Annotated in this window: 44 protein-coding genes and 1 pseudogene (1 of these 45 running past the window's edge); 16 read left to right on the top strand and 29 right to left on the bottom strand. The window is 42.4% G+C overall.

The genetic code is table 11. From position 1 onward, the window contains the following. Positions 1–134 precede the first annotated feature (134 nt). The 8 genes from serS to WKT20_RS06350 all read right to left on the bottom strand — a co-directional run bounded on the left by serS (position 135) and on the right by WKT20_RS06350 (position 8,312). Complete coding sequence (gene serS / locus WKT20_RS06315) at positions 135–1,409, bottom strand: serine--tRNA ligase (protein WP_117702276.1); 1,275 nt, start codon at positions 1,407–1,409, stop codon at positions 135–137. Positions 1,410–1,511: 102 nt separating this feature from the next. Beyond that, a complete protein-coding gene (locus tag WKT20_RS06320; protein WP_270653644.1) occupies positions 1,512–2,729 on the bottom strand; it encodes an OprO/OprP family phosphate-selective porin in 1,218 nt (405 codons plus the stop codon). Positions 2,730–2,732: 3 nt separating this feature from the next. Then, on the bottom strand, positions 2,733–3,536 hold the full coding sequence (kdsA, locus tag WKT20_RS06325) for a 3-deoxy-8-phosphooctulonate synthase (RefSeq protein ID WP_270653645.1): 804 nt from the start codon (positions 3,534–3,536) through the stop codon (positions 2,733–2,735). Position 3,537: 1 nt separating this feature from the next. Beyond that, positions 3,538–4,470, bottom strand: coding sequence for a diacylglycerol/lipid kinase family protein (locus WKT20_RS06330; protein WP_117702279.1), 933 nt, complete (start codon positions 4,468–4,470; stop codon positions 3,538–3,540). 6 nt (positions 4,471–4,476) lie between these two features. Then, the gene (miaA, locus tag WKT20_RS06335) at positions 4,477–5,388 is read right to left on the bottom strand and encodes a tRNA (adenosine(37)-N6)-dimethylallyltransferase MiaA (RefSeq protein ID WP_117702319.1); all 912 of its coding nucleotides are present in this window, start codon (positions 5,386–5,388) and stop codon (positions 4,477–4,479) included. Positions 5,389–5,511: 123 nt separating this feature from the next. Then, the gene (gap, locus tag WKT20_RS06340; protein WP_118242532.1) at positions 5,512–6,522 is read right to left on the bottom strand and encodes a type I glyceraldehyde-3-phosphate dehydrogenase; all 1,011 of its coding nucleotides are present in this window, start codon (positions 6,520–6,522) and stop codon (positions 5,512–5,514) included. A 233-nt stretch (positions 6,523–6,755) separates the two neighbouring features. After that, complete coding sequence (locus WKT20_RS06345) at positions 6,756–7,709, bottom strand: PCMD domain-containing protein (protein ID WP_117671307.1); 954 nt, start codon at positions 7,707–7,709, stop codon at positions 6,756–6,758. Positions 7,710–7,817: 108 nt separating this feature from the next. Beyond that, entirely contained in the window at positions 7,818–8,312 is a 495-nt protein-coding gene (locus tag WKT20_RS06350; RefSeq protein WP_340417040.1) for an SPOR domain-containing protein, read from the bottom strand. A 194-nt stretch (positions 8,313–8,506) separates the two neighbouring features. On the opposite strand from WKT20_RS06350, the gene WKT20_RS06355 reads away from it, so the two are divergent. The 4 genes from WKT20_RS06355 (at position 8,507) to WKT20_RS06370 (ending at position 12,677) form a co-directional block, all read left to right on the top strand. Next, the gene (locus WKT20_RS06355) at positions 8,507–8,710 is read left to right on the top strand and encodes a YtxH domain-containing protein (protein WP_007562680.1); all 204 of its coding nucleotides are present in this window, start codon (positions 8,507–8,509) and stop codon (positions 8,708–8,710) included. A gap of 76 nt (positions 8,711–8,786) precedes the next feature. Beyond that, on the top strand, positions 8,787–9,155 hold the full coding sequence (locus tag WKT20_RS06360; RefSeq protein ID WP_007562683.1) for a phage holin family protein: 369 nt from the start codon (positions 8,787–8,789) through the stop codon (positions 9,153–9,155). A gap of 4 nt (positions 9,156–9,159) precedes the next feature. Beyond that, complete coding sequence (locus tag WKT20_RS06365; protein WP_117671189.1) at positions 9,160–9,429, top strand: hypothetical protein; 270 nt, start codon at positions 9,160–9,162, stop codon at positions 9,427–9,429. Beyond that, positions 9,429–12,677, top strand: a complete 3,249-nt coding sequence (locus WKT20_RS06370) for a S41 family peptidase (protein ID WP_340417041.1) — start codon at positions 9,429–9,431, stop codon at positions 12,675–12,677. The genes WKT20_RS06365 and WKT20_RS06370 overlap by 1 nt, the downstream gene beginning before the upstream one ends. An 86-nt stretch (positions 12,678–12,763) precedes the next feature. Here WKT20_RS06370 and WKT20_RS06375 read toward each other — a convergent pair whose 3' ends face one another. The 18 genes from WKT20_RS06375 to WKT20_RS06460 form a co-directional block, all read right to left on the bottom strand. Further along, positions 12,764–13,984 (bottom strand): glycoside hydrolase family 88 protein, encoded by a 1,221-nt coding sequence (locus tag WKT20_RS06375; RefSeq protein ID WP_304243394.1) that lies wholly within the window; start codon positions 13,982–13,984, stop codon positions 12,764–12,766. Positions 13,985–13,996: 12 nt separating this feature from the next. After that, on the bottom strand, positions 13,997–15,649 hold the full coding sequence (locus WKT20_RS06380; protein WP_340417042.1) for a glycoside hydrolase family 43 protein: 1,653 nt from the start codon (positions 15,647–15,649) through the stop codon (positions 13,997–13,999). A gap of 149 nt (positions 15,650–15,798) precedes the next feature. After that, positions 15,799–17,688 (bottom strand): glycoside hydrolase family 97 protein, encoded by a 1,890-nt coding sequence (locus WKT20_RS06385; protein ID WP_340417055.1) that lies wholly within the window; start codon positions 17,686–17,688, stop codon positions 15,799–15,801. A gap of 127 nt (positions 17,689–17,815) precedes the next feature. Continuing rightward, positions 17,816–19,306 (bottom strand): glycoside hydrolase family 30 protein, encoded by a 1,491-nt coding sequence (locus tag WKT20_RS06390; protein WP_340417043.1) that lies wholly within the window; start codon positions 19,304–19,306, stop codon positions 17,816–17,818. Between the two features lie 14 nt (positions 19,307–19,320). Beyond that, positions 19,321–20,754 carry a glycosyl hydrolase family 28 protein gene (locus WKT20_RS06395; RefSeq protein ID WP_340417044.1) on the bottom strand — a complete coding sequence of 478 codons (1,434 nt, stop codon included), beginning with the start codon at positions 20,752–20,754 and terminating at the stop codon, positions 19,321–19,323. Between the two features lie 6 nt (positions 20,755–20,760). Continuing rightward, on the bottom strand, positions 20,761–21,873 hold the full coding sequence (locus tag WKT20_RS06400; RefSeq protein ID WP_340417045.1) for an alginate lyase family protein: 1,113 nt from the start codon (positions 21,871–21,873) through the stop codon (positions 20,761–20,763). A gap of 14 nt (positions 21,874–21,887) precedes the next feature. Next, positions 21,888–23,276, bottom strand: coding sequence for a glycosyl hydrolase family 28 protein (locus WKT20_RS06405; protein ID WP_195204310.1), 1,389 nt, complete (start codon positions 23,274–23,276; stop codon positions 21,888–21,890). A gap of 71 nt (positions 23,277–23,347) precedes the next feature. Then, entirely contained in the window at positions 23,348–24,652 is a 1,305-nt protein-coding gene (locus WKT20_RS06410; RefSeq protein WP_022054035.1) for an alginate lyase family protein, read from the bottom strand. A gap of 16 nt (positions 24,653–24,668) precedes the next feature. Next, on the bottom strand, positions 24,669–26,135 hold the full coding sequence (locus WKT20_RS06415; protein ID WP_340417046.1) for an IPT/TIG domain-containing protein: 1,467 nt from the start codon (positions 26,133–26,135) through the stop codon (positions 24,669–24,671). A 36-nt stretch (positions 26,136–26,171) separates the two neighbouring features. Then, entirely contained in the window at positions 26,172–27,344 is a 1,173-nt protein-coding gene (locus WKT20_RS06420) for a DUF5013 domain-containing protein (RefSeq protein WP_022054037.1), read from the bottom strand. Between the two features lie 26 nt (positions 27,345–27,370). Beyond that, on the bottom strand, positions 27,371–29,167 hold the full coding sequence (locus WKT20_RS06425; RefSeq protein ID WP_340417047.1) for a RagB/SusD family nutrient uptake outer membrane protein: 1,797 nt from the start codon (positions 29,165–29,167) through the stop codon (positions 27,371–27,373). A 27-nt stretch (positions 29,168–29,194) separates the two neighbouring features. Next, complete coding sequence (locus WKT20_RS06430) at positions 29,195–32,332, bottom strand: SusC/RagA family TonB-linked outer membrane protein (protein ID WP_340417048.1); 3,138 nt, start codon at positions 32,330–32,332, stop codon at positions 29,195–29,197. A 128-nt stretch (positions 32,333–32,460) separates the two neighbouring features. Beyond that, positions 32,461–32,979, bottom strand: a complete 519-nt coding sequence (locus tag WKT20_RS06435; protein WP_195204301.1) for an RNA polymerase sigma factor — start codon at positions 32,977–32,979, stop codon at positions 32,461–32,463. 190 nt (positions 32,980–33,169) lie between these two features. Next, the gene (locus WKT20_RS06440) at positions 33,170–35,665 is read right to left on the bottom strand and encodes a family 43 glycosylhydrolase (protein WP_340417049.1); all 2,496 of its coding nucleotides are present in this window, start codon (positions 35,663–35,665) and stop codon (positions 33,170–33,172) included. Between the two features lie 222 nt (positions 35,666–35,887). Beyond that, the gene (locus WKT20_RS06445; protein ID WP_340417050.1) at positions 35,888–39,901 is read right to left on the bottom strand and encodes an ATP-binding protein; all 4,014 of its coding nucleotides are present in this window, start codon (positions 39,899–39,901) and stop codon (positions 35,888–35,890) included. Between the two features lie 157 nt (positions 39,902–40,058). Continuing rightward, positions 40,059–41,210 carry a cytochrome d ubiquinol oxidase subunit II gene (gene cydB, locus WKT20_RS06450; protein ID WP_118026241.1) on the bottom strand — a complete coding sequence of 384 codons (1,152 nt, stop codon included), beginning with the start codon at positions 41,208–41,210 and terminating at the stop codon, positions 40,059–40,061. A 33-nt stretch (positions 41,211–41,243) separates the two neighbouring features. Next, the gene (locus WKT20_RS06455; protein ID WP_340417051.1) at positions 41,244–42,740 is read right to left on the bottom strand and encodes a cytochrome ubiquinol oxidase subunit I; all 1,497 of its coding nucleotides are present in this window, start codon (positions 42,738–42,740) and stop codon (positions 41,244–41,246) included. A 41-nt stretch (positions 42,741–42,781) separates the two neighbouring features. Next, complete coding sequence (locus WKT20_RS06460) at positions 42,782–43,000, bottom strand: DUF4492 domain-containing protein (protein WP_117702291.1); 219 nt, start codon at positions 42,998–43,000, stop codon at positions 42,782–42,784. A 142-nt stretch (positions 43,001–43,142) separates the two neighbouring features. Between WKT20_RS06460 and WKT20_RS06465 the strand changes: the two are divergent. From WKT20_RS06465 to WKT20_RS06490, 6 genes and pseudogenes are all read left to right on the top strand, one after another. After that, positions 43,143–44,469, top strand: a pseudogene (locus tag WKT20_RS06465) (TolC family protein). A gap of 12 nt (positions 44,470–44,481) precedes the next feature. Next, positions 44,482–45,699, top strand: a complete 1,218-nt coding sequence (locus WKT20_RS06470; protein WP_340417052.1) for an efflux RND transporter periplasmic adaptor subunit — start codon at positions 44,482–44,484, stop codon at positions 45,697–45,699. Between the two features lie 12 nt (positions 45,700–45,711). Next, positions 45,712–46,458 (top strand): ABC transporter ATP-binding protein, encoded by a 747-nt coding sequence (locus tag WKT20_RS06475; RefSeq protein ID WP_007562709.1) that lies wholly within the window; start codon positions 45,712–45,714, stop codon positions 46,456–46,458. A gap of 23 nt (positions 46,459–46,481) precedes the next feature. Beyond that, entirely contained in the window at positions 46,482–47,702 is a 1,221-nt protein-coding gene (locus WKT20_RS06480) for an ABC transporter permease (RefSeq protein WP_118165568.1), read from the top strand. A gap of 141 nt (positions 47,703–47,843) precedes the next feature. Beyond that, on the top strand, positions 47,844–48,920 hold the full coding sequence (locus tag WKT20_RS06485) for a sensor histidine kinase (RefSeq protein WP_117702295.1): 1,077 nt from the start codon (positions 47,844–47,846) through the stop codon (positions 48,918–48,920). Further along, the gene (locus tag WKT20_RS06490; RefSeq protein WP_117702296.1) at positions 48,917–49,648 is read left to right on the top strand and encodes a LytR/AlgR family response regulator transcription factor; all 732 of its coding nucleotides are present in this window, start codon (positions 48,917–48,919) and stop codon (positions 49,646–49,648) included. The genes WKT20_RS06485 and WKT20_RS06490 overlap by 4 nt, the downstream gene beginning before the upstream one ends. Before the next feature lie 323 nt (positions 49,649–49,971). Here WKT20_RS06490 and WKT20_RS06495 read toward each other — a convergent pair whose 3' ends face one another. Further along, positions 49,972–50,517, bottom strand: a complete 546-nt coding sequence (locus WKT20_RS06495) for a 7-carboxy-7-deazaguanine synthase QueE (protein WP_118165566.1) — start codon at positions 50,515–50,517, stop codon at positions 49,972–49,974. Next, positions 50,504–50,836, bottom strand: coding sequence for a 6-carboxytetrahydropterin synthase QueD (queD, locus tag WKT20_RS06500; RefSeq protein ID WP_117702298.1), 333 nt, complete (start codon positions 50,834–50,836; stop codon positions 50,504–50,506). The genes WKT20_RS06495 and queD overlap by 14 nt, the downstream gene beginning before the upstream one ends. Before the next feature lie 209 nt (positions 50,837–51,045). Between queD and WKT20_RS06505 the strand changes: the two genes are divergently transcribed. From WKT20_RS06505 to rny, 3 genes are all read left to right on the top strand, one after another. Next, positions 51,046–51,339 carry a hypothetical protein gene (locus WKT20_RS06505; protein ID WP_117702299.1) on the top strand — a complete coding sequence of 98 codons (294 nt, stop codon included), beginning with the start codon at positions 51,046–51,048 and terminating at the stop codon, positions 51,337–51,339. Between the two features lie 24 nt (positions 51,340–51,363). Continuing rightward, positions 51,364–51,669, top strand: coding sequence for a cell division protein ZapA (locus tag WKT20_RS06510; RefSeq protein ID WP_117702300.1), 306 nt, complete (start codon positions 51,364–51,366; stop codon positions 51,667–51,669). Positions 51,670–51,771: 102 nt separating this feature from the next. Beyond that, positions 51,772–53,307: a ribonuclease Y gene (rny, locus tag WKT20_RS06515; RefSeq protein WP_007562727.1), complete on the top strand. Its 1,536-nt coding sequence runs from the start codon at positions 51,772–51,774 to the stop codon at positions 53,305–53,307. A 43-nt stretch (positions 53,308–53,350) separates the two neighbouring features. Here rny and WKT20_RS06520 read toward each other — a convergent pair whose 3' ends face one another. Beyond that, positions 53,351–54,208: a patatin-like phospholipase family protein gene (locus WKT20_RS06520; RefSeq protein ID WP_007562728.1), complete on the bottom strand. Its 858-nt coding sequence runs from the start codon at positions 54,206–54,208 to the stop codon at positions 53,351–53,353. 134 nt (positions 54,209–54,342) lie between these two features. On the opposite strand from WKT20_RS06520, the gene WKT20_RS06525 reads away from it, so the two are divergent. The 3 genes from WKT20_RS06525 to recJ form a co-directional block, all read left to right on the top strand. Further along, on the top strand, positions 54,343–55,734 hold the full coding sequence (locus WKT20_RS06525; protein WP_117702301.1) for an aminopeptidase P family protein: 1,392 nt from the start codon (positions 54,343–54,345) through the stop codon (positions 55,732–55,734). A 40-nt stretch (positions 55,735–55,774) separates the two neighbouring features. Next, the gene (locus WKT20_RS06530; protein ID WP_022053188.1) at positions 55,775–56,968 is read left to right on the top strand and encodes a C1 family peptidase; all 1,194 of its coding nucleotides are present in this window, start codon (positions 55,775–55,777) and stop codon (positions 56,966–56,968) included. A 234-nt stretch (positions 56,969–57,202) separates the two neighbouring features. Continuing rightward, positions 57,203–57,671 carry the 5' portion of a single-stranded-DNA-specific exonuclease RecJ gene (gene recJ, locus WKT20_RS06535; RefSeq protein ID WP_340417053.1) on the top strand. It continues 1,253 nt past the right edge of the window, so 469 of the gene's 1,722 nt are visible here — the first part of the coding sequence; the start codon lies at positions 57,203–57,205; its stop codon lies beyond the right edge, outside the window.

Here is a 57,671-nt window from a genome sequence, read left to right on the forward strand (position 1 = left end):
CATATATCCCCGTTTTATTACAAAAAATCTTACATTCATAAGATTTGAAAAGTAATTATATAAAAAACGTCTGATACAGTTCAAGTATACATCTTAAAACTGTATCAGACGAGAATTTTGTTATAATATGTCAATTAGTCAATCATATCAAATCCGCAATAAGGAACCAAAGCCTTAGGAATGCGAATTCCTTCTGGAGTTTGATTATTTTCCAGCAATGCGGCCACAATACGAGGCAAAGCCAAAGCTGAACCATTCAATGTATGACAAAGTTCTGTTTTCTTTTCAGCTGTACGATAACGGCATTTCAAACGGTTTGCCTGATAAGTATCGAAATTTGAAACAGAACTTACTTCCAACCAGCGTTTCTGTGCTTCAGAGTATACTTCGAAATCGAAGCAAAGTGCGGCTGTAAAGCTCATATCACCACCACACAAACGAAGAATTCTGTAAGGAAGTTCCAATTTCTTCAACAAGCCTTCTACATGGTCCAACATTTCCTGATGAGACTGTTTAGAATGTTCCGGTTTGTCAATGCGCACCAATTCAACTTTTGAGAATTCATGCAAACGGTTCAAACCACGTACATCCTTTCCATAAGAACCAGCTTCACGACGGAAACACTGAGTGTAAGCACAGTTCTTAATCGGAAGCTGTTTTTCATCCAGAATCACGTCACGGTAAATATTAGTCACAGGCACTTCAGCAGTAGGAATCAGATACAAGTCATCCAAGTTGCAGTGATACATCTGACCTTCCTTATCAGGCAACTGTCCTGTACCATAGCCAGATGCAGCATTCACTACTGTAGGAGGCATGATTTCTTCATAACCTGCAGCACGAGCCTCATCCAGGAAGAAGTTAATCAATGCACGCTGCAAACGAGCACCTTTTCCTTTGTATACCGGGAAACCAGCACCTGTAATCTTAACGCCTAAATCAAAATCAATCAAATCATATTTTTTGGCCAGCTCCCAATGGGGCAATGCATCTTTCGGAAGTTCGGTTTCCATACCTCCCATTTTTTCTACCACATTATCTTCAGCTCCAAAACCTTCCGGAACACTTTCGTAAGGTACATTAGGGATGGTATAAAGCAAGTTCTGCATATCTTCAGCAGCCTTATCCATCGTTGCCTGCAGTTCTTTGCTAATTTCTTTGATTTCCGCTACACGAGCTTTAGCAGCTTCTGCCTCTTCCTTTTTTCCCTCTTTCATCAAAGCACCGATAGTCTTCGATGTAGAATTTACTTCTGAGAGATTTTTATCTAATTGGTTTTGTGCGCTACGTCTCTGATCATTCAGTTCAAGCACTTTTGCAATTGTTTCTCTTGCATTTGCAAAATGCTTTTTCTCCAATCCACGAATCACCTTGTCGGTGTCTTCTGTAATTTGTTTAATAGTAAGCATATCTTTTTACTTTTTAATGTAATCCAAACCGTAATTGCGTTGCAAAGATATAGTTTTTTATTGGAATATATAAACAGATGCCATGCAGAAAATAACTTCTTCTCAGAAAACGGGCAGTGTATAAACCAAACCTAATGAGATGCGCTGGTGGTTATAACTTTCCGCTCCCCACGAACGTGCTTTCTCTGTCAAATGTATATTCTTATATAATAGGTGAAGATAGCACAACAGCTCACTGTTTTTCAAAGGATAATACTCTGCACAAAACTGTACGTTCCATACCCTGCGATAGGTTCCTGATGAAAACTCGTCATTCGATTTAAACACATTGCCCTGTTCATAGACTCCTTTTACATACATATTCCAATGTGAAGCCACACGGTAGTCTAAATTGAATATAGTTGTAAAGTAGTCCACATTCGGCACCGTAGTACCTTCACCATTCACAGCTGTTACCTCACTAATAAGTCCTTTGGAGTCGATGCCCTCACGCGAATACATAAAATCAATGTAGCCTAAAAAGGGTTTCTTGTCCCATACATTTCCACAAGTAAAATAAAATACATTCTTATTTTTTGCCAGCTGTCCATAGGAAAGAGAATAACGAAGCTGCATGGCATGATCTACAAAATAACCGTCCCAGTTAACAGTTGCCAGCAAAGGAATTTTAGTAGGCTCTACCCCTTCCGGAAGTCCATACATGAACTGATCAGCACTATCTCCGTTCCGATTATTTGTCAACTGAAAATTAAACTCATGGTTGTCATTCATCTTGTAGGCCGCATTCAAACCCGCCTGATAGCATGGTATCGTGTTATTGAAATCAGAGTAATGCCGCACTTTAATGGCATTCACCCAGCACTCATACCCACTGAACTGGACAGGTTGCTTTCCGGCAGTCAGTTTCCATTTGTCATCCAACTGCCAACCTACCATAGCCAATTCCACTGAACCAGACAGATTATCCAAGGGAATATTGGGAGTAGTATATTGATTCAAAGACTGACGAAAATGATAGGAGAATTTTTCATGAAATCCCCCTAACACCTCCAAACGGATACGATGCACCTTAAATGCCGCTTCATCCAGTTTGGCATTATTAAAGGAGACATCGGCAGCAGAACAGAACTGAATATTCATATCTGCCCAATCCACCTTCCGCTTACCATCCGTCATTCTCTCTAACAGCGGCACATTGTCTGTAGAAGACACCATAGATTCGCTTTGGGCATATCCCTTTCCTACCGACAATGTAAGACATACAAACAAAGACGCTACAATCTCTTTCCAGACTTTTATCTCAACCAACCGCCCCATCATACATTACAAAGATTGACGAATACGAACCAGTTTAATCAGCAAGTCTTCCAGCAAGTCCAATTTTAGCATATTGGCTCCATCGCTTTTTGCTTTAGAAGGATCTTCATGAGTTTCCATAAACAACCCATCCACACCAACTGCCACACCGGCCTTTGCCACAGTTTCAATAAGCTGCGGCATACCCCCTGTAACTCCTGAAGTCTGATTTGGCTGTTGCAAAGAATGTGTCACATCCAGCACTACCGGATGTCCGAAAGATTGCATCTCCGGAATACCTCTATAATCGACAATCAAATCCTGATAACCAAATGTTGTACCACGTTCCGTCAGCATCACCTGATCGTTACCTGCCTCTACCACTTTATCAGCCGCAAAACGCATGGCAGCAGGAGACAAGAACTGACCTTTTTTAATATTGACAATTTTTCCGGTGCGAGCTGCCGCAACCAGCAAATCGGTCTGACGACAAAGAAATGCCGGTATCTGCAACACATCCACATATTCAGCAGCCATTTCTGCTTCGGAAGCAGTATGAATATCTGTTACTACAGGCACATTAAACGTACTTCTAACCTTAGCCAAGATTTTCAGCGCCTTTTCATCACCTATTCCCGTGAAAGAATCCAAACGAGAACGGTTCGCTTTTCGGTAAGAACCTTTAAAAACGTATGGAATATGCAATTTATCCGTAATTTTAACTACTCGCTCCGCAATACGAAGAGCCATATCCTCTCCTTCTATCACACAAGGACCTGTCAGCAGGAAAAACATATCATCCCGCTTTAAATCAGAAATATTCTTTATCATATTAATTAGGTATTATCAAAGTAATTGCTTCTGGAGCTATTGTAATTTCAATCGGGAAATGACGATCCAACCAAAGCCGACCATCCAGACTGACTTCCGCATTCTGTGCACGCAATACCTTTACGCACCGCGTACGATAAGGCTTGACCGTCTTATGATTCAGCAATCTTCCCTGTTGCAACATCCAAAGTCCGGAAATTAACTGACGAAGCTCTGGACGATAAATAATAGACACATCAAGCCACCCGTTATATGGAACAGCGCTCGGAGTCAGTCCATACCCGTATGCACTACCAATTCCCACAGCCATGATGCGCCCACGAATATGTTCGTCATTTACCTTCAAATGCATCCGATGTAATTTCCGTTCAAAGGCAACCAGAAACAATGAAGCTAGATAAGAAATCAGTGGAATTCCCCAAAAGCGACGAGTTTCATTGGTAATCCGTACAATTCGGGCACCAAGTCCCATATACACAGCATTCAGGAAGTAACGAGTCTGATGTTGTTCTCCGTCAAAATACGAGAACACCCCAATATCAATTTTTCTCAATCGACGATTGATCAACACATTTACCGCTTTCTTATAATCATCGGAGCTTAGTCCCCAGTACTTTGCAAAATCATTACCAATCCCATTCGGAATCACCCCTAAGGCTATCTGGCTTTTATCTTTTACATCAGAATACATAATACCATTCAGGGCATCATTAAGCGCACCATCTCCGCCTACTACCACAATCGTAAGATAACCATTATTAGCCAGTGTCTTTGCCAAACGTTCAACCGAACCAAATCCCTCCGACTGCACATAATCATATTTCACCTTACATTCATCCATGTAAGCACGAATGGTCTGCCAACGTTTCTGAGCCTTCCGGCTTCCGGCCTTGGGGTTATAAATCACCCCCCATCTGTCTGGTTCTACTGCCATTTCCGTTTATTTTATCAGATCAATAATTCGTTCCACATTCTCATTCAGTGGTGCTTCAGCATCTATCCAATGAATCTGAAAGCCCCTCCTTTCCATACCTCTAAACCAAGTCATCTGCCGTTTGGCAAACTGATGAATAGCGATTTCAAGTTGACTGAACATGTCATCGTAAGACAACTTACCCACTGCATATAAAGTCAAATATTTATATTCCAGACCATAATAAATCAAATCATCAGGATTTATCCCCTCTTCCAGCAACGCCTTTACTTCATCAACCATCCCTTCCTGCAAACGTTTCTTCAATCGGTTGGTAATCTTCTGCCGGCGCAAATTCCGATCAATATCCACTCCGATAATCAGACTATGTATTTCGGGGAATGAACGCGCATTGACATCTTGAGTTAAATAATATTCCTCTATTTCAATTGCCCGAATGGCTCGCTTCACCGTATCTACATCTGTTGAATTATGCAATTTCTTATAGCGAGACAAGATATCCGTCAACTCCTCAAGCGATTTAGAAGCCAAACGTTCTCTCAGTTCTTTATTTTCCGGAACAGGAAGTAAACGGTATCCTTTCAAAATGGACTCCAGATACATACCTGTACCTCCACACAAAATCGGTAGAAGTCCTCTGGCCTTTATATCTTCGTATGCAACTAAAAAATCACGTTGATATTCAAATACATTATATTTATAGCCTGGTTCCACAATGTCTATCAAATGATAAGGAACCTTATAGCCGTCAACCACATAGTCTGATAAATCCTTACCTGTTCCCAAATCCATCCTACGATACACCTGACGACTGTCACCACTAATAATTTCTGTTTTCAGACGAGCAGCCAAAGTTGCAGCCAAAGAAGTCTTTCCTGAAGCCGTTGGACCAAGTATCGTAATCAAATCATAATTCATAAGGTCATTTTTGAGAAGTTCAACGGCAAAGATAGTTTTTTTCTGCACAACACACACGAATATGCGTAAAAAAAAGCCGCCAGGAGAAAATCCTGACGGCTCTTGCTATATGGTCTAAACTAATTAGCAGTTTACAGAAGCCATGTGAGCGATCAAATCCAATACTTTGTTAGAGTAACCAATTTCGTTGTCATACCAAGAAACAACCTTAACAAAAGTATCAGTCAAAGCAATACCAGCTTTAGCATCGAAGATAGAAGTGTGAGTGTCACCCAAGAAGTCAGAAGAAACAACTGCATCTTCAGTGTAACCCAGGATACCCTTCAATTCGCCTTCAGAAGCTTCCTTCATAGCAGCGCAGATTTCAGCATAAGTAGCCGGTTTAGCCAAGTTAACAGTCAAGTCAACTACAGATACGTCCAAAGTCGGAACACGCATTGACATACCAGTCAATTTACCGTTCAAAGCCGGGATAACTTTACCTACAGCTTTAGCAGCACCAGTTGAAGACGGGATGATGTTACCAGAAGCAGCACGACCACCTCTCCAGTCTTTCATAGAAGGACCGTCAACAGTTTTCTGAGTAGCAGTTGTAGAGTGAACTGTAGTCATCAAACCATCAGTGACACCCCATTTGTCGTTCAAAACCTTAGCGATAGGAGCCAAGCAGTTAGTAGTACAAGAAGCGTTAGAAACGAACTGAGTACCTTTAACATAAGTTTTTTCGTTAACACCGCAAACGAACATCGGAGTGTCATCCTTAGAAGGAGCTGACATAACTACATATTTAGCACCAGCTTCGATGTGAGCCTGAGCTTTTTCTTTAGTCAAGAACAAACCAGTAGATTCTACTACGTATTCAGCACCTACTGCATCCCAAGCCAATTCTTTAGGATCTTTGCAAGCTGTTACACGGATTTCTTTACCGTTAACAATCAATTTGCTGTTTTCAACGTCAGCTTCGATAGTACCGTTGAATTTACCGTGCATAGTATCATATTTCAACATGTATGCCAAGTAATCTACCGGACACAAGTCGTTAATACCTACGATCTGAATATCGTTTCTGTTCTGAGCTGCACGGAATACGAAACGGCCGATACGACCGAAACCGTTAATACCTACTTTAATCATTTTGTTTAAAATTTAAAGGTTTTATAATTGCTTTATAAACACTCACTCTATTAGTAATCAAAAGGAACCATCAATTTGACATTTATTCCTTTCCGATTGCGATGCAAAAATAAGTATTTCTTTTGAAAGTAAACAACGAATAAGAGAAAAAATACTCAAAAAATATCAGCTGTTACACCTTATTTTTATATATACAAAGGCTTTTTCTGCCTCCTCCTAGCTTTTTTGCAGTCTCAATATACCAAATTGACATTATCTATCCATAATTTATTTCCAGGAGACCCCACAAAAGCTCCTCCCATACTTGAAGTAAACTGAAGAATCAAATGTGTAGGATGCTCGTCTTTACTGGCCCAGCCCACTTCTTTTATAAGTTTACTTTCTCCTTTGCTGTTACGGGCATAATATCCGCCTGTACCTAATTGCATCAATTCTGGTACATAACGCTTGTCATGCGTAATATCCCCATACATTATTTCATAAGTAGCTCCATTGTGCCAGTCTTGCGAACGATTGTATTTTACGGCTACTGTACCTACTCGCTTAGCAATAATGTTTCCTTCCGCATCTTCCGAACGTTTCTGCAACAGACAAACCATAATCGCACAATCCTGCCCCGGCACAGTAGTCTTCTTGCTGAATCCGGTCTGACGAATACGGTTCGGTTGTCCAGACATTTGCACCTTATAGTCATAGCGAACCGCCTTTGGACGGGAAGTAAAAGGAAGGCCTGAATTCAGTGCTTTTTCTCCATCTTTAGTTCCCGTAATCGGTTCCTTCATATCACCCAGGAACATAGAGCCTGAAGCTAACACCGTGATATTCACCATTCCCAGCACCTTTACACTTTCAATATGAGTTTCCAGACGTGCACAATAGCCATTCCCTCTCTGTTCAGGATATACACTGGTATTTGTTTTTACAATCCCCATCACTTTAGCCATTACATTAGAATTTCCCCACGGAGATCCTCCCTGATTCACATAAGCCACATTTCCGTCGATTTCCTTTGTAGGCCCTAACTCATACAGCAATTTTGTATTTCCTCCAATAATCCCCGACTCATGAATCTTACGGGTAACCCACTGATCCATATCACCGTATTTTATTGGCACAACCTTTTCCTGTGCTTGCATAGCCAAAGGCATTCCAAGCAAAAACATACCTATAATCCTATTCAATTTCATAAATACCAAATCTTTTTCAGCCGACAAATATAAGCAAAAAAAGCGACAGCTTTTACACTGTCGCTTTCAATCCTGAAATATGGAATAATAATTCTTATCTATATCACATTAATACACACGATACAATAACCAAGCACCTTGGAAATCTTCACGTGTAGGATATTTTGCTTTAAATGCATCTCTTGCACGAGCAGCTTCGTCTCTTGTATCAAATGATTCAACAACCACACGATACATATTGCGTTCTGCATTGTACACCACCTTTGCATTATAACCGTCTCCATCCAGTTTTGACTTCAAACCATCCGCATTTGCTTTTACACCAAAGCTACCACAAACTACGCTATAAGCTTTCAAGCCATCACCTGAAACCAATTCTACCTTTTCCTCACGAACTGGAGCTGTAGATACAACTGGAGCAGGAGCAGGTGCTGTTTCTACTGCCGGAGCTTCCACTAGTGCCTCAGTGGCTGCAGAAGCCTCAGCAAGTTCCTGCTGTTTAGCTTTTTCATACGCTTTCTTGTAAGCACTTTCACTTGATTTACAAGAAGAGAATGCCAATGCAGTGCACAGAGCCATTCCCATTACAACAATCTTCTTCATGTTATCTATACCAATATTAGATGAATATTCAATTTAATACGTCGCAAAGGTAACAATATAAAATCTGCCATACTATTAAAATCCGTTAATTCTATTCTATCGACAGCATGGAGCTGCATTTTTCCATGAAAAAAGAACAACATATCAGGATTATTATTAGATTTGTAAAGTAATAACTTTTAAAAATTAGATTTATGAAAGCTTTAAGTATTGTAGCAGCATTCCTTGGCGGTGTTACTTTAGGAGCTGCAGCCGGCATTTTGTTTGCCCCGGAAAAAGGTGAAGATACCCGTAGAAAAATTGCTGAAGTTCTTCGCAAAAAAGGTATTCGACTGAACCGTGCCGAAATGGAAGACTTGGTCGATCAAATAGCAGCAGAAGTTAAAGACGCTGAATAATTTGTCGTAAATATAAAGCAGGCTTTTTCAAGGGAAAAGTCTGCTTTATATTTTTTTCATCTTAGAATAACTGCTTATGTTTGCAAACGATAAAAGCATTGATAACCTTGAATCCTTATTTAAAGAGGTACGAAAATACATTGAGCTTCAAGGTCAATACGTCAAACTCGATTTGGTAGAAAAACTCACTATCCTGCTATCTACCTTAATCCTTATACTCATCATTATCATTTTGAGCATGATGGCTCTTTTCTATTTTTCCTTCATGCTCGTATACGCACTGGCTCCTCTTGTAGGCAGCCTGATTGGAGGATATGCCATCATTGGAGGGGTAGTTCTTCTCTTGGCCATACTCATTTACCGAATGAGAAAACAATGGATATTCCAGCCTATGGTACATTTCCTCGCACGCTTATTCCTTGACGAACCTGCTTCTAAAGAATAAAATAATGAACGATATAAAACCCATTCCCAACTATAGCGTTGAAATCATCTCTCAATTAAGGGCACAAAAAAAGCAAGAATTAAGAGAGTCTAAAGAACGCATACAACTCCTGACACAGGAATTATTCTCTCCCCAGAAAAGTAAAAACAAAATGGAGAATATGATGCAGCATATCAATGCCGGCATAGCCGCTTATGATGGGCTGAAAACCGGCATCATGATTTTCCAACGCATACACCGTTTTTTTAATCGAAAAAAAGATAAGAACCGCTGATGAAAACCTCATTATTCCTTGCCGCCCTTGCCGCATTTACCACGGCAGGAGCTACAGAAAATCCATTATGGATGCGCTATTGCTCCATTTCACCCGACGGAAGCACTATTGCTTTCTGTTATAAAGGAGACATTTACACCGTACCCTCCACTGGTGGAAATGCCAGACAACTCACCACTAATCCGGCATACGACACTCATCCGATATGGAGTCCGGACGGACAGCAGATTGCTTTTGCCTCTTCCCGCCAGGGAAGCATGGATATTTACATTGTATCCAAAGACGGAGGAATCCCCAAAAGACTAACAACTCATTCTGGAAATGAAACCCCTGTCACATTCTCAGATGCCACACATATTTTATTCAAGGCCAACCTGATGCCTGATGCGACCGACCTGTCCTTCCCCAGTGCCCAGTTTCCACAAGTTTATGAAATAAGCACTCAAGGCGGACGTCCCAAACTCTATTCCTCTCTTCCTATGGAAGACATCAGTGTCGCACAAGATGGTACGACCTTACTATATCACGACCAGAAAGGGTACGAAGACCCCTGGAGAAAACATCATACTTCTTCCATTACACGCGACATTTGGATAAGTAAAAAAGAGAACAATGAGCGTACTTACCAGAAAGTCACGTCATTCAATGGAGAAGACCGTAACCCGATATGGAGTAACGATAACCAGTCGTTTTACTACCTCAGCGAAAAAGCAGGCTCGTTCAATATTTTCAAATGCAACCTTGACGGAAGCAATGAAATGCAGTTGACACACCACACTCAGCATCCGGTCCGTTTCCTGTCATCTTCACAGAACGGACTTTTATGCTACGGTTACGACGGTGAAATTTATACGGTCAAAGAAGGCCAGCAACCTCAAAAAGTAGCTATCAGTATTGTAACAGACCAGACAGAGACAGAACTAGCTCATCAGATAAAATCTTCAGGAGCAACCGAAATCGCCGTGTCACCCAATGGCAAGGAAGTGGCGTTCATACTTCATGGAGACGTTTTTGTGACCTCTACTGAATATAAAACTACCAAACAGATCACAGACACTCCGGAACAGGAACGCAGCATTGACTTTGCTCCCGACGGACGAAGCATTGTATATGCATCCGAGCGAAACGGACTCTGGCAGATTTACCAGTCTACTTTAACAAAAGAGGAAGAAAAGTTATTTACCTACGCCACCGATATCAAGGAAGAACAGCTGACGCATTCTCAAGCCACTTCCTTCCAGCCGCAGTACAGTCCTGACGGAAAACAAATTGCCTTCTTGGAGAACCGTACAACTCTACGGGTTCTTGATTTGAAAGACAAATCTGTCCGCACTGCCATGGATGGGAAATATGAATACTCCTACAGTGATGGAGACCAGTGGTTCCAGTGGAGCCCCGACAGCAAATGGCTGCTTTGCGGATACATCGGAACAGGAGGATGGAACAATAACGATGTGGCCCTGGTCAGCGCTTCCGGAAATGGTGAAATCCACAATTTGACAGAAAGCGGCTATACAGATTCCAATGCCAAATGGGTACTGGATGGAAAAGCCATGATTTGGGAAAGCGACCGTGCCGGATACAGAAGCCACGGAAGCTGGGGAGCTGAAAGCGATGTGTACATCATGTTCTTCGACTTAGAGGCTTACGAACGTTTCCGCCTCAGCAAAGAAGAATTTGCCCTCGTAAAAGAGAAAGAAGATAAAGAAAAAGAGGAAGACAAGCAGGACGGCAAGAAAAAGGACAAAAAAGAGAAATCTGAAAAAGACAAGGAAGTCACTCCACTCACCTTTGATTTGGAAAACTGCCGTGACCGGATTATCCGCCTGACCGTGAATTCTTCTCACTTAGGCGATGCCGTACTCAGCCCTGACGGCGACAAGCTTTACTATCAGGCCTCTTTTGAAGACGGTGCCGACTTGTGGGTACACGATCTGAAAGAACAAAAGACCGAACTTCTGCTAAAAGACATCGGATATGGCTCGATGACCTACAACAAGGAAAACAAACAACTCTTCCTTTGCAGCAACGGAGGCATCAAGAAAATAGATATTGAGAAAAATAAGACTGACAACGTAAGCTTTGAAGCGATATTCAATTACCGTCCATACGAGGAAAGAGAATATATTTTCAACCATGTATGGCAGCAAGTGCTCGACAAGTTCTATGTAGCCGACTTACATGGAACTGACTGGAAATTCTATCGTGAAAGTTATGCACGTTTCTTGCCGCATATCAATAACAACTACGATTTCCAGGAAATGCTGAGCGAACTGTTAGGCGAACTGAACGGCTCACATACAGGAGCCAGATATTATGCTCCGGGAGCCACCTTGTCTACTGCATGCCTGGGTGTATTCTTCGACAACAGCTATGAAGGAGATGGATTAAAAATCCAGGAAATTATCGCCAAAGGCCCGTTTGCGGTTAAAAAGACAGATGTAACCGCAGGTTGTATCATTGAGAAAATTGACGGAGAACCTATCCTGAAAGATACAGATTATTATCCTATGCTGGAAGGAAAAGCAGGAAAGAACATACAACTCAGCATCTACAACCCGCAAAACGGAAAACGCTTCCCGGTAACCATCAAGCCCATCAGTGCAGGTGAGCAGAATGAATTGCTCTACAAACGCTGGGTAAAAAGAAACGAAAAGATGGTCGAAACTCTTTCCGGAGGACGAATTGCATACGTACACGTAAAAGGCATGGATAGCCCAAGTTTCCGCAATGTGTACAGCGAATTGCTTAGTGACCGCAATCGCAATAAAGAAGCTGTTATCGTAGATACCCGTCACAATGGAGGAGGCTGGTTGCACGACGACCTGGCCACTTTGTTAAGCGGAAAAGAATATCAGCGTTTTGTTCCTCGCGGACAATACATCGGCAGCGACCCATTCAACAAATGGCTGAAACCGTCATGCGTCATGATTTGTGAAGACAATTACAGTAATGCACACGGTTTCCCCTGGGTATACAAAGAGTTGAAAATTGGTAAGCTCATCGGAGCTCCTGTTCCGGGCACCATGACTGCTGTATGGTGGGAACGTCAGATAGACCCGACCATCGTCTTCGGTATTCCTCAAGTAGGTTGTATGGATATGCGGGGCCAGTACATGGAAAACAAACAACTGGAACCGGACATCAAAGTCTACAACAGTCCTGAAAAATCACTGAAAGGCGAAGATGAACAGCTTGCAGCAGCAGTAAAGGAAATGCTGAAAGAAGCCGATGCACAAAAGAAGTAACTATAACTCCTTGATAAGTCTATAAAAAAGCGGGGAAGGACAAACCCCATCGTCCTTCCCCGCTTTTTTATAATACCTCCAACCTTTTATTCTACGGCCCGCAAACCTTCATTAATTCTCTTCAATCTCAGCAAGGCCTCAATATAGTAATAATCTGCATAGATGATAGAAGCATCTATTTCCGACTTAGCTGGCCAGTGACCGGTAGAATGTAACAAGAAAGCGACATTCGTATCCCGCGACTGATATTTATCGCTGCTCAGACTGCACAACATTTTTTCCGCAGCTTCCTTGTACTTTTCCCCTTGCCCGTTTCCATAAAAACCAGACATCTCCAGCAAAGCCGAAGCAACCACACAAGCCGCAGAAGCATCCCTAGGTGCATTCGGAATGTCAGGTGCGTTAAAATCCCAGTAAGGCACATAATCCTCAGGCAGATTCTTCAGATACACGTCCACCAACTTCTCTGCAAATTCCAGGTATTTAGGGTCACCGGTTTCACGGAAAACCACAGTATAGCCATAAATAGCCCAGGCCTGTCCACGTGCCCACATCGACTCATCCGCATATCCCTGATGCGTGCATTTCTTGATGCAATTCCCTGTCAATGTATCATACACAGCCACATGATACGAGGTATAATCCGTACGGAACTGGTTTTCCATCGTTTTGTCCGCATGCGACACTGCCACGTCAAACAACCGCCGGTCTCCCCCGTTGCGGGCAGCCCAGAAAAGCATCTCCAAGTTAATCATGTTATCCATAATGGTGTTATGCCCGCCCAACATCTCAATGTTACGAGGCCAGGACAGAATCGTACCCACTTTCGGATTATACAAAGTAGCCAGCGAGTCAGCCGTAGCAATGATTACATCCCGATAAGTCGGATTATGCGTCAGACGATACCCGTTTCCATAACTGCAAAACACGAGAAAGCCCAAATCGTGATCATACGCCGGAATCTCTGAGAATAACTTTAAGGACTCCGTGTACTTTTCTGCCAGTTCACGAATCGTATCATTTTGTGTAGCTTCATAATCATACCACAAAATACCCGGCCAGAATCCACCTGTCCATTCTTCCTTAGCCACTTTCCGGCAATTCCAGAACTTTTCGCCCGACAAGATATTTCGAGGCTGCATACTATAATCCGCCTCCCCGTTCTTTTCCAGTTCAGCCAGCGCACGATGTACTTGCACGTCACAATACGCCAAGGCTTTATCCACATCCAGGTTTTCAGCCTTTTCACCGGCACAAGAAGATAAAGCCATTATTCCTATGCCATACAACAGATTTCTAATTTTCATATCTAAATTCTTTTATTTTTCCAAACGAAACCAGTCTACATCCACCCAGCCACGCTCCTTTCCATGAGGAGTTACGCTGAACATTCCCACCTTTGCACCAATCCATTTTCCCTGACGGGCTTTGAACAGCGTGCCGGCCTCCGTAAATTTCTTTCCATCCAGACTGTAGCTAAAGCGACAATATGCCCCTTTGTCCACATGTACCCTTATGTAAATCTCTCTTTCGTAATTGGGGAACAAACCTGCTTCAAACTTCCGGCTGGGCTCTAATACGGCTAATGTAGAAACCTGTTCCAGATTACCCTGTTCTGCATCCTTACATACAGCCTGCTTCAGCAAGAACTTTTCTCCCTGCTTTTCCACTCCTATCCAGGAATAGTCCCAGCCCATAATGATGAGTCCCGAAAGTTGTCCGTCATCTTTTGCCGAAACCTTTAATTTAGCGGTAGCCGTAAATTCCTCTGCCGGGAATTTTTGCATCAACAGATTCGGAACTTCCCAGAAGTTCTTAAAATGCGGCGAAAGTTCATGCCCATAAATACGGGCATATCCCATATTCGTCGTAAAGCCAAACACATCCTGATAATTTGCATGCCATTCCCATTGCAGCCCCAGCTTACGAGTATCAAACTCATCACTCTCCACAGGTGTTTCTATCGGATACGTTTTATCGGTTTTAGGTTTACGATAACGGCTCACCGGGTCTCCACAACCGTCGCCGTCCTTATCAACTCCAATTATCGGCCAGTCATTTATCCATTTCATCGGATTCAGATGCAGCACACGTCCATAAGCTCCCTTATCCTGGAAATGCAAAAACCACGATTCTCCGGCCGGAGTGTCTACCCATCCTCCCTGATGCGGTCCGTTGATGTCCGTCTTTCCTTGCGCCATCACAATTCGGGCTTCATACGGTCCATACACATCTTTCGAACGCATCACCAGTTGCCATCCGGAAACTACTCCACCCGCAGGTGCAAACAGGTAGTAGAATCCATTCCTTTTATAAAACTTAGCTCCCTCAATGGTATGATTTACTCCGTCATTTCCGTCAAACACCAGTACCGGGTCCGAAATGACTGCCGTACCTTCCTTATTCATCTCGCACACCGTCAACACACTGTTGAATTTCGCTCGGCTTCCGGCCCATGCATGAGCCAGATACACACGCCCGTCGTCATCCCATAACGGACAAGGGTCAATCATCCCTTTTCCAGCTTTTACCAGCACTGGTTTATCCCATTCTCCATACGGGTCACGAGTCTTTACCATAAAAATGCCAAAATCCGGATCACCCCAGTATATATAGAACACTCCTTCATGAAAACGAATAGAAGGTGCCCATACGCCTTTTCCATGACGAGCTTCATTATAATATTCCACCGGTTCCACCTTCTTCAAGGCATAATTCACGATTTTCCAGTTTACCAAATCCTTTGAATGCAGGATAGGAAGTCCCGGAGTACAATTAAAACTAGACGCCGTCAAAAAATAGTCCTCTCCTACCGCACATACATCCGGATCAGAATAATCCGCATGAAGCACTGGATTCCGGTACATGCCATTCCCTTCATCAGACACCCATACCTCAGAACGATACTGTGCCATCGCTGGATGAAACAGGCTGCAAACTGACAGACTCAATATAAAAAACAATCCTTTCATTCTTCTTTCCTAATTTAAGTAACCCTCAAAAACAATCTTCTACCTAAAGAAAAATACCCAAAACTTAAAAATCCATTTATCTAAAAACTTTTCGTCTATAAATACGAATCAGGGTTCCATTCCACTTAAAAGAAGAGCCTAAAAATTTCTTAAAATGATTCTCCGTTATATTTCTTATAAGCTTTTGCTTCCTTTTCTGTCACCGGCACCAGTCTCACGGCAGCTCCTCCTCTGGGTTTCAGGGTAAACTTTATCACATCCCCAGCTTCAACCAACACATACGAACATTTCACCTGTGTCTTTGTCTTCACTTCTTCTCCCCCATCGGTATAAATAGATGCCAGATACATCTGATTCTTGTCCAGGAAAGAACAATCCAAAGTTTCAACAGAACCGTCATTGTTGGTCAGCATTCCCACAAACCATTCTTTCCCTTTCCGGCGAGCCATGGTGATATTTTTACCCGGCATACCATCCAACACATGCGACTCATCAAATACAGTCTGCAGGTTTTCAAACCATTCAATCTCCGGTTCACCGTTGTAGAATTGAGGACGGTCATACCAGAAAATTGTCATCAACGGACTATAAAACACCAATGAAGCCGCCAGCTGATGCGCATGCGTATTCTTCAAGCGCTTGTCATAATAACAGATAGTATAATCTGCGGCCCCGTTAATCATACGCGTAAACGGAAGAATGGTACTGTGTGTAGCATCCGGAAACTCTTCGTTCCCCAGGATACCTTCCTGTGTCAGCAGATTTGGATAAGTACGGCTGAATCCCGACGGACGGAACTCATCATGAATATTCATCATCAGGTTATTCTCTGCAGTCAGACGGACCATGTCGTGCAACCAAGTAGCCCAGCGGTGACTTGCATACTGCACAAATCCTGACTTCACTCCTACAATGCCCCATTTATGCAACAGCGGGAACAATTCGCGCATCTGTTTCTGTAGGGCATGCTGATTGACATACAACCAGATACCTACCCCTTTCTTCTTTCCATACGCCACCACTTTCGGCATGTTCAGTTTTGACACCACCTTCGTGGCATCCCCATCATGTGAGGTACAGGGCATATACCACTGCCAGTCAAAAAGCATATACGGAATGCGGTGTTCCGCACAGAAATCAATGGTCTTCAAAGCCTGATCTGTCGTAAGCGAGGTTTCGCGCATGATTTTTCCCGGCTTAATCCAGTCCGTATCCTTAATCTCACAAGGAGGATTCAAATTTTCGATAATATAATTGTGTTCCAGCAATTCCCCCGGTTTATCTGCCGCCATGATGACCTTCCACGGCGTTGCATAATAAGTAACAATATCCACCGGACTGTACATGACAGAAGTCAATGTATGCTGCTTTTCAGATGAAGCCTGAAATTTGGTCAGACACCAGTCGTCCACATCGGCATCAGTCAATGCCGCCCATACCCCGTTGGGTAATTCCAGTGTCAAGGCACGTTCCACCGGCTTCTTCAGCGCATTCACATCCAGGTATTCAAAATGCGCCTGTGCCCATTGTTCAGCCCAAGCCTTGGTTCCTTCCGGAAAAGTATACTCCGTCAGGTCCCCCACTACCTTATGAAAAATAGCTTTCGGATGTTCCGGGAAATAATAACGAAAAGCCACCCCTTCATCGTAGGCACGCACTTCTACATTCAAACGGTAATTAGAACCGTCCTTTTTTGATAAATACAATGTGCCCCATTTATAGTTGTCACGCACCGAGCTGCGTTCCCCATAAAGCGGTGTCCAAGTAGTGTCATGGCTGCCATAAGCTACCGAATCCACCTCCAGATTGTCCATCCAGCATGCCGGCTGAGGCAATTTACGCATCCCCAAAGCCATTTCCCAGACACGATTGTCCAGTTGCAATCCGGCCTGCGATTCCTTCACTACCTGTTTCCCATTGTAATTTACCTCATAGCAAAGCACATTGGCTCCGGAAGCCGATTTTCTCTCATAAAATTTCACCTTATGTGTACCTTCCGGAGAAGACAAATTCAATTCGATCGGTTCTGCCGCACACATTGCAGCTCCAAGAACCCATAATCCCAACGTCAAAGACAAGTTCTTCATATTCCTTTTATATTGTTTTTTATAGAAATACGAATAACTTGTCCCGACTACTCAATCAAAATGTAAATTTCTTTGATTTTTATTTCACTTGAAACTCAAACGTATTAAACGAATGAGCCTGCAAAGTCACATTCAGCCATTTTTCTCCCAACTTCACCGTCAGTTGCTGCGGACTATCCTGAAAGTTTCCTGCTACCACCACGGTTTTTCCTTCCGGAGTCTGTACCACTAACACCGGCTTCTTATCCTCACCCGTCGGTTTAAACGCCAGCACCTTCGTGCCCGGCATCAGGAAACGGGTGTAATGCTTCACGGCATAATATTCCGGCGTAAAGATAGCCTTAGCCTGTTTGGAATCCACCCGTATCAAGGCATTCTGCTTCCATCCCCACGGACTTACTCCTTCATCCGCCAGAATCGGATTCCAGAAAGTATACTCCTCACAGCCATTTCCTAAATAATGATTCATCAGATGAAACGTATGCTCTGCGGCTTTCCAGTCGAAAGACCCCCATCCGCATTCACTTTCAGTCTGCACATAGTTATAATTCGGATATTTCGCACGCAGGCGGGTCAGCAACTGTCCCCCTTCCCACTGCAGTCCTATTCCTTGAATCGTTTCAGGCATACGCGGGTCGTCCAGCACCTTTTCTATTATTTCATAACGGTTTGTGTTGATGGTTCCGAAATACAGTCTCACGTCCGGGTGCGCTTTCTTCAGAGCCGGAGCCAGATACTCTACATTGAAACGGATAATCCCCTCCGGTGTCCATGCACATCCCGGATAAGGCGTATAGCTCCACGATTCATTTTGAAACATCACCATCTTTATGGGAATATTCAGTTCTTTATACGCGGAAACAAACTTACAAAAGAAATTCGCGTATGCCGACAGGTAACGAGGGTCTTGAATGAAGAAGTCCGTTTCAGCCAGTTCTGCCGGGAATACTCCTTCTGTCTTAGGTCCTTTATTTCCTTGCAAATAATAATCCTTCGCCGGATGCATCGTATTATATTTATCACTGCGCACCGGATAATCCTGATTGATTTTCATCCAGCTGGGCGGACTCCATGGAGAAATCCAGAAGGTCATGTTCGGATTATAACGCTGGGCCGACTTGATATACGGCACAAGCGAAGTCTTATCGCGGTCTATATTGAAATGCTCCAATTCAAAATCTCCAGGTACCTCGTCGCAACTGTACCAGTTGCGTGAGAAATCGTTCGCATTCATCGGGAAACGCCCCAACGTAAACCGCAAATCACCTTCCGGAGAAAACAATTTCCTCAGAATATCTTCCTTCTCATTACTGGGCAGCACATTCAAGGCATCCCATCCCAGCTCATTGAAGCAAGTACCCCAAGCCTTGAAAACGACTACAGAATCTCCCTTATCTACCGATAAATCAGCAGCTGTTCCTCCTGTTTTCGTTTGTAATTTCACCTTGTTCTGTGTCCAGGTCTTCCCTTCACAACTACTCACCCAATCACATGTCTGTGCCTGCACGGATACTTCAAACAGTGCAATTCCCATACAACTGAAGCAAATTTTTCTCCATTGTCTTTTCATAGCGTCAACTCTTTTTATTTCTCAAAAGTATTCAAAAAAGAAACACCCTCTACATGCGGACCCACATAAATTCGTGCCATATCTCCCGTATGATACCATTTCGGTTTTCCCGGCATATCATCAGAGATAATCTGACCATTTATGCGAAGGTTTTCAAAACGAATGTTCCGTACCTTCCGCTGTGCATCATATCCCTCAATCACGGAAATCTCAGCCCGATTACCGGTGTACGACACATTCTTGAACACCACATTTTCAATCCCTCTTCCCGGCGCCTTGCAATATTTCTCATTAAAGAATATACGAAGATTCACCAACTGCCCCTGTCGGAAGTTTTCAATGCGTATATCTTCAAAACGCACATTCCGTATCAGATTCTCATCGCCCGCATTAATAGCCAGACAACCTTGATAGTTCAACTGCTTCTCCTTATGGTCCAGAATATCGATATTCACATAATTCAGATTCTCCAAAATCTCCGGTTTGTCCACATTTCCATGAATCCCGATAAAAATAGGATGCGCCACATCGGCCCATAACGTAGAATTCTGCATGGTAATGTTCGAACTTGGTCCTTCAAATCCCAATCGTGTGCCATACACCGTAGTACAGTCATCCGATGTCCGGCAAAATACCCTGTCGAACAATACGTTCCGGCTGGAAAACACATTCATCCCATCTCCCCAACCAAAATAACTGATGACTTTTACATTTCGAATGGTAACACTGTCCGAACCACCCGTAGCACATTGTGTAGCTACCAGTCCTTCCACATACACATTACGGGAATTAGCGATACGGATACCCATCTTCACGCTCGGATCAATGATGCCCCGGCCCAGCAATTTCACGTCATGCACATTTTCAATCAGCATCCGTCCCATCATTACGGCTCCACCGGCCACATAGACCGTCTTACCGGAAGGAATACGAAATTCTCCTCCTTCAACATGATGAATTCCGGGTCCGAAATAAATCAGGTCCGGATTCTTTTTGTCTACCTTAAATGTATCCAAGGGATTGGCAAACAAATGCAGGTTATGAAAAATATCTCCATTCACTTCCACCGAAAGATTGGCCGGTTTCTTTAATGAAAATTGAAGCGTATTCCCTTCTATCGTAAAAGGAATATCGTATGACAACGGACGTACACGAGCCGAATCAATCTCTCCTTTATTATACGTCACTGCAATTTCCACCTTTTCCGAAAAATCAAAGGTAGCCATGGAAGCATGTTCCACATGGTGCTTCGTCTCACGCACCTCATCCACCTTCACCAGGTAAGTGGGCACAAGCACCCACTTACTTTTTCCTTCCGGACGGACTTTGACTGTAAAGTCATTGTTCAAGGAGATGCCTTGAGGTGCCCCAGCTACCTCCACTTTCGCCCCAGTTGCTGTCCCTGTCAGCACGCATATCCATAAGACACTCAATAACCAACGTAACATAAAACTTTATTTATTCCAAAACAACAACGAGCCAAAAGCTGGCTGATCTCTCTCAAATCCTTCCGGACGTATCTTATCCAAGACTTCCTTTGTATAAGGCATTTCCAAGTGTTTACGCAACACATAATGGTTATACACTATCTCATAAACCGGTTTAAAGCTTCCCCGGGAATGGGATGAGATAGACTGCCAGTCAGAATATTTACCGGTAATATCTTTCCACACCACATAAGGCACATCATACCCCAAGTTGTACCGGGCCGTATACTCATATCCTTTCAGCAAACGATTGTCTAATGCCGAGTACAAATCATCTCCTTGAATCCAGGCCATTTCACAAATTGTAGCCATTGCCCCCAACCCTAATTGCGGATGTCCCTGATCACGTCCACTTTCCTGACACTGTCCGGTATCGCCACTGATATAATTCTTTATCGTACCATTATCATGCGCATTCAGGTAAAAGTCTTTTGCCTTCTCATACATTTGCACATTATCCGACCAAATGGCAATAGCCATGTAAGTTTTAGTGGCTACAGGTCCCCAGTTACCGTTAGTATACGGCTCACACGCATAAAAATTCTCTAACACCGGCAAAAAGACTGTCAATATCATCTTACTGATTTTGGCCAAAGAAGACGCATCAGCTTCTTTATATGTGTATTTTAAAATTTCTGCCGCATATACAATTTTCATACCTTCCAGGCCAGCCAATAAAGGTGCATCATTCGTTTCCGGAATGTATTGCAACGTATCGGCATAAGCAGTCAATATATCCAGCGATTTTTCCGCATGTCTTTTATCACCCGTAAGCATCCACATCAGAGAATTCTGGTAAGCAGCACTGAAATCCCGCTCCATGTTACCTTTGGTATAAGCATATTCCCCGTCACGAGAAATCACCTTATAAGGGCCACGTAATTCATAATCAAACTGTGAACAAGGATGTGCTTTCAAAATCATCCAGGACCCATAAGCTGGCATTATTTTTTTCTCTATCTGCTGTTTCATCACCTCAAAACTTTTCAAGTTATGAAGCACACCAGGATGTGTAAAACTACGGGCTGACAAAACGGTACATAACACACACAGCCACATACTGACAACAAATCTTCTCATAAGCCTTCCTCTATTTATTTCACCACAATATTATCTACAAATTCGTTCTTTACAAAATCTTTTGTGTCTTTCATTTTCTTGCCATTAATGACAATATTTTCAAAAGTCACATTTTTTACTCTCCGGTTCTCATCAAAACCAAAAATCACAGACTTGTTTTCTCCGATACCATCATACGTAATATTGCGGAAAGTCAGTCCGTCAATTCCCCTACCGGGCTGTTTGTCATATTTAGGATTGTAATTTACCCGAATGTTAAACATCATCCCCTCTTGTATGCTTTCAATGCGTATATCTTCAAATAAAATATTCCGAGCCAGGTTTTTATCTCCACAAACCACGGCCATACAACCCTGATAAGGATAATCATCCTCGTCCTGTTCCAGAATATCAATGTCTCTGAATGTCAGATTCTCTATAGTCTCGCCTACTTCCGATTCGGGGTCACCATGCCCGCCAATATTAATCGGGTGAGCAATATCTGCCCAAAGTACTGCCTTTCGCACATTTACATGATTGGTACCTCCCCACCAGTTCCAACGGTGATTATAGAAAGCCAGGCAATCGTCACTGTTACGCATAAAAATATTTTCTATGTCGATATCCTGACAACTCATCACGTCAATTCCATCCGACCAGCCCTTACAACTGAAGGCTTTAAAATTTCGCACGGTAATACCTTTTGAACCACCTCCAAAAATAGAATAATGATCTGGATTCACCACTGTTATCCCGTCAATATACACATTTTTCGAGTCTGTCACCTCAATTCCCCGAATAGCCTTGTAAATAATACCACGCCCTATAATCCGTACATTTTCCGCATGATCAACCAGCAATTTAGCTTCCACTACGGCTCCAGGTGCCAGATATACAGTCGTATTACTCGGAATCCGGATTTGATTATTCGGCAAATCTCCCGGACGATGCGTACCCGGTCCAAAATACATCACGCCCTCTGAGCTTTCCTTATAAGTTTCCGTTTCTACCGGATTGGCAAACAGATGCAGATTGTTCAAACGGTCTCCGTTAAACTCTACAGAAAGGTACTGAGGCTTATCCAAAGTAAAAAAAATACAATTTTTCACCTGTTTGTATTCTATGTTTTTGGAATACGGACGAATATCCACCTGCTGAATCATGCCGTTATTCTTCTTCACCATCACTTCCACCGGTTCATCCATGTCAAACTGTACCATTGAAGCATCTGTCACCCGGTCCATATCCACCTGAACCTTATACTCAAAGGTCTCTTTCCATTCTCCACCTTTTGTTCTGACTCTCACTGTAAAGTCATCATTATGTGGTAGTCCGGTACGAAGTCCTTCCGGATATGTATAAAGCTGGGCATTAATTCCCCCTCCACATATCAAAAGTAACAATATAAAAAATATCTTCTTCATCGCAATCCTTCAATTTAAAAGACAGACTATCACTTTCCATGATAGTCTGTCATCAATACAATCAAATTTATTTATCTTGCATACATTAATGTGCCACAGCCTAAAAGGTCATAAGTACCACCACCATCTCCGGTTTGAGCACCTGGTTCTGGTCTCATCTGATTGACTCCCATCAACGTATATTGCGTCCATTTAGGCTCCACATTTTTAACTTTTGCATAATGTCCATAGAGTACCTCCCACATCGGTCGTTGAGTACCACGGGCATCTGCTGAGACCTCTGTATGCCAACCATGTACACGATTATAATACTCTACAAATGGGACATCCAATCCTGCCACATTATATTTAGCAGAATATTCAGCTGCCTTTAAAATCACATTATCATTGTATCCAAAGAAATCATCCCCTTGATTCCAAGTTGTCTGGGCAATGATTCCCAATAGACCTATCACAAGAGTAGCATGACCCTGGTCACGTCCAGACTCCTGTATCTGAGCTAATCCGGCATCATCTCCATCAAACACATGAACTATTGTATTTTTCAGGCATCCATTGCCTTCACCTTCCAGCAAATATTCTACCGCTACATTATAAATGTCACGTCGGTCAGCCAAAATTCCGATTGATAAGATTGAAGCAAGGTTACACAAATCCCAGTTTGCCCAATAGTTCATTATATCCGCATCATGATGTCTGGTCAAATAATCAAGATTCATAGAATAAAATACATCGACCATCCATTTCTGATAAGCAGCAAATTTATCAGCCCCCCATCCTGCATAGTCTCTCATCAACTCTCCAGCATTTGCAAACTGATAACCATATAAGCCGGCAGCCAATGATACGTTAGAGTCGCCATTCAACGATTTACAAGTTGTAGCCCACGCATTCAGTATATTAACAGCAGCTTTAGCATACTCCTCATCTCCTGTTATTTTCCACGCCAACGCATAATGATATGCAGCGTGAGCCTGATTAGCTGCATTATTATAGTTATCCGGTTCAGACTCCCAAATGGTATTTCCACCTCGAATTAACTTTTCTGTTGCATTTGGAGTTACAGAAATACCTTGAAAGCTTCCATTATACGGAGCTGTAAAATGATTATTCGTCATCAATGCATTCCATCCGTCTATCCATGGAGATGTCTGAGAAGCTACATTATTCTTTGCACGGTCAATATCTTCTTGGCTATGTAATATTCCCGGGTGAACAAAAGCTACACTTTCATCTTTAATTTCTATATTATGCTGAATTTCTTCAACCTCCTCTTCTTCTGTTATCCAATCACGTTCAATCGGATCAATATCGTCTCCGCAAGCAGAGGTAATACATGCTAAACCTACAGTTGCTATAAAAAACAGTTTATTCATACTCTTCATCTTTTTATTATTCACTACCTAAATAACTTAATGAAACGGACGTTACTTTAAAGTTTGCATTACTATCTACAATATTTCCAACAAGGCCTAAAGTCCAAGAAGAACGTTCTGTTACAACAAACTCTATTTCTTCTACAAAGGGATTCTTATATTCAGTTCCTCCTAATGTTATTTTAGTTTCCACTGCAGAACCAACATCAGGCATTGTTTCTCCTTCAACACAAACAATCTCCAACTTATTATTCAAAGCCAAATATGCCTCTTTTAAATTTACTATAAACTTATATTTTCCCTTTGGCAAATTAATAACTTGATACATCTTTCCATTATTTATTTTTGTAGCAGGTCCAGCCCATGCTGTTGAATATTGCATACACAAAAATGTATTACTTGTATTATCAAAAGCCAATCCTCCATAAATATAATCATCCTTAGAAAGCGTTTTCACATTATCACTTACAACCCATTCTGCCGGAGTAGACCAATTATCAATATGTTGTCCACCAATAGTTGATATAAAGTCAGGATCTACCGCAAACGGCTGCTTGTAATTTTTCAAGACCGAACTAGATATATCCGTATTGGGAGCCAATATCTGCAATTCCTTCTCTGAAACTGCCTGACGATTGTTGCGAGTTACTGTAACTGCACCTCCAGCAAATCCGTCCGGCACCTGAACTTTAATTTCTTCATTTGTGCATGAAACTACAGTGGCAGCCAATCCACCCATTGTAACTTCTACCTCATCAGCTACAGTTCCAAAACCCGTACCTTTTACAATTACGTTATCACCTGCAAAAACAAACTCTCCAATCAAAGGATTTTCCACCGTAACAGAAGTTATAGCAGCCTGTTCCAAGTAAGTGAATGACAATTTATTCACTGCACTTCTGCCTAAAACAGACAGATTCAAATCAAACTGCCCAAATTCAGACACTGCAGGAACTTTAGCCTTGATTTCCGTATCCGTACATGAAAGAATCTCAAATTCAATTTCTTCTCCATCTATCACAGAATACAAGCGGACATCTTCCACCGTAGTTCCAAAATTACTACCAGTAATCACAATTTCATCACTTGCATAGCCTTGTTGAACAGATACGGAAGCCATTTCCGGATCTGGAGTTATAGCAAACTCCAGATCTGTCACAATCTTCTGATCCATCACTACGATTGTTAAAGGACCAGTTTGAGCTCCTTCCGGTACGGCCACTTGAAGCTCTTTATCTTCACAACTTAATAACGGAACACTTTCCTCAACTCCTGTAAAATACACCTGCACAAGCTGCGAAGCTGCTCCAAAGTTTGTTCCGGCAATTGTCACTACAGTACCTACCAATCCTCTCTGAGGAGAAACAGAAGTAATAGTCGCATTGGGATCCGGATTTTCCATCCGTACTATTTCTGCATCGTCGTCACATGCCCACAAGAATGCCAGCATCAGAAAAGGTAAAACAAATAATATTTTTTTCATAATCTATTCTTTATTAAGTAATAAAATTCTGGTTTATTATTTCAATTCCAATTTCAGTCCAGTCGCCCTAAACCAGCTATTTGCACTAAATGATGCCACAAATCCTAATGCAACATCTTGAGTGTCCTCCGTAATCTCAAACTCTATCACACATTCCGATGGTGTTTTATTCTCACCTGTTCCAAAGTCATGATAAGCTATTGAATTACTTGTCACATCATCTACATCAGGGACCTCATTACCAGCAGCTACAGCAAAATACAAAGAAGAACCAGCCTTCACTCCATATTCTTTAAAGTTGACAGTCAATTTATAACTACCTTTAGGTAAAGTTGTGGTCTGATACAATTTACCATTGGTAAAATCACCCCAATCCCAGCCTGCCTGTAGGATAAGATTATCATTATTCAAACCAGCTACTTTCTCCGTAGCACCATTGTTCAATGCAGAACGTCCTGCTTCATTTACAATCCAATCTGCAGGTAAGCAAACTGAAGCAGAAACACCCTTTTGTGCATCCGTCATATTCGGGTCTATCTTAAATGGTTGCTCATAGTTCTTCAGATAGGCAATCGTCACATCACCCTTCTTCGTAGGATTCAAGATACCACCAATATTGATGTCTAACCCATTTACATTCAGAACCAATGCACCAGTCGGGAAATCAGCAGGTGCTACAGCCTTCACTTCTGTATCTGACCACGAAGTCACTTCTCCTTTCACTCCGCCAAAAGTCACATATACATCCTCTTCCGACTTTCCAAACTTCTCACCTTTTATAACGACTTCATCACCAGGATTTACCACTACAGTACCTGAAGCCGTAGTATACTCAGAAACTACAGGAGAAGCCCATACCTCATACTTACCAGCAACCACCGTATTTGTCCATACTGTAAGCTCAACATCACCAGTCAATGCTTTTTCCGGAACCTCCACTACAATGCAGTTATCTTTACAAGATAAAACATTTTCAGCTTCAATACCTCCGAATAAAACTTTTACAGCTTCTGTTCTGTCTCCAAAGTTTTTTCCGTAAATAATTACCTGAGAAGTCACATATCCTGCGTCCGGAGAGATTTTCTCTACTTCCGGTACGGGATATACATACTGCTTGATATTTGCATCTTTTTCACAGCCCACTGCTGAGAAAACAGCCAATGCACACGCAAAATATCTTACTATTTTATTCCACATATTATGTTTCATATTAATCTATTTTACTATTACTTTTATTAATATCCAGGATTTTGAACCAGATTTGAATTCAAGTTAATCTGTTGCTGAGGAATAGGCCACAAATAATGTTTTTTCGCGAATGAATGATTAGACTTGCTACTAATTACTACACAATTCAAAACTCCATCACCTGTTTCCACTTCTTCTTCTCCCCAGGGGAAAGTTCCTGGTTTATACATTGCCGTCTTTATGGTTCCATCTGCAGCCTTAAACTCTGTTTCATAGCCATTTCCACCTACAACCATACCTAAACGAGACTGATTTAATTCCTGCTCTGCTATTCCCCAACGTTTCAAGTCGTCAAAACGGAATCCTTCCATAAACAATTCCAAAGCTCTTTCACGTCGTATTTCCGAAAGCATATCCATTTCGTATCCTTTTGCCTGACATTCTTCTATAAACTGATTGGTAAGCGCCTTTACACCACCTCTTGCTCTCAATTGATTAATACCAGAAAGCTGTTCATCAGTCACCTTTCCATTACGTTCATAACAAGCCTCTGCATAATTTAAGAACACTTCAGCCAGACGTAACACCGGATAATTGGCTGACTCCTCTTTCTCTTTTCGATATGCCGGATAATTATGAGAATAAAATTTAGAACAATTATATCCTGCCAATCCTCTATCCAAAACAACCGATCCAGATTCAGGATCAACTCCCTGATTGGTATAGTTCATCAAACGGTAATCTCGATTTTTATACTCATCTCCCGTATTATGATATCCTTGAAACAAATCTGAATATTTAATAGGTAGACCATCTGTACATAAAAACATATCCACAAATTTACGACTTGGAATCATAGAAGCTACCGTATGGCTTAAATTTACCCCACCTTGTCGCAAAATATAATCATACACTCCATACAATATAAATTCATTGTTTGAAGATTTAGTCAAACCTGCAGGGTTACTTCCCTCATCTTCCAAATTAAACAAGAAATAACTGCTTTGATTAGGAATCTTAGTATTACTGTTCTGATTCCAGATTTGATAACCTCCATTATATATCACATCCTCACACAAAGTAATAGCCTCATCCAGGAACTCATTTATCTGATCTTTAGCAGGTCCAGCAGAACCTTTAAAATCTGTAGATGCCCCATTGTATTTTCTCCAGGTAGCTTCATAAAGCAAAACCCGTGCTTTAAAAGCTTCTGCTGCCATTTTTGTCACGCGTCCTTTATCAGTACTTGACAAATTTTGCTCAAGAGGCAGATTTTTAATTGCCTCAGTCAAATCTGACAAAATCAAATCTACCACCTCATACCGGCTGTTACGAGCATTTGTCAGTTCTGGTGAATCAGTATCCAACACTGTTTTCACAATAGGAACTCCTCCAAAAGTCTTCAACAGCATAAAATAATTGTAAGCTCTAAAGAAATAAGCCTCTGATACATATTGAGCAATTTCGTCTTTATTTCCAGAATAAGTTTCTGCTTTATTCAACAATATATTTACCGTACGGATATAATTATAACATTTATCCCATCGATCGTCTTTTAAAGAAACCACAATAGTGCCTCGACCTAAATCGGAAGATGCTAGAAAATTAGATGACAAATCAGACGAAGAATCCATATAATTATAGATAGAGAAACTTCCATACGGAGTGCGCCATCCTAACAACTGACCATAAAAAGAAGATGCATAATCCTTAAAATCAGCAGCTTTTCCAAAATAAATCACGTCTGTACGTTGGTCTAAAGGTTCAAGGTCAAGAAAAGTATCAGCACAGCTTGTAAATCCCAACATTAAACCTGCCAGCAATGAAACATATATTTTCTTCATATTCTTTATTATCATTTATTATATCTATCAAAAAGTAACATTCACACCAAATGACCATGTTCTTGCAAACGGATACCCTGTATTCTGAGCCATTTCTCCCATTTCCGGATCGAAACCGTCTTTAATGCTGGTAGCTTCCCAAAGGTCATTACCTGAGAAATAAACTCTTACTTTTTCCATTTTAGCTTTTAACGTCCATACTCTTGGCAATGTATAACCAATAACCAAAGATTTCAAACGAATATAGCGGTTATTCTGAAGCATAAAATCATTATTCAAATAGTTCCATGCAGCTCTATCTTTATACACTGTCAGACGAGGATATTCCGCATTAGGATTTTCTTCAGTCCATGTCTTACCTAAGAAACTTGGATTCTGATTTGTATAGCCCGCAGAGAACGGATAAGCCATCCAGCCCTGACGCATAATCATCTGTTTTCCTACTCCTTGGAATAAAGCATTGAAGTCAATACCTTTCCAGTCGCCTCCCAATGAAATACCGAACATATAATGTGGATTTGCATCTCCCATATAAATCAAGTCACTTGAAGCTCCACCTTCAGCTGAAATGCACTTATCTCCACTCATATCTACGCGCTTAATATCTCCTGGACGAAGCTCCGTCTGACTACCATAAGGTAATAAAGCCATATCACCACCTTTATTAGCATATTTTGCATAATATGCATCAACCTCTTCCTGTGAAGCGAAATAACCATCTGTCTTGTAAAGGAACCAGGCATTCAAAGGATAGCCATTTAACGTAGCATTCTTACCCGCTACAAAAGTATCAGCGCCTTCCAAATCCATCAACTTACTTCTGGAATCACTCAAGTTTACAGATACGAAATAATTGAAATCTTTCACCTTATCACGCCAGGTTAAAGCAACTTCCCAACCTCTCACTCTTAAATGTCCGCTATTGGTTTTCGGAGCTGTTCCTCCCAACACAGAAGGATAAGAAACTGATGAAAGCATTCCTTTATTTTCTTTTATAAAGTAGTCCCAGTTAAACACCAAGCGGTTGTTTAAGAAATTCAAATCCACACCAATGTTCTTCTGTTCAACTCTTTCCCATGTTCTAGTCAAACTAACCAAACCGGAATTATTCAATGAAGTGGCAATAACCGATGTTGCCGGTGAACCTAACACAGCTGTTCCTTGATTAATAGTAGAAACATAATCATAATTTCCAAGTCCGACATCATTACCGGAAGTACCATAACTCAAACGTACTTTACCAAAATCAAGTCCTATGAAAGAAGTGATAGGCTGTAAAAATTTTTCCTGAGTAAATACCCATCCTAAAGAGAATGAGCCATAATTCTGGAAACGATACCCATCTGCAAATTTGGAGTTTCCATCTCTACGTCCCATCAACTCCAGCAAATACTTTTCCTGATAGTCATAGTTCACTTTAGCAATGTATGAATAAGTACCATTATGATATTTTCCACCACTGGTTCCCATCATATCACTATCTGCCACATTCAAGTCATACACTCCATCATTCGTAAAGTTCAATCGACCGGCAGCCACTTTCTTCACCTGATTTTTTTCTGCGTTGATACCCAACATGGCCGACACACTATGGTCACCAAATTTATTCTTGTATTTCAACAATGCAGAATAATATTGATAAAAGTAGTTTTCTGCTACAGTCAGATAACCAGGATTATTATGAGCCAAATTAGATGGATCGGTAGTACTTAATGTAGGTTTTGTTACTGATACCACTTGTTCCGCAGGATTACCAAACCAGTCGTATGTCTGTACAGGAACAACATAACGTTCTCTTCTAAATTCTTCATTCTGGAAAGAAGCCATACCTTCAAACGAGAAGCCTTTCCAAATATCTACAATCGCTTTTACATCCACACGGCTGATCAAAGAAGTTTTATTATCACGTCCCCCATCTGCCGTAGCAGCAGCCGGCTGTCTGTCACCCACAGTTCCATAATCTGCATACCATTGTCCATACGGGTTCTTAGCTGGGAATAAAGGCATTTCTTGTGCATACAATGAAGCATCCAATCCCACAGAAGGCCCTTCTGTATCTGTTTTAATCATACTGGCCGCTGTTTCAAGTCTCAACCATTTCGTCAGTTGATTTCCATAATTTAAACGAAGGTTAATCTGCTTCTGTCCATCATACGCTGTTGCCAAGTTTCCTTGATTGTCTGCATAGGCAAGAGATATACGATAATCAGATTTATCGGTTGCTCCAGACAAACTCAAATTATGCTGATAAGAAAATCTGGTTGCAAACATTTCATCAATACGGTTGGCATTTCCAATAAAAATATCGCCATAATATTGTGTAGGATAAATACCTTCAATACCTTGCGCCATTTTTTCCATGTTTTCTCTTGAAACCCAAGCCCACCAGTCTTCAACTTCTTCTTCATCATTGGCTGCTAACCACATCTGAGCATACTGCTGCATTGTAGAAGAATATCCAGTGATACCCAAGGTATTAAAACGCATATTGAAGTTATAATCCACAGTCAATTTTCCCTTACCTTTTTTGGTTGTGACAAGAATCACACCATTTGCTGCTTTAGCACCATAAATAGATGCCGCACCATCCTTCAACACAGAGATACTTTCAATATCATCAGAGTTCATATTCTGGAAAGACTGATTGTTCAGTGCAGGCACTCCATCAATTATGATAAGAGGAGAACCACCATTAACAGACGTAGTACCACGAATCTGAAAACTAATATCTTCATTACCTGGACGTGGTGAAGTACGAGTTACAGTCAAACCTGGAGTCTGTCCTTGCAAAGCAAGTCCCACATTGGTTACAGCCCGACTTTCCAATGCTTTTCCATTAACCTGCTCAATAGAACCTGTAAGAGTTGCTTTCTTTTGCGTACCATAACCAACTACCACCACTTCATCCAAAATCTCACTGTCTTCTCTCAAAGTAATTTGACTAATTTTTTTATCTGAAGCTTTTACCTCTGTGGCCTTGTATCCCAAATACGATACCACCACAACCGAATTCCGATTGGCAACTTTCAATGTAAAGTTGCCATCTATATCCGTTATCACCCCATTATTTGTACCTTTTTCAAGTACACTTGCTCCAATAACAGGATCACCATTCAGGTCTACCACCTGTCCTTTTACAACCACCGACTGCATTACTGTTTGCATACTTTGCACTTCAGCATACATCGGGCTCTCATTTCCCCAAAAAAGCGCAGAAGCAATTACTGCTGAGAAAAAGACCTTTTTGGATAAAAACAAAGAATCATTTTTCATAAATTAAAAATTAACTAATCTTATATACATTGTTTTATATACTCACGAATCACCTTCCTTCCCGACAATAAGTATCCTTCTACTGTACGTCTAGAAAGATTCAGCTCTACCGCTATCTCAGATACTGTCTTTTCTTCAAAATGAGATTTATAATAAACCACTTTATTCCTACCTGAAAGACGATTTACGACAGATAATTCTAAATGTCTAATATCTCTTGCTATGATTGTATTTTCTATATCACATACTGAATTAGAAATTTCGTCTTGCAGGGACGACAGAACTTCCTGCTTTTTATATTGATGACGAAGATAATCAATGACAATATTGCGAACTATCGTATAAAGAAACGAGCGAATAGTTTCAGGACGAAGCATGGAACGATATTCCAGCAAACGGAGAAAAGCATCCTGCACCAAGTCTTCTGCTTCCAAACAACCGTTCAATTTATAAGAAATGTAACGAAACACCAGTGGCCTGTAAGTCGTGTATGTCTCCGTCAGAAACTGAACAGTAATATGTGATGAAGTGTCTTTCATATCTTTTTGTTTTTCTGTACACAAAAATACACTCATATATACAAATAGAATAAAAAGGAGGTAACAAGAACTATAAATTTTGTAACAATAGAGTCTTGAAAGACAAAAAAAGCCGCAGGAACACCCTCTGAGAGTATTCCTGCGGCTTCCTGTTACGTTGTTACTTTACATTTTTACTATTTATTATTTCTCATTTATCGGTGTGTTGGCCTTGCTGGCGAAGGAATGTTTCACGAGCATACTTCCGCTGATGCGTTTTCCAGTATTCCTCCAGATTGTCAGCTTCCTCATTTGTCAGATGAATCACCGCTCCGTGCTTGGGCGAAGTATAGTTGGTGGTTCTCATGACTCCTTCATTGAAGTGCCCCAAGTTCTTGAAATGTACAAAATCGGAGGTTTCTGCAAAACCGAAGTTATGAGGAGTGATGCTGAAAATGTCATACATCAGCACCCACTTGTCCTCTCCAATCCTTTTCCATACGTTGGGGGCTTCGCATGCCTTGGGTTCAAAGTCATACCAGCGGGCATCATACACATAACCACCGTTCATCCGGTCGGACACCGCCTGCTTGATACCACCTACACCATCGTGTGCCACATAAAACAAATGATATTTATCGCCTACCTTGGTAATGTCTCCATCAATAGCAGACACACCGTCCATCGGATACTCAAACAAAATCTGTGGTGTACTTTCTATCTTATTGAAATCATCGTTCACATACACATAGTACAATTTGTTGGCCTCACTCTTGAAACGCATGGTGTAATAAATCATCAGTTTGCCTTTCTTGTCATCGTATGCCACTTCGGGTGCCCATACACAACCAACTTCACTCAATCCGGCAGAAAGCTTGTCGAAACGGATATTTGCCCGGTTCCAGTGAATCAAATCCCAGGATTTCATCAATACAAGTCCCCGGTTATTTCCCCAGCCGTATTCCGGTCCGCGCTCCCACTCCGTTTTTCGATAACCGTCGCGCAAACCGAATACATGCAGGTCGGTCATAGCTAAATAAAAGGCACCATCCGGTCCACGGAAAATATGAGGGTCACGGATACCTCGCTGCTGGGCTATCGTGTCACCGGCCAGCACAGGCTCTCCTTCATTGACTGCCGTAAAGGTGTATCCGTCACGACTTACTGCCATATACAAACCGTGTGTTTCATCCCGATGGAAAACCATCAGATAGGCTCCCATGTCTTTTTCTTCGGGAATAGCATTCCGATAACGGAAATTGCGGAAACCTGTTTTTCCTTTTCCGGCAGCAAACAAGGCCGGACGCAAAGCGTAAAATTCTTTATACACATTGTGATTCAAACGAGCAACATCCACATTCTGAGCAAGCACCTCCCAGGACTTTCCATCTGCACTGACCGACATTTTCAGGCGGTTTCCCTGATTCAGCAGTTTCACCCGGAAGTTTTTACCTATTTTATTGGCTACCGTCAGAGGGTTTTCCTCTCCCCTGTACACCGTGAAATTCTTTCCATCGGATGACACTCCCGCGTAGGCTTCTTCATTGTAGTACAGCAGCAGGCCTCCGATGTTTCCATTTCCCAACCTCACTTCGACTTCCGTTTCATAGCATTTATCCATAGCTGTAACTAGCAGCAGACGACCGTCTGTCGGAGTGCGTCCCTTGGCCTTCACCTGCATTTCTCCTTCCGTAAATGTCAAAGCCTTGGGGGCATATTCCTTCCAGAACGTCCACTGAAGGCCCAATTCCGGTTTACTGAAATCATCCGACAGTTCCATCTTCCATTCCGGTTGTCTGTTTTCGCTTAACCAGACGGCGTCTTGTTGGGTACGGCACCATCCGTCGCTAGTCCATTCTATCGGTTCAATCAAGGTAGAGCGTCCCAACGTATGGTAGCCGTTAGCGTAAGCATGATACACCACCCACCAATTGCCGTTTACGTCATCTATCAGGGTGCCATGACCTTTTGACCACCAGTTTTCACTGGCACTGTAAGTATGTACAATGGGGTTATAAGGGGAATTTTCCCACGGACCGAACACCGATTTGGAACGTGCCACCACACACATATGACTGGTAGCCGGTCCGGCAGTTCCTCCTTCGGCCGACATCATGTAATAATATCCGTCTTTATAAAGTAGCTTGGGAGATTCCAGGTATATATCCTTCCCCTCTGTAACCCAGTTGGCCGGATATTCCCAACCGTCGTACACCTTCCGGCTCTTTCCGGTAACTTTCAGTCCGTCATCACTCAAAGGGGTAATCCAGCCGTTGTTGGTAAACAGGTAACGCTTTCCATCTTCTCCTACCACATGACCGGGGTCAATGCCTTTTACATCCAGCTTTACCGGTTTACTCCACGGACCGCGAATATTGTCGGCATAAATCACATAGTTTTCACCCGTAGATGTGGGATAATAAATGTAATAACGGTTCTGGTATTTCAGCAGGTCGGGTGCCCAAATCGAAGCTTCATATTCAGACAATGCTCTGCAGACCGGCTCCCAGTGCAGCAAATCAGTGGAATGCCAGATAAGCAATCCGGGAGCATAACAAAAAGGAGAATGCGTCATGTAGTAATCCTTCCCGTCGCGCAGGATAGAAGGGTCCGGATAATCACCGGGAAAGATTGCCTTGGGAAATTGCGCCCATATTCCAGTCCCCATAGAAATAAGAAGCACAACCAGCAAAAATAGTTTTTTCATGGTATTTATCAGATTTGTATTAAGAATATACAAATATAAAAGTTTCTCCTTAAAGCCTGAAAATAAAGATAATAAAAAGTGTAAAACAAACAACCATATATTCACTAAAAAACGCAAGTGCGTTTCAACTCAAACGTCCTTGCGTTTTAATCAAAACGTACTTGCGTTTCAAATAAAACGAACTTGCGTTTGAACCTAAACGCACTTACGTTTTTGGAAGCCTTATTTTTCATCTGTTTTACCAGGCTCATCTGTCTCGGAATACTGCGTAGGCAATACGCCGAACTGCTCCTTAAAGCACTTGGTAAAATAGCTGGAAGAACTGAATCCCACCCGGTCGGCCACTTCCGACACATTCAGTTTTCCGTCCTGAAGAAGTTGGGCAGCCCGCTTCAAACGAATGGTACGGATAAATTCCGTCGGAGTCTGTCCGGTAATAGCCTGCAACTTACGGTAAAGATTCATGCGACTCATTCCCATATCTGCACTAAGTTGTTCTACATTATATTCCGAATTATCGATATGCTCTTCTATCAGTTTCAACGCTTTCTGAATCAATTGTTCATCAATTGAAGTAATCGTAATACGACTAGGATTGACACGCAACGTCCTACGGAATTCTTTCTTACGCCCTTCCTGCTGCTCGATAAGCTGCTTGATACGCACCAGTAGCACATCAAAGCTGAAAGGTTTGGATATATAGGAATCTGCCCCAACCGCATAACCGCTGATTTTTGCCTCGTCTCCACTACGGGCTGTCAACAAGATAACCGGGATATGCGATGTCTGTACGTTGTGCTTGATACGGCGGCACAACTCCAGCCCGTCCACTTTCGGCATCATTATATCACTGATAATCAAGTCCGGATTCTGTTCGACAGCAAGTTTCTCTCCTTCTTCTCCATCTGGTGCATCAATTACCTGATACGTTTCTGAAAGCTGCTCCTTGAGGAAATGACGGAAGTCCTGATTATCTTCCACTATCAAAAGTTTTTTCCGGTCATCGGAAGTATCCGAAGCTAAAGTTGTTTCTTCTGACATCTTCAAATCCATCGGAATTCGTACAATAAAGGACGTTCCTTTTCCCAGCTGACTTTCTACACGAATCGTTCCCTCATGTAACTCTACATATTCCTTCACCAAATGCAACCCAATTCCACTTCCAACCTTGCTGTCGTCCGGATGCTGTACTTGATAAAAGCGCTCAAAAATATGCTTCAATGCCTCATCTGATATGCCAATTCCTGTATCTGAAACTGTTATATTGGCAAAAGAATGCCCTTCAACTTCCTCTGCTGACAAAGAAAGCACTACACGCCCTCCTTCCGGCGTAAACTTGAATGCATTCGAAAGCAGATTATTGAGAATACGATGCAACTTTTCATGATCAAAATTCATATACCAATGAGCTGCTGAAAGCTCCAGACGAAAATCCAGCTGCTTTTCCTTGGCAAAGGGTTGAAAATTAGCATACAATGCTGACACAAACTCTTCCAAATCGCCAGCGGTAAGATGAAGTTTTTCCATTTTCATTTCCATCTTACGAAAATCGAGCAACTGATTGACAAGGGTATATAGCTCTTGTGCATTCTTATAGACCGTATCAAGCTGACGAAGTACCTGCTCGTCGCTCACCTTCTTCCGAAGTACTTCCAATGGAGTAAGTATCAAAGTAAGCGGAGTTCGAAGCTCGTGACTGATGTTGGTAAAGAACCGGAACTTCAACTGATTCAGCTCCTCTTTTTGCTGGGCTGCCTGCTGTTCTTTCAATCGAATCAGTTTCTGATTATTTTTCCGATACACATACCTCACTCCTAGAATGACTACCCCTATCAGGCATAAAAAGTAAAGTACAAAAGCCCAACCCGTAGCCCAAAATGGCGGAAGAATTGTCACTTGAAAAATGGATTCCGGGCTCCATACATGATCGTTTCCAGCACTCATCACATGAAACGTATATTCACCCGGCAACAAATTATTATACACTACGCTTCCCTGCCCCTTATCGGAAACTATTTCATTCCACTTTTTATCAGCTCCCTCTAAACGATAACGGAAATAAGTCTGCGAAGGATTTACAAAATTCAAACTGGAAAAGTCAAAGGTCAGGAAATTTTCATCATAATTCAGTGTTACCGACCGTACCTTGTCGATTGACTGAGCAAACAAAACCCTTCCATGATATTCTTCTCCACACGAAACCGATTCATTGAACAAACGGAATCCGGTAAACAAAGGAGAAATAACACAAGGAGTAAACACCACATTTTCAGGAGAAAACAAATAAAATCCATCCATCCTTCCAAAACAAAGTTCTCCTTTTCGGGTCCGCATGGAACAAAACTCATACAAGTCATCCCATTCACGACTATGATTTCGGTCCAGGCAAACCACACGATACTCATTCTGTCCGCCTTCTTTCGCTACACTTACCTTATACAATGCATTGATAGTAGTAATCCATACCTCGTTATTATAATCTTCCTGCATGGCCTGAATGGTCAGATTTTCAAATCCGTGCTCTTCTCCCAACACATCAATCTTCCGGTCTGGCGAAAGCACTTTTATTCCGTACTGGGTACCCATCCACAGCAATCCGCGACTATCGTTCAACATGCAATTGTATTTCTCGCCTGCTAAAATCTGAAACGGATCATTCTCCTTTGTATCTCCGGGAATGTAAATACTATCCTTCTTTATATCATAAAAATAAATTCCATTGTCTGCCCCCACCACCAATCTGCCAGAAGAATCTAATATCAGTGCATTGGCGATTCTGAATCGAGCTAACTCCGGATGTTTATCTCTCAGCAAATTCAACTCACCCGTACGAGGGTCGAACAATCCGACTCCCCCAACTACACTAACCCACAAGTTTCCTTGTTCGTCTTCCACCACAGCACGAATGGCATTCACCTCCATGTCTTTACGCGCCGGGAATTTATAATGCGACAATTTTCCATTATCAATACAATAAAGTCCTTCCGGATAAGTTCCTAACCAGATTCTGCCTTTCAAATCCCTGAATGCCACACGAAAAGACTGAGTAGATAGCTCTTTATACGGGCAAGTTACTCTCGTTCTATCTGAAGAAAGCTGATAAAGTCCCTTATCAGTTCCTATCAAAATAGAAGCATCTTCCATTTCAAGCATGCACAACACGTCTTCACTCTCCCAGTCTCCCTTTATTCTACTTTTATTGTAAAGCGTAAAATTATTCATACTGGAATGAAAATAAGCCAGTCCTCTATTAAACAATCCAGCCCATACGGTTCCACTCTGTTTATCTACATATATGCTGTGTACATTTGTACCTCCTCTTCCCTCCAATGTGGATAAGAAAGGATCAGCAGACAATACAAAAAGGTTATATTTATCAATAAAATAAACTCCATCCCTAGTAGTGCCTATGAATAAATTTCCCGACTTATCCACATCACAAGAGTTTATGCAAATATATTTTGAAGGCTGTATAGGGATTTCTTTCCACTCATGCGTGGCACACATATAAAATCCTGCACCCTCATTCCAGGCAATCCAGAAGTCACCGCTGTCCAGCATCCGGATTAATACCTGCTGGTCACTCTTCAATCGGTTTAACAAGAAGGTTTCCTGCCGGATAAATTTCTTCTGATTCCGGTCATAGGCACGCAGCAAACCGCTTTCATGCAGCATCCAGCTCACATTACCGTATGACTCCACTGCCATCAGCGTACCATTTCCATTCAGGAAATGCCGGTCTTCTCCTATGGTCTGCAACTGATGGTTCTTTGTATCATAAAGAAGTACACGCTGAGAAGCTGTCACCAGCCAGGCGTGAAGATTGGAATCGATGAACACATTTGAAATCTTTTCTTTTACGCCCCATCCGGCTAATAGCGTATCCGGCTGAATAAATCCGCTCTTGTCCAAGTCAAAGATTTTCAAATTTCCTTTTTCTTTCAGCCAGATTCTTCCATCGGCATCCAGGTACTGAAGAGGAATGACTGATTCCTGGTCAATGCCATAGACCGGAGCCTTCCACAACGGATAGTTGATGAAGTTCTTTCCGTCGTAAAAGCTCAGCAAAGAAGTCGTACGCACTCCCAAACGTCCGTCGGGAAGCCCGAATACATTTTTCACATAATTGTCGGGAAGTCCGTCACGAATACCGATATGGCGGAACGGGAAAGAAGCGGCTGCCTGCATCCCCAAACACAGGAAAACATATAGTACGGTTAAAATCAGTCTTTTCATATCTTCAAGCTTCAATAATTACAAATGTATAAAGCTATATACGAACCAGAAAAGATTTTTACGTGAGATTTCTGCATTTTTCTGAAAAAAAAATAACCGTCGTCCGATTTTCTGCTTCGGACGACGGTGTATTATACGCTGTTACAGACGGCATGAATCAATAGCTATGCTCGTCTTCTTTGATTTCTTCCATGGTCAGCGGCTTGCGGTCGATGGCACGCCATGCGTAAATAATGTAGGCCAGTACAAAAGGAACTAAAATAGATACATAAGCCATGGTTTTCAGAGTAAACTGGCTGGAGCAGCTGTTGGCGATGGTCAGTGAGCTCTGTAAATCGGCTGTAGAAGGATAATAAGCGGTATGATTATAACCTACCACCAACAGCAAGGCCAGTACCGTCAGTACTGTACCCACACCGGCAAACCAGATACCGCGGGTATAGGTCTTACAGAAAATGCTTTTTCCCAAGCCATACAACACCCCGACTACGCCTAACAGGAACAGCACCAGCAGATAAGGCATCGCTATAAAGTTATGGAAATACTTGAAAGCTTCCATCACAATCTGCCCCGTTTCCGGATTTACTGCAAACCCGTCTTTCAGTAAAGTGCGAATCACAAATGCCAGGAAGAATACAAGAAATGGCACCGCATCGGCTATCAGTTGACGGCGGAAACGGGCATTCAACGCCTCATGACGGATATTATTAATGAAGTAGAGGTTTCCCAGCAAGCGGGCAAGGAAGAGCACCGCAAATCCTAAAATGAGATTCCACGGGTCAGCAAACGCATCCAGCCCATGCCATCCGTTACCCCAATGGCTGATGACCGGCATCATTTCATCGGTAAGGTTTCCTTTGCTCACCACAAAGTTGGATCCGTTGAAGAAGGTAGCGACAGCCGCTCCCAACAATAGCGGCCCCACAATGCCATTCAGCACCAGGAAGAACTGATAGGTACGCTTGCCCAACCAGTTGCCGAGTTTCGACTGAAATTCGTAGGACACAGCCTGAAGCACAAAACTGAAGAGAATAATCATCCACAACCAGTAAGCTCCTCCAAAGCTGGTGCTATAAAACAAAGGGAAAGAAGCAAAGAAGGCTCCTCCGAAAGTGACCAGAGTGGTAAAGGTAAATTCCCATTTACGTCCGGTGGAATTGACCAGCAACGTACGTTCTTCTTCGGTACGTCCCAAGCAATAGAGCAAGGAGTTTCCTCCCTGTACGAACAGCAAAAAGACCAGCAAGGCTCCTAATAAGGAAACCAGAAACCACCAGTAATGCTGCAAGAATATATAAGTTGAATCCATATTTTTCGGTTTTAAAATGATGTATCGGTTAGTTTATTTTTCGTCCGGACCTTTACGGATGGCTTTTACCATAATACCGATTTCGGCAATAAGCAGCACGGTAAACATGATAAGGAAAATGAAGAAAGTGGTTTGCACGGAGCCTGTTTCCAGTTTTGACACCGCCGCATTGACGGGCAGCAAATCCTGAATCGTCCAAGGCTGACGTCCCATCTCGGCCACAATCCATCCTGCCTGGCTGGCAATGTAAGCCAATGGAATGCTCCACAAGGAAATCCAGTGCAGCCAGTTGAGTTCTGCCAGCCGCTTTTTCCATACGAGGAATAAAATAACCAAGAAGAACAGTATGAAATACATACCTAACCCTACCATCACGCGGAAAGACCAGAAAAGCAGACCTACATGAGGTACAAGGTCTTCTTTGTTCTGAATGTATCCGTAGCCGAAATAAGGCATGTATTCTTTCAAGGCACTGCGTGCAATCTGCATGGAAGCCTCATCGCCTTCTTCTTTTGCCCGACGGAAATCGGCCAGTGCGGTAATAGCTTTCTTACCATTCACCATCTTTTCATCTGCCGAAAGAGCCGTTGAACCATCAGGTAATGTATAGCCTCCTTCCAGCAGGTTGTTGATACCCGGCACATATCCTGCCGTGCTATGCGTAGCAAGGAAAGAAAGCATTTCGGGTATCTTGATGGAACCTACCACCGTCAGAGATTCATGCGTGCCTCCTTCATAAAGCGCTTCCATGGCGGCCAATTTCATAGGTTGTACCTGAGCCACCTGATATGCGGACTTATCGCCTGTACCGGCTGTTACCAGGGCAGCAAACAATCCGACTGCCGCTGCCACCTTCATGCTGGCAAGTGCAAATTCTTTTTCGCGTTTACGAATCAGGTACCAGGCACTGACTCCGATGACGAAAGCGGCTCCGAGCATCCAGCTACTTAATACGGTATGGAAAAATTTCACCACTGCCACTGGCGAGAAGGCCACTGCCATGAAATCAACCATTTCATTTCGCATGGTTTCCGGATTAAATTCCATTCCTACCGGATACTGCATCCAGGAATTAGCCACCAGAATCCACCAGGCCGAAATAGTGGCTCCTAAACCAGTAAGCCAGGTAGAAGCCAGATGAAAACCTTTACTCACCTTGTGCCATCCAAAAAACATGACAGCCACAAAAGTAGCTTCCATGAAGAAGGCTAAAATACCTTCTATGGCCAGTGGAGCACCGAATATGTCACCTACAAACCAGGAATAGTTACTCCAGTTCGTACCAAACTGAAACTCCAGAATCAAACCGGTTGCCACTCCAATGGCAAAGTTTATTCCAAACAGTTTCATCCAAAACTTTGCCGTACGCTTCCAGAATTCATTTCCTGTACGTACATACAATGTCTCCATTGTAGCCATAATCACAGCCAGCCCTAAAGTCAGCGGCACAAACAGCCAATGGTAAATGGCGGTCAAGGCAAATTGTGCCCTCGACCAGTCAATCATTGAAGTGTCGATTGTTTCAAGCATAAGAAATTACTTTATCAGTTACTAATATAAATAAGGTATAGTTATTCTGCCATCCGGTTTGTCAGCTCCAGGCCCACATAGTCCTGCTTCTCGGTTTCCGTCTTTCCTTTCAGGAAGGAAGGGAAGAAAAACAGTTTCAGCACAAAAAACATGACAAAAAGCTTTATCAGGATAATCGCCCAAAGGACACGTCCCCAAGTCATCTCCCGAAAACCATCACGATAAAAATAAAAAACACGAATGAGATTCTTTTTAATCATAGTCTATTTTTATAATGATTACAAAGTAAATACTTTATCGGGAAAAAACAAGGGTTTATCGAGATATTCTGTGGGTAAATCTATCTATTTTGCCTCTTTTTTTATTATGAAATACATTTGCAATGTAAAAATTAAACGAAATATGAAAAAAAGAGAACTCATTTTCTTCGCCGCGCTCGCGACTTTCTTGTCGGCAAATGCACAGGAAAAACAAATCTGGTCGCTTGAAGATTGCATAAACTATGCGCTGGAGAAAAATATCCAGTTACAGCAGAACAAGATTTCCTTACAGGAAAGCGAAGTGGATGTAAAGACAGCAAAGGCTGCACTCTTTCCAAGCCTCTCATTCAACACCGGACACAACATTGTGAATCGTCCTTATCAGGAAAACAGCGCCACAGTCAGTGGTACTGAAATCATCAGCAGTAACAATAAAACTACCTATAACGGCAGCTACAGTTTATCTGCACAATGGACATTATGGAACGGCGGACAGCGCCTGAACAACATCAAACAGCAAAAGAAGAATCAGGAAATAGCGGAACTGACCGTAGCCGAAACGGAAAATACGCTCAAGGAAGAGATTACCAAACTTTTCCTGCAGATTCTGTATGCAGATGAATCAGTAAACATTAATAAGGGTACGCTGGAAGTAAGTAAAGCTACCTATGAACGCGCTAAAGAACTTTTTAATCAGGGTAGTATTTCGAAAGCAGATTTGGCCCAACTGGAAGCACAGGTCGGTAATGACCAATACCAGCTGGTAACCTCCGAAAGCTCACTGAGAAACTATAAACTTCAACTGAAGCAAATGCTGGAACTGGACGGAAACATGGAAATGGAGCTGGAACTTCCGGTACTTGACGATGAAAAAGTGATGCAGCTGCTCCCCAATCAAGACGAGGTTTACCAAACGGCACTGACCAACCGTCCGGAAATACAAAGCAGCAAGCTGAGTATTGACAATTCCAAGTTGGCTATTTCTGCTGCTAAAAGCGGTTACTATCCAAGTATCAGTCTGTCGGCGTCTACTTCCAGTACAACCAATAATGCAAGTCAGAACAACTGGGCACAACAGATGAAATACGGATGGAACAACATCATCGGCCTTACAGTGAGTGTACCTATCTTTAATAACCGACAGACTAAAAGTGCAGTAGAAAAAGCTCAGTTCCAATACAACTCTTCGCTGCTGAACTTGCAGGACAAGCAAAAAGGGCTTTACACCGAGATTGAAACGCTCTGGCTGGATGCACTATGCAGCAGCCGAAGTGAAACTGAAAAGCAGTCAGACCAGTTTTGATATGGTCAGTGAACAGTTCAGACTGGGCATGAAAAATACGGTTGAACTGCTGACCGAGAAAAATAACCTGCTCAGTGCACAGCAGCAACGGGTTCAGGCTAAGTATATGGCTATTTTGAATCGTACATTACTCGATTTTTATGCAGAAAAAGACATTGAATTATAATCACCAAACAATATGAACAAGAAAAAAATAATTTTGACAGCCGGTGTCGTACTCGTGCTGGCTGTAGCAGGATTCTGGATTTTCGGAAAGAAGAATGCACAGGGCAAGGTAGACTTCGTGACTGAAAAAGTTACACGAGGAAATATCAGCTATTCCATTACAGCTACAGGAACCATTGAACCGGTCACTGAGGTAGAGGTCGGTACACAGGTTTCAGGTATCATTGACAAAATATATATTGACTATAACTCTGTAGTAAAGCAGGGTGAAGTGATAGCCGAAATGGATAAAGTAACGCTGCTCAGCGATTTACAATCAGCGCAAGCTACATACAACGGCGCCAAGGCCGAATACGACTACCAGCAGAAACTATACACGAGAAACAAAGCACTACACGAGAAACAGCTGATCAGTGAAACAGACTACGAACAAAGCGTGTACGATTATGAACGTGCTAAAAGTACATACGAACAGACGCAAGCAGCCTTAGCCAAAGCGGAACGGAATCTTTCATACGCCACTATCACTTCTCCGATTAATGGTATTGTAACGAGCAAGGATGTGGAAGAAGGACAGACCGTAGCTTCCGGTTTTGAGACTCCGACACTGTTCACCATTGCTGCCGACTTAACAAAAATGCAGGTAGTAACCGATGTGGATGAAGCCGACATTGCCGGAGTAAAAGACAGTGCCCGAGTTACCTTTACCGTAGATGCATATCCTGACGACGTGTTCGAAGGAAAGGTATATCAGATTCGTCTGGGTAGTGTAAACAGCAGCAGTTCAAGCAGTACCAGTACAAGCAGCGAAACAGTTGTCACTTACGAAGTGGTAATTACTGCCGACAACCCGGATTTGAAACTGAAACCCCGACTGACGGCCAACGTGACCATTTACACCGATACCCGTGACAACGTGATAACGGTACCCAACAAGGCATTGCGTTTTACACCGGAAAAACAATTGGTGGGTAACAAGATTATTACAGACTGCGAAGGTGCACACAAGGTATGGACTATGGACGCCAACGGATTCACGGCACATCCTGTAAAAATCGGTCTGAGCGACGGAAGTCATACTGAAATTCTGGAAGGACTGAGCGAAGGCACTCCTATCGTAACAGAAACCGTACTGAAAGGCTTCGAAAACAATACTGATGAAATGGCTGGCGGCGAAAGAAGCCCGTTCATGCCAGGCCCTCCGGGAGGTGACAAGAAAAAACAGAAATAAGGAGATACTCTTATGAAAAAGACTGTCATAGAATTGCAAAATATCAAACGGAATTTCCAGGTGGGAGACGAAACGGTCCATGCCTTGCGCGGAGTTTCATTCAGCATACAGGAAGGAGAATTCGTCACCATTATGGGAACATCCGGTTCAGGAAAATCTACTTTGCTGAACACCTTGGGATGTCTGGATACGCCCACCAGCGGAGAGTATCTGCTCGACGGAGTATCCGTACGCACCATGAGCAAGCCACAAAGGGCAGTACTGCGTAACCGGAAAATCGGATTTGTATTCCAGAACTACAACCTGCTGCCGAAAACTACAGCCGTAGAAAATGTGGAACTTCCTCTGATGTACAACAGCTCAGTCAGTGCAGCCGAGCGTCGTCGGCGTGCCATTGAGGCCTTAACAGCTGTAGGACTGGCTGACCGCTTGGAACATAAATCCAACCAGATGTCAGGAGGACAGATGCAGCGTGTGGCCATCGCCCGCGCACTGGTCAACAATCCGGCGGTAATTCTGGCAGACGAAGCTACCGGTAATCTGGATACACGTACCTCATTTGAAATTCTGGTTCTTTTCCAGAAACTGCATCAGGAAGGACGTACCATCATCTTCGTGACACACAATCCGGAACTGTCACAATACAGCAGCCGGAATATCCGCCTGCGTGACGGACATGTCATTGAAGACGTGACCAACCCTCATATTCTGTCAGCTGCAGAAGCATTAGCTGCCCTGCCGAAAAACGACGACGATTGACGTGACTAATTAAGAAATGACTTATGAACGGAACAAACCTTTTTAAAATAGCTTTCAGAGCTTTGGCCAATAACAAGCTCCGTGCATTCCTGACCATGTTGGGAATCATCATCGGTGTGGCCTCTGTCATTGCCATGCTGGCCATCGGACAAGGCTCTAAACGAAGCATCCAGAAACAGATTTCTGAAATGGGCTCCAACATGATTATGATTCATCCGGGAGCTGAAATGAGAGGTGGAGTCCGGCAGGACCCTTCGAGCATGCAGACACTGAAACTGGAAAATTATGAAACACTGCGCGACGAGTGCATGTACTTGTCGGCCATCAGTCCGAATGTATCTGCCTCCGGACAGTTGATTTCGGGCTCCAACAACTACCCTTCTTCTGTCAGCGGGGTCAGCATTGGCTACCTGACAATTCGCCAGCTTACCGTAGAACAAGGTGAAATGTTCTCAGAAGAGGATATACGTACGGCTGCCAAAGTCTGTGTCATTGGTAAAACAATTGTAGACAACCTGTTCCCCGACGGTCAGGACCCGATTGGAAAGATTATCCGCTGCAACCAGGTACCTTTGCGGGTAGTAGGCGTGCTGAAGTCCAAAGGATACAACTCTATGGGTATGGACCAGGACGATGTGGTATTGTCTCCTTACACCACCGTAATGAAACGTTTGCTGGCACAAACTTACCTGAGTGGCATTTTTGCCTCAGCCTTGACGGAAGACATGACGGAAGAAGCTGTAGATGAAATTACGAACATCTTACGACGTGAACACAAACTGAAAGAAGCAGACGATGATGATTTCACCATACGCACACAACAGGAACTTAGTTCCATGCTGAATACCACAACCGACTTGATGACTACCCTGCTGGCGTGCATTGCCGGAATTTCACTGGTAGTGGGTGGTATTGGTATCATGAACATCATGTATGTAAGTGTGACGGAACGTACACGTGAAATCGGACTTCGTATGTCTGTGGGTGCAAGAGGAATCGATATTCTGTCACAATTCCTGATAGAATCTATCCTGATCAGCATCACCGGAGGTCTGATTGGAGTAATCTCGGGTTGCGGTGCCAGCTTCATCATCAAGAGTGTGGCTCACTGGCCTGTCTTTATCCAGCCCTGGAACGTATTGCTCTCATTTGCCGTCTGTACATTTACAGGCGTATTCTTCGGCTGGTATCCGGCTAAAAAAGCGGCCGACCTTGACCCGATTGAAGCATTACGCTATGAATAAATAACGGAACTACTTTGTTCTTCATAACTTTGGTTTCCTGTCCGGCTGCCATTCAGCAGTGAATGTTTCCCCAACATAAACCGCTTGAGGTAGCCGGACTTTTATTAAAAAAATCGTATCTTTGTCTTAAATCAATTCCACATGGTTCATATAACTCACAACAAACACCGCTTACTTGAATTGACAATCCACATTATATGCTGGGGATTGTTTTTCGGATTTCCACTGTTCTTCACTCAAGATGACAGCGGCAGTATCGACTGGAGAGAGTTTATCAACCATTCTGGTGTATCTCTTTCTTTCTTTATCATCTTTTATATCAACTACCTGTTATTGATTCCAAAAATTCTTTTTAAAGAACATACCGGACAGTATATCTTACTAAATATTCTTCTCATCTTCGTTGTGTCCATCGGACTGCGTTACTGGCACAACATCATTGCCTTTCCTCCCCCGGCTCCACGACGCCCTCATTTACCTCCCCAATACATATTTTATATAAGGGATATCACGAGCATGATTTTCACTGTAGGATTAAGTGTAGCCATCCGCATGAGCCTGCGCTGGAGTGCCACAGAACTGGAACGCCGTGAAGCAGTCAAAAGCCGGACTGAAGCAGAACTGAAGAACCTGCGAAACCAGCTGAATCCGCACTTCCTGCTCAACACGCTGAATAATATTTATGCTCTGACGGCTTTTGACACCGAAAAGGCACAACAGGCCATTCAAGAACTGAGCAAACTACTGCGTTACGTTTTATATGACAATCAGGAAACATTTGTTCCACTGACCAAAGAAGTAGAGTTTATCCGAAACTACATTGAACTCATGCGAATACGGGTGTCGTCCGCTGTCAAAATCAATACAAACTTTCAGATTCGACCAGACAGTCAAAGTCCGGTAGCTCCGCTGTTATTCATTTCGCTCATTGAAAATGCCTTCAAACATGGAATTTCTCCTACCGAACCCAGCTTTATAGACATTTCGCTGACGGAAAAGGAAGATGAAATCCATTGTGTGATACGCAACAGCAATTATCCCAAAAATTCAACGGACAAAAGTGGATCAGGCATCGGACTGGAACAGGTACGAAAAAGACTAGAACTATTGTATGCCGGACATTATGAATGGCATCAGCAAATAAGTCCGGATCAAAAAGAATACAGTTCCATACTGACTATAAAAATTCCTGACACCAATAAAAAGATACTGCCATGATTATAAAATGTGCGATTATAGATGATGAACCTCTGGCACTCGGCCTGCTGGAAAGTTACGTAAAGAAAACACCATCGCTCGAATTGTGCGGTGCATATTCCAGTGCCATTCAGGCAATGGAATTATTGACAGACCATCCGGTAGACCTTATTTTTCTGGATATCCAGATGCCGGAACTGAACGGATTGGAGTTTTCCAAAATCGTTCCTGGAAGTACACGTATCATCTTTACAACTGCTTTCGGGCAATATGCATTGGATGGCTACAAGGTAAATGCCCTTGACTACTTACTCAAACCTATCAGCTATACAGATTTTATGACTGCTGTCAACAAAGCTGTTCAGTGGTTTGAACTCCGGCAGAAAGCAGAAACATCATCTGGTGAAATCCAGTCTTCCGAGGATTTGAAGTACATCTATGTAAAAAGCGATTATAAGCTGATTCAAATCGAGTTGGATAAAATTCTCTACATTGAAGGACTGAAGGATTATATCAAAATACATCTGGAAGATAATCCACGCCCCATTCTCTCACTGGTCAGCATGAAAATGATGGAGGACAAACTGCCAGCCAATCGGTTTATCCGAATTCATCGCTCTTTTATCGTGCAAAAACAAAAAATAAAAATTATAGAAAAAGGGAGAATTGTTTTCGGAAAAGACTACATTCCAATATCAGACAGCTACAAACAGGAGCTCCAAAATTATGTTAATAAACATACTGTTTGAGTTTTTGTTGCATTTTCAACCTTTTTTTTTGAAACAATCGTTTTTTTTTACGGTTTTTCTTTGGATACAATCAATCTAAACCCTATATTTGTGTCGTACATAATAAAGACGGAAGTTGTGAAACTTCCTTTAGAATAGTTTAGTTAAGTCTAGTTTAGTTTTTGTGTTGTGATACTCCTGCTGAAAGTGTTCAGCGGGAGTATCTTTTTTATACAAAATCGAAACGGAGGAAAATATATTTATTAACAAATTCCGAGCAGAATGATGTTAAAAAACAACAAGAAAAAAGGCTGAAATACGATTACAAATTGCACAAAAATTCCTCAAGGAATATCTATCAATTTATGAGTCTGCAAACTTAGACGCCATTGAGGATGCGACTTAATATATTCTACAACCTCTGCCGTATTGCGGCAAGAGCAAGGCTGCAAAAAATAAAATGAGGCTTTTAATTCAAGATAAGGAGATACATCTTGACCAAGAAAAACTACTTTTACCTCATCTATACGATTGACACGTAACGGTGCACCTAATTTGGGAGAACAGGTAACCCAATCTATCGATTCAGGAAGCACACATGTGCCATTCGTTTCAATACAAATGAATTTTCCAGCTTTATGCAATGCAGCAATTAAATCCTCATCTACCCAAAGTCCAGGCTCACCTCCTGTCAAAATCACCGTCTTGCAGGGATATTGACAGACTTTCTCCACTATCTCCTCATCCGACATCATGACTCCTTCCTCATGACGCGTGTCACAAAACTCACATTTTAAATTACATCCCGAAAAACGGACAAAGACAGCAGGTGTACCCACATGAAAGCCTTCCCCCTGAAGGCTATAGAATATCTCGTTAATCTTTTTCATAAATCACCCGATTACCTTCAGACTCACACACTTCCACCTTCACACAATGGGGTACTCGCTCACAAATCCAACGGGCAATATTTTCGGCTGTTGGATTACAAGGAAGCACATCATTCAGGTTCTTATGGTCAAGCTGTCCCTTTACAACTTCTTTTATATGCGTAAAATCTACCACCATACCATCTTCATTTAATTGCTCAGCCTGACAATATACGGTGATAATCCAATTGTGACCATGCAGGTTTTCACACTTACTTTCATAAGAAAGTTTCAGATTATGTGAAGCCGAAATTTCCATACGTTTAATGACTGTATACATAACATTTTGATTTTTAAATATTTAAAAAACTCTGCATTTAATGTCACCTCAATGCTACGACAAAGGTAAAAAGAATTATCAGATAGAAAAAATCCATGTACAAAGATTTGACTGCCACGAAATCTCACAAATTTTAATAAAATCCACAACAAATATTTTTGATTTTCCAACCAATACAGTATATTTGTATACACATTTTTGATATACGAATGACGGAAGAGGACAAAAAACTGTTACATACTTTCGAAGGCAAACTCAGACAATTGCTGTTTCTTTATGAAGAGTTGAAAAAAGAAAACCTCTCATTAAGAAATGAAATTGACAGAAAAAATGCAGAAATAGCCCAATTGGAATGTAATAATAAAGAATTGGAAGCCAAGTATATCAACTTGAAAAACGCCCGCATACTCAGTATCAACGACAATGACCTCCGCGATACGAAACAAAGACTGGCGAAACTTGTGCGTGAAGTCGATAAATGCATCGCTTTGCTGAATGAATAACAATGCGGTAAAGTATATACTTTTATGGACGAAAAAAAGAGATTTAATCTACTAATTGACAACGAACGGTATCCTGTGTCCATACTCCCTGCGGAAGAGGAAGGTTATCGGGAAGCTGCCAAACAGATTAACTATAAACTGAATAAATATCGCAGTGCTTTTCCTGAATTCAACAGTATACAACACTGGAAGATGGTAGCACTTGATTTGGCGTATGAAAATATATCCATGAAAGGAAGAAATGACACCCGACCTTATATGGAAAAACTTAAAGAACTGGAAGAGGATATTGAAAGATGTATCCGACCTGACCGGGGCGAAGGTTTATAGAAAGATATTATAACAGGAAATTCACGCATAAGCTTTATTCGAAGGGATTTTCCCAACGGATAAGTTTATGCGTTTTTTATTTATATACTTAAATTAATTATAATGTTGACGACAGTAATACTAACAATTGTGGCCTTCCTGGTGGGAGGGGCATTGTCGTATGGATTCTTTAAGTACGGCTTAAAGACAAAATATGACACAATTATCAAAGAAGCAGAAACTGAAGCTGAAGTAATCAAGAAAAACAAGCTTCTGGAAGTAAAGGAAAAATTCTTGAATAAAAAAGCGGATTTGGAAAAGGAGGTTGCCCAGCGTAATCAGAAAATCCAGCAAGCTGAGAATAAGTTAAAGCAACGCGAAATGGTGCTCAACCAGAAGAACGAAGAGCTTCAGCGTAAACGCAATGAAACAGAAGCTATCAAAGAAAATCTGGACGCTCAGCTGGTAATCATTGAAAAGAAGAAAGAGGAATTAGATAATCTTCAGGCACAGGAAAGAGAGAAACTGGAAACAATCTCAGGCTTGTCGGCTGAAGAAGCGAAAGAACGCTTGGTAGAATCGCTGAAAGAAGAAGCGAAGACACAGGCGCAGTCTTACATCAATGACATCATGGACGATGCCAAGCTTACTGCAAACCGTGAAGCGAAACGTATCGTAATTCAGTCTATTCAGAGAGTGGCTACTGAAACTGCCATTGAAAACTCTGTCACTGTATTCCACATTGAATCGGATGAGATCAAAGGACGCATCATCGGACGTGAAGGACGTAATATCCGTGCACTGGAAGCCGCTACAGGTGTAGAAATTGTGGTGGATGACACACCGGAAGCAATCGTACTTTCAGCCTTTGACCCGGTACGCCGTGAAATTGCACGTCTGGCCTTGCACCAGTTGGTAACTGACGGACGTATTCACCCGGCACGTATCGAGGAAGTGGTAGCAAAAGTACGCAAGCAAGTGGAAGACGAAATCATTGAAACAGGTAAACGTACTACAATCGACTTAGGTATCCATGGACTGCATCCTGAACTGATTCGTATCATCGGTAAGATGAAATACCGTTCTTCATACGGACAGAATCTTTTGCAGCATGCACGTGAAACAGCCAACTTGTGTGCAGTAATGGCTTCGGAATTAGGTTTGAACCCGAAAAAAGCAAAACGTGCCGGACTGCTGCATGATATTGGTAAGGTGCCCGATGAAGAACCGGAATTGCCGCACGCACTGTTGGGTATGAAATTGGCTGAAAAGTACAAAGAAAAAGCAGATATCTGCAATGCCATTGGTGCACACCACGACGAAGTGGAAATGACCAGCCTTTTGGCTCCTATCGTACAAGTATGTGACGCTATCTCTGGTGCACGTCCGGGAGCACGCCGGGAAATTGTAGAGGCTTACATCAAACGTCTGAATGATCTCGAACAATTGGCCATGTCTTATCCGGGTGTAACCAAGACTTATGCTATTCAGGCAGGTCGTGAGTTGCGTGTCATTGTAGGTGCCGACAAGATTGACGACAAACAGACAGAAAGCTTGTCAACTGAAATCGCCAAGAAGATTCAGGACGAAATGACTTATCCGGGACAAGTTAAAATTACGGTTATCCGTGAAACCCGTGCAGTCAGCTTCGCAAAATAAACAATAAAAAAATCCGGAAGTTCATTCCGGATTTTTTTATGTTCTATACTTTCAAATAAGGTGCCAACACTTTCTCCGCACAAGCATACCCTTCTTCATATAATTCAGTCAGCTTCTTGATATCCTTCTCGATACGATTCACCACCACTTTCTTTTCCGGCCGAATCGCGATGATACGTCCTTCATCCTCTAACTTTTCGACCATCTCCAACTGCTCATTGTATACCGCACAGCGTCGGCTAAGCACTAACCTCAACCGTGGATAACGGCGATAAATGAACCGGGGAACCCGAATATCTTTTTCAGTCTTACGATAGCCTCTGTTACGAGTGAGGACTACTACATTCTTTTCATAGCCCTGACTCATGGCCCGCAAGACAGGTATAGAATCGACAATACCTCCATCGAGCATAGGACGCCCGTCCACGTATGTAATCGGACAAACATACGGAAGACTGCTGGAAGCTTTGGCAATATCCACCAGTCTCCAGCCATCCCTGTTTTCTTTCTCTTCCAGATAACAAGCCCTTCCCGTCACGCAATTGGTCGTTACCATCTCAAAACGGGCAGGATTATTAAAATAGGCTTGAAAATCGTAGGGAAGAATCTTGGTGGGAAACAAGTCATAAAGCAAATGCTGATCCAGAATACTATGCTGATACCAGAGGTATTTCAACCCAATATAATGATATTCTGCCAGCATATCAATGTTACTAAACTTTGCCCGCCCCCGCTGATGAGACATATACGACAATCCGTTACAAGCTCCTGCTGACACACCTATCACATAAGGGAACTGCATGTGGTGATCCATCATGAAATCCAAGACTCCACAAGTAAACACCCCTCGCATACCTCCTCCTTCGAGAACCAACCCTGTTTTTTGTAAATCCAGATTCATACGACCTCAGTTTTTAAAGTAATCTTGGCAATTGCAAATATATGTTTTTCCATTACACCGCAGCCATTTTTTCTATTTTATTTACTACATTTGCAACATTATTTTCACAAACATTACATCAAAAAGAAATAACTATGTTTGATTCTCTTACTTATCAAAAACGTCGGAATGCGCTGCGGGAAAAGATGAGCAACGGTATCATTCTTATTTTAGGAAACAATGAAGCACCGGCCAACTACCCCGACAACACATACAAGTTCAGACAAGACAGTTCTTTTGTCTATTTCTTCGGACATTCACACCCGGGTTATGCCGGCATCATCGACATAGACAATGGCAAAGATTATTTCTTTGGAAATGATGTCGACATGGACGACATCATCTGGATGGGCCCGCAACCCAGTGTAAAAGAACTGGCGGCACAGGTGGGAGTTGAGAAAAGCTATCCTTTCGATATGTTGAAAGAAATAGTGGGAAAAGCCATCGCTCAGCGAAGAAAAATCCACTTCCTCCCTCCCTATCGCTACGATAATATGATGCTGCTGGAAGATTTGACAGGTATCCGGGCATCCATGACTAAACAGCACGCTTCTCTTGAACTGATTAAGGCGGTCGTATCACTGCGTTCAGTAAAAGAAGAATGTGAAATCGCAGAAATCGACAAGGCCTGCAACGTAGGATATGAAATGCATACGGCAGCCATGCGTCTGTGCAAACCGGGAGTATCCGAGCAATACATAGCCGGAGTGCTTGACGGTATCGCTTCATCTTACGGACGAATGGTTTCATTTGCCACTATTCTTACGCAAAACGGACAGACCCTGCACAATCACGACCACAGTCACATCTTGCAAGAAGGCAGACTAATGCTGACGGATGCAGGAGCCGAACTGATGAATTATTACTGTTCAGACCATACCCGTACAATCCCTGTAGGAGGAAAATTTACCAGTCGCCAGCGTGACATCTACGGCATCGTACTTGCCTGCCATGACAAGGCACTGGAACTGGCACGACCAGGAGTGACATACAAGTCGGTACACCTGGAAGTATGTAAGGTACTTACAGAAGGGCTGAAAGGACTGGGCTTGATGAAAGGAAATACCGATGAAGCTGTAGCTGCAGGCGCTCATGCCTTATTCCTGCCGCACGGATTGGGACACATGATGGGACTGGACGTACACGATATGGAAGACTTAGGCCAGTGTTACGTAGGCTATGACGAAGAAGTACAACCATCCACTCAGTTCGGACTGGCTTCGCTCCGTATGGGAAGAAAACTCCAGAAGGGTTTTGTCATTACCGATGAACCGGGATGCTACTTTATTCCAGCCCTGATTGATAAATGGAAGGCAGAAAAACTACACACCAATTTCTTGAATTTCGATGAAATCGAAAAATACAAGGACTTCGGAGGTATCCGTCTGGAAGATGATATCCTGATTACCGAAAACGGATCCAGATTCCTGGGCGAAAAACGTATCCCCATCACGTTTGATGAGGTAGAAGCCATCATGAATGAATAATTACGTATTTATTAACCCTATAACCATAAAGATCAAAACAATGAACAAACTAATTTTAGTAGCTGTTGCAGGACTTTGCTTTGGTAACATCTATGCAAAAAATCCGAAGAAAGACAAAGCTGAAGAAGGATTCGTATTTACAACCGTAAAAGAAAACCCTATTACTTCCATAAAGAACCAGAATCGTTCAAGTACATGCTGGTCATTCTCCAGCCTTGGATTTCTGGAATCAGAATTGCTGCGTGAAGGAAAAGGAGAATTTGACCTTTCTGAAATGTTTGTAGTGCACAAAACCATGGAAGACCGTGCGGTAAACTATGTACGCTATCACGGAGATGCTTCGTTCTCACCGGGCGGAAGCTTTGAAGACATCGTTTTCTGCTACAAGAATTACGGTATGGTTCCTCAGGACGTAATGCCGGGTATCGAATACGGTGACTCACTGCCTAACCACAATGAGCTGGATGCGGTAGCTGGAGCATACGTACAAGCTATTGGAAAAGGCAATCAGAGCAAACTGAGTCCGGTATGGAAAAAAGGCGTAACAGCCATTTACGATACTTACCTGGGAGAATGTCCAAAAGAATTTACTTACAAAGGAAAGACTTACACTCCGAGAACATTTGCAGATGAAGTGCTTGGACTGAATATGAACGACTATGTATCACTGACTTCTTACACACATCATCCTTTCTACCAGACCTTCAGCATCGAGGTACAGGACAACTGGCGCAATGCATTGTCTTACAACTTGCCTATCGATGAACTGATGGAAGTGATGGACAATGCCATCAACAACGGATATACTTTCGCATGGGGAGCTGATGTCAGCGAAGAAGGATTTACCCGCGACGGTATTGCCGTATGTCCGAATGCAGAAAAAGGAGCCGAACTGACTGGTTCAGATATGGCACACTGGCTGGGCTTGAGCAAAGCAGACAAGCGCAAGGAACTGACCAGCAAACCGCTTCCTGAAATTGAAGTGACTCAGGAAATGCGTCAGGTAGCATTCGACAACTGGGAAACTACCGATGACCACGGAATGCTTATCTACGGTATCGCTAAAGACCAGAACGGCAAAGAATACTACATGGTGAAAAACTCATGGGGATTAAGCGGCAAGTACAAAGGTATCTGGTATGCATCTAAAGCTTTTGCCAAATACAAAACCATGAACATCCTGGTGAACAAGAAAGCAATCCCTGCACACATCGCAAAAAAATTAGGATTCTAAGGTCCTATTATATAGACTAATTATAAATAAAAAGCGGCTCGTTCCATAAATTTAAGATGGAATGAGCCGCTTTTTTCTTTCTTTTTACTAATTTTACGGATTGAAGTGGATAAGAAGATTTTATCCAATTACAAGTTTTGCCGATTTGGTTACTGCAACAAAGTCGTACAGGCTTACAACCGGCAGACTGGCGAAACCCCACCCGAAAAGAAAAAAAAGAAAAAACATATATAAATGAACTACAAATGGAACTATCAACCTCCAACACTTCAAGAAAGAGAAGCTGCCAGAGCCCTCTCCAGAGAGATTGGCATCAGTCCTATTTTATGTAAGCTACTGCAGGAAAGAGGTATCCATTCTGCCGCAGAGGCCAAACGGTTTTTCCGCCCTCAGCTTAATGACCTCCATGACCCGTTCCTGATGAACGACATGGACGTGGCAGTGGAACGCCTAAACCTGGCCATGGGACGAAAAGAGCGTATCCTGGTGTATGGAGATTATGACGTGGACGGCACTACGGCTGTCGCCCTTGTTTTCAAATTTCTTCAACAGTTCTACTCGAACATCGATTATTATATCCCCGACAGATATAATGAAGGGTATGGTGTGTCAAAAAAGGGAGTCGACTATGCTTACTCTACCGGAGTAAAACTGGTCATCGTACTGGACTGTGGTATTAAAGCGGTAGAAGAAATCAGTTACG

Source organism: Phocaeicola sp. ICN-14070, assembly GCF_037892625.1.
GTDB lineage: Bacteria > Bacteroidota > Bacteroidia > Bacteroidales > Bacteroidaceae > Phocaeicola > Phocaeicola plebeius.

Bases quoted from the DNA above. Each gene is read 5' to 3' on its own strand.
- serS (WP_117702276.1), bottom strand. From the start codon at position 1,409: ATGCTTACTATTAAACAAATTACAGAAGACACCGACAAGGTGATTCGT.
- WKT20_RS06320 (WP_270653644.1), bottom strand. From the start codon at position 2,729: ATGATGGGGCGGTTGGTTGAGATAAAAGTCTGGAAAGAGATTGTAGCG.
- kdsA (WP_270653645.1), bottom strand. From the start codon at position 3,536: ATGATAAAGAATATTTCTGATTTAAAGCGGGATGATATGTTTTTCCTG.
- WKT20_RS06330 (WP_117702279.1), bottom strand. From the start codon at position 4,470: ATGGCAGTAGAACCAGACAGATGGGGGGTGATTTATAACCCCAAGGCC.
- miaA (WP_117702319.1), bottom strand. From the start codon at position 5,388: ATGAATTATGATTTGATTACGATACTTGGTCCAACGGCTTCAGGAAAG.
- gap (WP_118242532.1), bottom strand. From the start codon at position 6,522: ATGATTAAAGTAGGTATTAACGGTTTCGGTCGTATCGGCCGTTTCGTA.
- WKT20_RS06345 (WP_117671307.1), bottom strand. From the start codon at position 7,709: ATGAAATTGAATAGGATTATAGGTATGTTTTTGCTTGGAATGCCTTTG.
- WKT20_RS06350 (WP_340417040.1), bottom strand. From the start codon at position 8,312: ATGAAGAAGATTGTTGTAATGGGAATGGCTCTGTGCACTGCATTGGCA.
- WKT20_RS06355 (WP_007562680.1), top strand. From the start codon at position 8,507: ATGAAAGCTTTAAGTATTGTAGCAGCATTCCTTGGCGGTGTTACTTTA.
- WKT20_RS06360 (WP_007562683.1), top strand. From the start codon at position 8,787: ATGTTTGCAAACGATAAAAGCATTGATAACCTTGAATCCTTATTTAAA.
- WKT20_RS06365 (WP_117671189.1), top strand. From the start codon at position 9,160: ATGAACGATATAAAACCCATTCCCAACTATAGCGTTGAAATCATCTCT.
- WKT20_RS06370 (WP_340417041.1), top strand. From the start codon at position 9,429: ATGAAAACCTCATTATTCCTTGCCGCCCTTGCCGCATTTACCACGGCA.
- WKT20_RS06375 (WP_304243394.1), bottom strand. From the start codon at position 13,984: ATGAAAATTAGAAATCTGTTGTATGGCATAGGAATAATGGCTTTATCT.
- WKT20_RS06380 (WP_340417042.1), bottom strand. From the start codon at position 15,649: ATGAAAGGATTGTTTTTTATATTGAGTCTGTCAGTTTGCAGCCTGTTT.
- WKT20_RS06385 (WP_340417055.1), bottom strand. From the start codon at position 17,688: ATGTGTGCGGCAGAACCGATCGAATTGAATTTGTCTTCTCCGGAAGGT.
- WKT20_RS06390 (WP_340417043.1), bottom strand. From the start codon at position 19,306: ATGAAAAGACAATGGAGAAAAATTTGCTTCAGTTGTATGGGAATTGCA.
- WKT20_RS06395 (WP_340417044.1), bottom strand. From the start codon at position 20,754: ATGTTACGTTGGTTATTGAGTGTCTTATGGATATGCGTGCTGACAGGG.
- WKT20_RS06400 (WP_340417045.1), bottom strand. From the start codon at position 21,873: ATGAGAAGATTTGTTGTCAGTATGTGGCTGTGTGTGTTATGTACCGTT.
- WKT20_RS06405 (WP_195204310.1), bottom strand. From the start codon at position 23,276: ATGAAGAAGATATTTTTTATATTGTTACTTTTGATATGTGGAGGGGGA.
- WKT20_RS06410 (WP_022054035.1), bottom strand. From the start codon at position 24,652: ATGAATAAACTGTTTTTTATAGCAACTGTAGGTTTAGCATGTATTACC.
- WKT20_RS06415 (WP_340417046.1), bottom strand. From the start codon at position 26,135: ATGAAAAAAATATTATTTGTTTTACCTTTTCTGATGCTGGCATTCTTG.
- WKT20_RS06420 (WP_022054037.1), bottom strand. From the start codon at position 27,344: ATGAAACATAATATGTGGAATAAAATAGTAAGATATTTTGCGTGTGCA.
- WKT20_RS06425 (WP_340417047.1), bottom strand. From the start codon at position 29,167: ATGAAGAAAATATATGTTTCATTGCTGGCAGGTTTAATGTTGGGATTT.
- WKT20_RS06430 (WP_340417048.1), bottom strand. From the start codon at position 32,332: ATGCAAACAGTAATGCAGTCGGTGGTTGTAAAAGGACAGGTGGTAGAC.
- WKT20_RS06435 (WP_195204301.1), bottom strand. From the start codon at position 32,979: ATGAAAGACACTTCATCACATATTACTGTTCAGTTTCTGACGGAGACA.
- WKT20_RS06440 (WP_340417049.1), bottom strand. From the start codon at position 35,665: ATGAAAAAACTATTTTTGCTGGTTGTGCTTCTTATTTCTATGGGGACT.
- WKT20_RS06445 (WP_340417050.1), bottom strand. From the start codon at position 39,901: ATGAAAAGACTGATTTTAACCGTACTATATGTTTTCCTGTGTTTGGGG.
- cydB (WP_118026241.1), bottom strand. From the start codon at position 41,210: ATGGATTCAACTTATATATTCTTGCAGCATTACTGGTGGTTTCTGGTT.
- WKT20_RS06455 (WP_340417051.1), bottom strand. From the start codon at position 42,740: ATGCTTGAAACAATCGACACTTCAATGATTGACTGGTCGAGGGCACAA.
- WKT20_RS06460 (WP_117702291.1), bottom strand. From the start codon at position 43,000: ATGATTAAAAAGAATCTCATTCGTGTTTTTTATTTTTATCGTGATGGT.
- WKT20_RS06470 (WP_340417052.1), top strand. From the start codon at position 44,482: ATGAACAAGAAAAAAATAATTTTGACAGCCGGTGTCGTACTCGTGCTG.
- WKT20_RS06475 (WP_007562709.1), top strand. From the start codon at position 45,712: ATGAAAAAGACTGTCATAGAATTGCAAAATATCAAACGGAATTTCCAG.
- WKT20_RS06480 (WP_118165568.1), top strand. From the start codon at position 46,482: ATGAACGGAACAAACCTTTTTAAAATAGCTTTCAGAGCTTTGGCCAAT.
- WKT20_RS06485 (WP_117702295.1), top strand. From the start codon at position 47,844: ATGGTTCATATAACTCACAACAAACACCGCTTACTTGAATTGACAATC.
- WKT20_RS06490 (WP_117702296.1), top strand. From the start codon at position 48,917: ATGATTATAAAATGTGCGATTATAGATGATGAACCTCTGGCACTCGGC.
- WKT20_RS06495 (WP_118165566.1), bottom strand. From the start codon at position 50,517: ATGAAAAAGATTAACGAGATATTCTATAGCCTTCAGGGGGAAGGCTTT.
- queD (WP_117702298.1), bottom strand. From the start codon at position 50,836: ATGTATACAGTCATTAAACGTATGGAAATTTCGGCTTCACATAATCTG.
- WKT20_RS06505 (WP_117702299.1), top strand. From the start codon at position 51,046: ATGACGGAAGAGGACAAAAAACTGTTACATACTTTCGAAGGCAAACTC.
- WKT20_RS06510 (WP_117702300.1), top strand. From the start codon at position 51,364: ATGGACGAAAAAAAGAGATTTAATCTACTAATTGACAACGAACGGTAT.
- rny (WP_007562727.1), top strand. From the start codon at position 51,772: ATGTTGACGACAGTAATACTAACAATTGTGGCCTTCCTGGTGGGAGGG.
- WKT20_RS06520 (WP_007562728.1), bottom strand. From the start codon at position 54,208: ATGAATCTGGATTTACAAAAAACAGGGTTGGTTCTCGAAGGAGGAGGT.
- WKT20_RS06525 (WP_117702301.1), top strand. From the start codon at position 54,343: ATGTTTGATTCTCTTACTTATCAAAAACGTCGGAATGCGCTGCGGGAA.
- WKT20_RS06530 (WP_022053188.1), top strand. From the start codon at position 55,775: ATGAACAAACTAATTTTAGTAGCTGTTGCAGGACTTTGCTTTGGTAAC.